This window comes from Pseudomonas sp. FFPRI_1 (assembly GCF_055384485.1).
On record NZ_AP029168.1, the window covers coordinates 5935186 to 5992650 of the forward strand.

Annotated in this window: 49 protein-coding genes, 4 tRNA genes, 1 pseudogene and 1 riboswitch (2 of these 55 cut by a window edge); of the genes and pseudogenes, 16 read left to right on the forward strand and 38 right to left on the reverse strand. The window is 60.3% G+C overall.

The features are described from left to right. Nucleotides 1-1306: the 5' portion of an ATP-binding protein gene (locus tag ACZ5BO_RS26355; protein ID WP_464696968.1), read on the reverse strand. It extends 305 nt beyond the left edge of the window; 1306 of the gene's 1611 nt are visible here — the first part of the coding sequence; it begins with the start codon at nucleotides 1304-1306; its stop codon lies beyond the left edge, outside the window. Further along, nucleotides 1303-2025, reverse strand: coding sequence for a response regulator (locus ACZ5BO_RS26360; protein ID WP_025126977.1), 723 nt, complete (start codon nucleotides 2023-2025; stop codon nucleotides 1303-1305). The genes ACZ5BO_RS26355 and ACZ5BO_RS26360 overlap by 4 nt, the downstream gene beginning before the upstream one ends. Nucleotides 2026-2790: 765 nt before the next feature. Here ACZ5BO_RS26360 and ACZ5BO_RS26365 point away from each other — a divergent pair. After that, nucleotides 2791-5685 (forward strand): ribonucleoside-diphosphate reductase subunit alpha, encoded by a 2895-nt coding sequence (locus tag ACZ5BO_RS26365; protein ID WP_025126976.1) that lies wholly within the window; start codon nucleotides 2791-2793, stop codon nucleotides 5683-5685. Between the two features lie 338 nt (nucleotides 5686-6023). On the opposite strand, the gene flgE is transcribed toward ACZ5BO_RS26365, so the two are convergent. The 6 genes from flgE to ACZ5BO_RS26395 all read right to left on the reverse strand — a co-directional run bounded on the left by flgE (nucleotide 6024) and on the right by ACZ5BO_RS26395 (nucleotide 11047). Then, the gene (gene flgE, locus ACZ5BO_RS26370) at nucleotides 6024-7364 is read right to left on the reverse strand and encodes a flagellar hook protein FlgE (RefSeq protein WP_025126975.1); all 1341 of its coding nucleotides are present in this window, start codon (nucleotides 7362-7364) and stop codon (nucleotides 6024-6026) included. Between the two features lie 29 nt (nucleotides 7365-7393). Then, complete coding sequence (flgD, locus tag ACZ5BO_RS26375; protein WP_025126974.1) at nucleotides 7394-8122, reverse strand: flagellar hook assembly protein FlgD; 729 nt, start codon at nucleotides 8120-8122, stop codon at nucleotides 7394-7396. Nucleotides 8123-8137: 15 nt separating this feature from the next. Further along, complete coding sequence (gene flgC / locus ACZ5BO_RS26380; protein WP_011062742.1) at nucleotides 8138-8581, reverse strand: flagellar basal body rod protein FlgC; 444 nt, start codon at nucleotides 8579-8581, stop codon at nucleotides 8138-8140. A gap of 3 nt (nucleotides 8582-8584) precedes the next feature. Next, nucleotides 8585-8992 carry a flagellar basal body rod protein FlgB gene (gene flgB / locus ACZ5BO_RS26385; protein WP_025126973.1) on the reverse strand — a complete coding sequence of 136 codons (408 nt, stop codon included), beginning with the start codon at nucleotides 8990-8992 and terminating at the stop codon, nucleotides 8585-8587. Between the two features lie 251 nt (nucleotides 8993-9243). Next, entirely contained in the window at nucleotides 9244-10071 is an 828-nt protein-coding gene (cheR, locus tag ACZ5BO_RS26390) for a protein-glutamate O-methyltransferase CheR (protein WP_025126972.1), read from the reverse strand. Nucleotides 10072-10114: 43 nt separating this feature from the next. After that, a complete protein-coding gene (locus ACZ5BO_RS26395; RefSeq protein ID WP_464696969.1) occupies nucleotides 10115-11047 on the reverse strand; it encodes a chemotaxis protein CheV in 933 nt (310 codons plus the stop codon). A 75-nt stretch (nucleotides 11048-11122) separates the two neighbouring features. Here ACZ5BO_RS26395 and flgA point away from each other — a divergent pair, with 75 nt between their 5' ends. The 4 genes from flgA to ACZ5BO_RS26415 all read left to right on the forward strand — a co-directional run bounded on the left by flgA (nucleotide 11123) and on the right by ACZ5BO_RS26415 (nucleotide 13712). After that, nucleotides 11123-11884 (forward strand): flagellar basal body P-ring formation chaperone FlgA, encoded by a 762-nt coding sequence (gene flgA, locus ACZ5BO_RS26400; RefSeq protein ID WP_025126970.1) that lies wholly within the window; start codon nucleotides 11123-11125, stop codon nucleotides 11882-11884. Between the two features lie 151 nt (nucleotides 11885-12035). Then, nucleotides 12036-12353, forward strand: a complete 318-nt coding sequence (flgM, locus tag ACZ5BO_RS26405) for a flagellar biosynthesis anti-sigma factor FlgM (RefSeq protein ID WP_464696970.1) — start codon at nucleotides 12036-12038, stop codon at nucleotides 12351-12353. 48 nt (nucleotides 12354-12401) lie between these two features. Beyond that, complete coding sequence (locus tag ACZ5BO_RS26410) at nucleotides 12402-12869, forward strand: flagella synthesis protein FlgN (RefSeq protein WP_025126968.1); 468 nt, start codon at nucleotides 12402-12404, stop codon at nucleotides 12867-12869. Nucleotides 12870-12965: 96 nt separating this feature from the next. After that, on the forward strand, nucleotides 12966-13712 hold the full coding sequence (locus ACZ5BO_RS26415; protein ID WP_025126967.1) for a flagellar brake protein: 747 nt from the start codon (nucleotides 12966-12968) through the stop codon (nucleotides 13710-13712). 59 nt (nucleotides 13713-13771) lie between these two features. On the opposite strand, the gene ACZ5BO_RS26420 is transcribed toward ACZ5BO_RS26415, so the two are convergent. The 4 genes from ACZ5BO_RS26420 to ACZ5BO_RS26435 all read right to left on the reverse strand — a co-directional run bounded on the left by ACZ5BO_RS26420 (nucleotide 13772) and on the right by ACZ5BO_RS26435 (nucleotide 19101). After that, nucleotides 13772-15148 carry an MFS transporter gene (locus ACZ5BO_RS26420; protein ID WP_464696971.1) on the reverse strand — a complete coding sequence of 459 codons (1377 nt, stop codon included), beginning with the start codon at nucleotides 15146-15148 and terminating at the stop codon, nucleotides 13772-13774. A gap of 74 nt (nucleotides 15149-15222) precedes the next feature. Next, nucleotides 15223-16464, reverse strand: coding sequence for a glutamine synthetase family protein (locus ACZ5BO_RS26425; protein WP_464701385.1), 1242 nt, complete (start codon nucleotides 16462-16464; stop codon nucleotides 15223-15225). Between the two features lie 346 nt (nucleotides 16465-16810). Next, entirely contained in the window at nucleotides 16811-17500 is a 690-nt protein-coding gene (locus ACZ5BO_RS26430) for a sensor histidine kinase (RefSeq protein ID WP_025126964.1), read from the reverse strand. After that, on the reverse strand, nucleotides 17497-19101 hold the full coding sequence (locus ACZ5BO_RS26435; RefSeq protein ID WP_025126963.1) for a tetratricopeptide repeat-containing response regulator: 1605 nt from the start codon (nucleotides 19099-19101) through the stop codon (nucleotides 17497-17499). The genes ACZ5BO_RS26430 and ACZ5BO_RS26435 overlap by 4 nt, the downstream gene beginning before the upstream one ends. Nucleotides 19102-19621: 520 nt before the next feature. On the opposite strand from ACZ5BO_RS26435, the gene ACZ5BO_RS26440 reads away from it, so the two are divergent. The 3 genes from ACZ5BO_RS26440 to ACZ5BO_RS26450 are packed head-to-tail and all read left to right on the forward strand — an operon-like array spanning nucleotide 19622 to nucleotide 23851. Next, nucleotides 19622-21952, forward strand: coding sequence for a hypothetical protein (locus ACZ5BO_RS26440; RefSeq protein ID WP_464696973.1), 2331 nt, complete (start codon nucleotides 19622-19624; stop codon nucleotides 21950-21952). Further along, nucleotides 21943-23184: a hypothetical protein gene (locus ACZ5BO_RS26445; protein ID WP_464696974.1), complete on the forward strand. Its 1242-nt coding sequence runs from the start codon at nucleotides 21943-21945 to the stop codon at nucleotides 23182-23184. The genes ACZ5BO_RS26440 and ACZ5BO_RS26445 overlap by 10 nt, the downstream gene beginning before the upstream one ends. 7 nt (nucleotides 23185-23191) lie before the next feature. After that, nucleotides 23192-23851 carry a DUF1266 domain-containing protein gene (locus tag ACZ5BO_RS26450; protein WP_464696975.1) on the forward strand — a complete coding sequence of 220 codons (660 nt, stop codon included), beginning with the start codon at nucleotides 23192-23194 and terminating at the stop codon, nucleotides 23849-23851. Between the two features lie 568 nt (nucleotides 23852-24419). Here the strand turns inward: ACZ5BO_RS26450 and ACZ5BO_RS26455 are convergent. Then, nucleotides 24420-24496, reverse strand: a tRNA-Arg gene (locus tag ACZ5BO_RS26455). Nucleotides 24497-24791: 295 nt separating this feature from the next. Between ACZ5BO_RS26455 and ACZ5BO_RS26460 the strand changes: the two genes are divergently transcribed. Next, complete coding sequence (locus ACZ5BO_RS26460; RefSeq protein ID WP_464696976.1) at nucleotides 24792-25031, forward strand: hypothetical protein; 240 nt, start codon at nucleotides 24792-24794, stop codon at nucleotides 25029-25031. Nucleotides 25032-25052: 21 nt separating this feature from the next. After that, nucleotides 25053-25232: a PA3371 family protein gene (locus ACZ5BO_RS26465; protein WP_025126958.1), complete on the forward strand. Its 180-nt coding sequence runs from the start codon at nucleotides 25053-25055 to the stop codon at nucleotides 25230-25232. On the opposite strand, the gene phnN is transcribed toward ACZ5BO_RS26465, so the two are convergent. Further along, nucleotides 25207-25788, reverse strand: a complete 582-nt coding sequence (gene phnN / locus ACZ5BO_RS26470) for a phosphonate metabolism protein/1,5-bisphosphokinase (PRPP-forming) PhnN (protein WP_464696977.1) — start codon at nucleotides 25786-25788, stop codon at nucleotides 25207-25209. The two genes, ACZ5BO_RS26465 and phnN, sit on opposite strands and share 26 nt — an antisense overlap. 379 nt (nucleotides 25789-26167) lie before the next feature. Here phnN and ACZ5BO_RS26475 point away from each other — a divergent pair, with 379 nt between their 5' ends. Then, complete coding sequence (locus ACZ5BO_RS26475; RefSeq protein WP_003204761.1) at nucleotides 26168-26494, forward strand: Arc family DNA-binding protein; 327 nt, start codon at nucleotides 26168-26170, stop codon at nucleotides 26492-26494. A gap of 110 nt (nucleotides 26495-26604) precedes the next feature. Here ACZ5BO_RS26475 and mgtE read toward each other — a convergent pair whose 3' ends face one another. From mgtE to ltaE, 8 genes are all read right to left on the reverse strand, one after another. Then, nucleotides 26605-28047 carry a magnesium transporter gene (mgtE, locus tag ACZ5BO_RS26480; RefSeq protein WP_025126956.1) on the reverse strand — a complete coding sequence of 481 codons (1443 nt, stop codon included), beginning with the start codon at nucleotides 28045-28047 and terminating at the stop codon, nucleotides 26605-26607. A 407-nt stretch (nucleotides 28048-28454) separates the two neighbouring features. After that, nucleotides 28455-28531 (reverse strand) — tRNA-Arg (locus ACZ5BO_RS26485). A 72-nt stretch (nucleotides 28532-28603) separates the two neighbouring features. Then, nucleotides 28604-28680, reverse strand: a tRNA-Arg gene (locus ACZ5BO_RS26490). A gap of 107 nt (nucleotides 28681-28787) precedes the next feature. Continuing rightward, a tRNA-Ser gene (locus tag ACZ5BO_RS26495) sits at nucleotides 28788-28878 on the reverse strand. A 62-nt stretch (nucleotides 28879-28940) separates the two neighbouring features. Further along, nucleotides 28941-29129 carry a carbon storage regulator CsrA gene (gene csrA, locus ACZ5BO_RS26500; protein ID WP_002554426.1) on the reverse strand — a complete coding sequence of 63 codons (189 nt, stop codon included), beginning with the start codon at nucleotides 29127-29129 and terminating at the stop codon, nucleotides 28941-28943. A gap of 189 nt (nucleotides 29130-29318) precedes the next feature. After that, the gene (locus ACZ5BO_RS26505) at nucleotides 29319-30560 is read right to left on the reverse strand and encodes an aspartate kinase (RefSeq protein ID WP_025126955.1); all 1242 of its coding nucleotides are present in this window, start codon (nucleotides 30558-30560) and stop codon (nucleotides 29319-29321) included. 96 nt (nucleotides 30561-30656) lie between these two features. Next, the gene (gene alaS, locus ACZ5BO_RS26510) at nucleotides 30657-33281 is read right to left on the reverse strand and encodes an alanine--tRNA ligase (RefSeq protein ID WP_464696978.1); all 2625 of its coding nucleotides are present in this window, start codon (nucleotides 33279-33281) and stop codon (nucleotides 30657-30659) included. Nucleotides 33282-33427: 146 nt separating this feature from the next. Then, nucleotides 33428-34432, reverse strand: a complete 1005-nt coding sequence (gene ltaE / locus ACZ5BO_RS26515; protein ID WP_464696979.1) for a low-specificity L-threonine aldolase — start codon at nucleotides 34430-34432, stop codon at nucleotides 33428-33430. Nucleotides 34433-34651: 219 nt separating this feature from the next. Continuing rightward, nucleotides 34652-34822: riboswitch (FMN riboswitch) on the forward strand. Between the two features lie 119 nt (nucleotides 34823-34941). On the opposite strand from ltaE, the gene ACZ5BO_RS26520 reads away from it, so the two are divergent. Then, nucleotides 34942-35451, forward strand: coding sequence for a 6,7-dimethyl-8-ribityllumazine synthase (locus tag ACZ5BO_RS26520; RefSeq protein ID WP_025126952.1), 510 nt, complete (start codon nucleotides 34942-34944; stop codon nucleotides 35449-35451). A gap of 51 nt (nucleotides 35452-35502) precedes the next feature. Here the strand turns inward: ACZ5BO_RS26520 and astE are convergent, their stop codons facing one another. The 13 genes from astE to ACZ5BO_RS26585 all read right to left on the reverse strand — a co-directional run bounded on the left by astE (nucleotide 35503) and on the right by ACZ5BO_RS26585 (nucleotide 49011). Further along, complete coding sequence (gene astE / locus ACZ5BO_RS26525; protein ID WP_464696980.1) at nucleotides 35503-36513, reverse strand: succinylglutamate desuccinylase; 1011 nt, start codon at nucleotides 36511-36513, stop codon at nucleotides 35503-35505. A gap of 12 nt (nucleotides 36514-36525) precedes the next feature. Further along, complete coding sequence (locus ACZ5BO_RS26530) at nucleotides 36526-36813, reverse strand: hypothetical protein (protein ID WP_025126950.1); 288 nt, start codon at nucleotides 36811-36813, stop codon at nucleotides 36526-36528. Between the two features lie 56 nt (nucleotides 36814-36869). Then, nucleotides 36870-38216: an N-succinylarginine dihydrolase gene (astB, locus tag ACZ5BO_RS26535; RefSeq protein ID WP_464696981.1), complete on the reverse strand. Its 1347-nt coding sequence runs from the start codon at nucleotides 38214-38216 to the stop codon at nucleotides 36870-36872. Between the two features lie 141 nt (nucleotides 38217-38357). Further along, nucleotides 38358-39827, reverse strand: coding sequence for a succinylglutamate-semialdehyde dehydrogenase (gene astD, locus ACZ5BO_RS26540; RefSeq protein WP_464701387.1), 1470 nt, complete (start codon nucleotides 39825-39827; stop codon nucleotides 38358-38360). Then, nucleotides 39824-40849, reverse strand: a complete 1026-nt coding sequence (gene astA / locus ACZ5BO_RS26545) for an arginine N-succinyltransferase (protein ID WP_025126947.1) — start codon at nucleotides 40847-40849, stop codon at nucleotides 39824-39826. Before astA ends, astD begins: the two co-directional genes overlap by 4 nt. 84 nt (nucleotides 40850-40933) lie before the next feature. Then, the gene (aruF, locus tag ACZ5BO_RS26550; protein ID WP_025126946.1) at nucleotides 40934-41953 is read right to left on the reverse strand and encodes an arginine/ornithine succinyltransferase subunit alpha; all 1020 of its coding nucleotides are present in this window, start codon (nucleotides 41951-41953) and stop codon (nucleotides 40934-40936) included. 133 nt (nucleotides 41954-42086) lie between these two features. Beyond that, entirely contained in the window at nucleotides 42087-43307 is a 1221-nt protein-coding gene (locus ACZ5BO_RS26555; RefSeq protein ID WP_025126945.1) for an aspartate aminotransferase family protein, read from the reverse strand. Between the two features lie 455 nt (nucleotides 43308-43762). Further along, nucleotides 43763-44743: a transcriptional regulator ArgR gene (gene argR / locus ACZ5BO_RS26560; protein ID WP_025126944.1), complete on the reverse strand. Its 981-nt coding sequence runs from the start codon at nucleotides 44741-44743 to the stop codon at nucleotides 43763-43765. A 113-nt stretch (nucleotides 44744-44856) separates the two neighbouring features. After that, on the reverse strand, nucleotides 44857-45621 hold the full coding sequence (locus tag ACZ5BO_RS26565; RefSeq protein WP_025126943.1) for an ABC transporter ATP-binding protein: 765 nt from the start codon (nucleotides 45619-45621) through the stop codon (nucleotides 44857-44859). 23 nt (nucleotides 45622-45644) lie between these two features. Then, complete coding sequence (locus ACZ5BO_RS26570) at nucleotides 45645-46757, reverse strand: succinylglutamate desuccinylase/aspartoacylase family protein (protein WP_025126942.1); 1113 nt, start codon at nucleotides 46755-46757, stop codon at nucleotides 45645-45647. Nucleotide 46758: 1 nt separating this feature from the next. Then, a complete protein-coding gene (locus ACZ5BO_RS26575; protein ID WP_025126941.1) occupies nucleotides 46759-47457 on the reverse strand; it encodes an ABC transporter permease in 699 nt (232 codons plus the stop codon). Further along, complete coding sequence (locus ACZ5BO_RS26580) at nucleotides 47454-48143, reverse strand: ABC transporter permease (protein WP_016968104.1); 690 nt, start codon at nucleotides 48141-48143, stop codon at nucleotides 47454-47456. Before ACZ5BO_RS26580 ends, ACZ5BO_RS26575 begins: the two co-directional genes overlap by 4 nt. Nucleotides 48144-48234: 91 nt before the next feature. After that, the gene (locus tag ACZ5BO_RS26585) at nucleotides 48235-49011 is read right to left on the reverse strand and encodes an ABC transporter substrate-binding protein (protein WP_025126940.1); all 777 of its coding nucleotides are present in this window, start codon (nucleotides 49009-49011) and stop codon (nucleotides 48235-48237) included. 101 nt (nucleotides 49012-49112) lie between these two features. On the opposite strand from ACZ5BO_RS26585, the gene ACZ5BO_RS26590 reads away from it, so the two are divergent. After that, a complete protein-coding gene (locus tag ACZ5BO_RS26590; RefSeq protein ID WP_157838057.1) occupies nucleotides 49113-49361 on the forward strand; it encodes a hypothetical protein in 249 nt (82 codons plus the stop codon). Nucleotides 49362-49699: 338 nt separating this feature from the next. Here ACZ5BO_RS26590 and acs read toward each other — a convergent pair whose 3' ends face one another. Further along, entirely contained in the window at nucleotides 49700-51655 is a 1956-nt protein-coding gene (acs, locus tag ACZ5BO_RS26595) for an acetate--CoA ligase (RefSeq protein WP_025126939.1), read from the reverse strand. A 411-nt stretch (nucleotides 51656-52066) separates the two neighbouring features. Between acs and ACZ5BO_RS26600 the strand changes: the two genes are divergently transcribed. Together ACZ5BO_RS26600 and ACZ5BO_RS26605 are read left to right on the forward strand one after the other, a co-directional pair. Next, complete coding sequence (locus ACZ5BO_RS26600) at nucleotides 52067-52330, forward strand: DUF2790 domain-containing protein (protein WP_081818601.1); 264 nt, start codon at nucleotides 52067-52069, stop codon at nucleotides 52328-52330. Nucleotides 52331-53081: 751 nt separating this feature from the next. After that, nucleotides 53082-54329 (forward strand): ribonucleotide-diphosphate reductase subunit beta, encoded by a 1248-nt coding sequence (locus ACZ5BO_RS26605; protein ID WP_025126937.1) that lies wholly within the window; start codon nucleotides 53082-53084, stop codon nucleotides 54327-54329. Between the two features lie 313 nt (nucleotides 54330-54642). Here the strand turns inward: ACZ5BO_RS26605 and ACZ5BO_RS26610 are convergent, their stop codons facing one another. Next, nucleotides 54643-55356, reverse strand: coding sequence for an acid phosphatase (locus tag ACZ5BO_RS26610; protein WP_464696983.1), 714 nt, complete (start codon nucleotides 55354-55356; stop codon nucleotides 54643-54645). 438 nt (nucleotides 55357-55794) lie between these two features. On the opposite strand from ACZ5BO_RS26610, the gene ACZ5BO_RS26615 reads away from it, so the two are divergent. Next, entirely contained in the window at nucleotides 55795-56775 is a 981-nt protein-coding gene (locus ACZ5BO_RS26615) for a hypothetical protein (protein WP_464696984.1), read from the forward strand. A gap of 6 nt (nucleotides 56776-56781) precedes the next feature. Here ACZ5BO_RS26615 and ACZ5BO_RS26620 read toward each other — a convergent pair. Continuing rightward, nucleotides 56782-57465: pseudogene (locus ACZ5BO_RS26620) on the reverse strand (hypothetical protein) (it continues 516 nt past the right edge of the window).

The window sequence follows — 57465 nt, forward strand, 5'->3', positions numbered from 1 at the left end:
TCACCAGATTCTGCAGCGCCCGATGCAAATAACGTGGCTCGGCCTCGACCCAGGCGCCATCACACTCGGCAGCGGACAGGCACAAGCCGCGCTGGACCTTGAGGTTGGCCCGCAACGGCGCCAGTTCGCTGATCACTTGGTTGATCAGGGCGTCCAGGTCGATGCGCTGGAAGTTCAGGGCCGGCGAGCCCTGCTCCAGACGCGCGTAGGTCAGCATCTCGTCCACCAGCCGGTCGAGGTCCTGAATATCGTTATCCATGCCGTCCTGGTATTTCTGCCGCGCCTGGTCAGTGCTTGCCGAGGCAATCATCTCCAGGCCGAAGCGCAGGCGTGCCACCGGTGTACGCAGCTCGTGAGACACCGCCCGCACCAGTTCGCGCTGGATCGCCAGCAACCGCTGCAGGTGCTCGGCCATGCCGTTGAAGGCCGCCGCCAGGCGCCCCACCGAATCCGCGCCCCGGGCCGGCACCCGGGTTTCCAGGCTGCCCTTGGCAATGCGCGTGGCTGCCGACTCCAGGCCACTGAGGCGGCGCTCCAACTGACGCACCAATAGGTAGACGATCAGGCCAATCAGGCTCAGGCCCAGCACGGCGATCAGCACCAGCCATTGCGGCGGATAGGGATTCATCTGGTACAACGGCCCGATTTCCAGCACCCAGGGAGTGCCTACCAACCCGGCGAACACTCGGATCGAATCGCCGCCCTTGCCCAGGGCCATCACCGTATCGCCCTCGGCCACCCGCCGGCGCTGATCCTCATCCATGTCGGCGGCATCGAGGGTCGACAGGTGCATATCGAAGCCAAAACCCTTGGCCTGTTTCAAATCCGCCAGGCGCTGGGGCTGCTCTGCCACCGGGTAACGCACCAGCTCGTCGGCCAGCAGATAGATCGTCGCCCGGGCCAGTTGCTCGCTGATCTGCTGCACCTCGGCACTGAGCAGCAGTTGCTCTTTCTCACTGACCAGGCGATAGACCCGGGCGGCGAAGGGACCGGTCTGCTCCACCAGCGCCTGACCACGCAGCACCCGGCTGCGCTGGCTGCTGTCCAGATCGGTCTGGCTGAATGTCTTCAGGCTCAGGGGAATCCCCAGTAGCCGCTCCCACACCGCCAACGCCCGGCGGCGCTCGATCTCGCTCATCGGCTGCAGGTTTTCAGCCATCAACGAGAAGGTCCCGTGGGCCAGCCGCTCGCGGTACTGCTCGCTGCGCACTTCATTGAGCAGGTGCAGGGCCAGCACCCCCAGCAGCGCCACCAAAACCAGGGCAGCGCACATGCCGCCATAGATGCGCAGGAAGATCGAGTTCACGAGGGCATATCGGTGGCAGCTTCGGGAACGAACAAATAGCCCTTGCTGCGTATGGTCTTGATCAGCCTCGGGTGTTCCGGGTCGTCGCCGATCTTGGGCCGGATACGCGAGATCCGCACATCGATGGAGCGATCCTGGCCGTCATAGCCGATGCCGCGCAATGCGGTGAAGATTTCCTCCCGGGACAGAATCCGCCCGGCATTCACCACCAGCAGCCACAACAGGTCGAACTCGGCGCTGGTCAACTCGATCCCGGCATCGCTCAGCCAGGCTTCACGCAGGGCGTTATCCACTACCAAGGGGCCAAACTGCAGGCGTCGGGATTTCTGTGCCGCAGGTTCCGGTGCTTCGCTGCGCCGCAGCAAGGCCTGAATCCGCGCCAGCAGCAACCGCGGCCGCACCGGTTTGCAGACATAGTCGTCGGCCCCCAGGTCCAGGCCCATCACCTGGTCCATGTCATCGGTGCGGGCCGTCAGCATGAGGATCGGACCGTCATAGCGATCCCGGACCTTGCGACAGATGCTCAGGCCATCCTCTCCGGGCAGCATCAGGTCAAGGATCACCAGGTCCGGCTGTTCGGCAATGATCCTTGCCGCTGCCCGGGCACCGTCGCCCTCGATCGCCACCTGCAAGCCATTGCTTTCCAGATATTCACGGGTCAACTCAGCCAGACGCTGGTCATCCTCGACAATCAGTATCTGCCAGGCTTCTTGCTCCATGCTTGACCTCTTCTTCTTATTGAAAGCACACGGGCGGAACGCAAACCCCCGTCTTTTTGTCATGAAAAAGGCGGATAACTTGCCCTGTGAAAGGAGGGGAATCCCCTGTCGATCGCGGCGGATTGTAGCAACCGGCGCCGACCTGAACACAAGCGGCTAAAACGACTCGGTCAGGGCGTTTTTTTGTGATAGGGTTCGCGCCCGCAAAAATCCGCCCAAGGCAATTTTCGGCGGTAATAAACAGTGACAAACGGTTCCACGCACTGGGACTGCGGGTTGCGTGAGTTTTACCCAGTTCATACACAATTTACGCACAACCTTATCCACAGGCAGCACGTTGCAATCAGCCCCCAAAACGCATTATCTTGTAGCCCGGCGGCTAAAAAACCCTATATCTAGGGTTTTATGCAAAAAACCAAACACAATTCAGACAAGAAACTCAAGCCCTATTCTTGCCCCGTTTGGCGGAACCAATCGCTGTTTCAGAAGACCAATTCACCGCGCGTGCGGATAGCATCGTTTTCCACCCTGTCCAGGAGAAAGCGGTACGGGTGTTGCAGCAACATGACTGTCACCCACCAGGAACAAGGTGCCGAGCTTCAGGCTCGACGCCCATGACTTCGGCATGGAAGCGGCGCCTATAGCCCCCCTTCCTGAACTGTCCCGAAGTCGTTATGCCCGGCCCTGGCCGGTTGTAGTGCTTCAGGACGGAACGGTGGGCACCCAAAAGGTGCCCAAACAAACATAGAGAACGTGGAGACACCCATGCAAACCGACACAACTCGCGAGAACTCGCAGGCCAATGCGCCGCAGGCCGCCGATTCCAATCAGGATCTGTCTGCCACCGCACCGGGCCAATTGCGCGTGATCAAGCGTAACGGCACTGTCGTTGCCTACACCGATGACAAGATCACTGTCGCAATCACCAAAGCGTTCCTCGCAGTTGAAGGCGGCACCGCCGCCGCCTCGTCGCGCATCCACGACACCGTGGCGCGCCTGACCGAACAGGTCACCGCAACCTTCAAGCGTCGCATGCCTTCGGGCGGCACCATCCATATCGAAGAAATCCAGGACCAGGTCGAACTGGCCCTGATGCGTGCCGGCGAGCAGAAAGTCGCTCGCGACTACGTGATCTACCGCGACTCGCGCGCCAAAGAACGCGCCACCCGCACCACCAGCGACGAGCCGGTGCAAGCTCACCCGTCGATCCGCATCACCCGCCTCGATGGCAGCTTCGCGCCCCTGGACATGGGCCGCCTGAACACCATCGTCAGCGAAGCCTGTGAAGGCCTGGAAGAGGTCGACGGCGACCTGATCCAGCGCGAGACCCTGAAGAACCTCTATGACGGCGTAGCGCTGAAAGACGTCAACACCGCCCTGGTGATGACCGCCCGCACCCTGGTTGAGCGCGAGCCGAACTACTCGTTCGTCACCGCCCGCCTGCTGATGGACACCCTGCGTGCCGAAGGCCTGGGTTTCCTCGAAGTCGCCGAGAGCGCCACTCACCACGAGATGGCCGAGCTGTACGCCAAGGCATTGCCGGCCTACGTCGCCAAGGGTATCGAGTACGAATTGCTGAACCCGGTGCTGGCTGAATTCGACCTGGAGAAACTCGGCAAGGCGATCAACCACGAGCGCGACCAGCAGTTCACCTACCTGGGCCTGCAAACCCTGTACGACCGCTACTTCATCCACAAGGATGGCGTGCGTTTCGAACTGCCACAGATCTTCTTCATGCGCGTGGCCATGGGCCTGGCGATCGAAGAGAAGCAACGCGAAGACCGTGCCATCGAGTTCTACAACCTGTTGTCGTCCTTCGACTACATGGCCTCGACCCCGACACTGTTCAACGCCGGCACCCTGCGTCCGCAGCTGTCGAGCTGCTACCTGACCACCGTGCCGGACGACCTGTCGGGCATCTACCACGCGATCCACGACAACGCCATGCTGTCCAAATTCGCTGGTGGCCTGGGCAACGACTGGACCCCAGTACGCGCCCTGGGTTCGTACATCAAGGGCACCAACGGCAAGTCCCAGGGCGTCGTGCCCTTCCTCAAAGTGGTGAACGACACCGCCGTAGCCGTGAACCAGGGTGGCAAGCGCAAAGGCGCTGTATGTGCCTACCTGGAAACCTGGCACATGGACATTGAAGAGTTCATCGAGCTGCGCAAGAACACTGGTGATGATCGTCGTCGTACCCACGACATGAACACCGCCAACTGGATCCCCGACCTGTTCATGAAGCGTGTCTTCGATGACGGCAAGTGGACCCTGTTCTCGCCATCCGAAGTACCGGACCTGCACGACCTGACCGGCAAGGCCTTCGAAGAGCGCTACGAGTACTACGAAGCCCTCACCGAGTACCCAGGCAAGGTCAAGCTGTTCAAGACCATCCAGGCCAAAGACCTGTGGCGCAAGATGCTGTCCATGCTGTTCGAAACCGGCCACCCATGGCTGACCTTCAAGGACCCGTGCAACCTGCGCAGCCCGCAGCAGCACGTGGGCGTAGTCCACAGCTCGAACCTGTGCACCGAGATCACCTTGAACACCAACAAGGACGAGATCGCCGTTTGCAACCTGGGCTCGATCAACCTGCCGAACCACATCGTCGACGGCAAGCTGGACACCGCCAAGCTGCAACGCACCGTGAACACCGCCGTGCGCATGCTCGACAACGTGATCGACATCAACTACTACTCGGTGCCACAAGCGCAGAACTCTAACTTCAAGCACCGTCCGGTTGGCCTGGGCATCATGGGCTTCCAGGACGCTCTGTACCTGCAGCACATCGCCTACGGTTCCGATGCTGCCGTCGAGTTCGCCGACAAGTCCATGGAAGCGGTCAGCTACTACGCGATCCAGGCCTCCTGCGACCTGGCCGACGAGCGCGGCGCCTACGAGACCTTCCAGGGCTCGCTGTGGTCCAAGGGCATCCTGCCACTGGATTCGCAACAGATCCTGATCGAAGCCCGTGGCCAGAAGTACATCGACGTTGACCTGAAAGAATCCCTGGACTGGGCGCCGGTACGTGCCCGCGTGCAGAAAGGCATTCGCAACTCCAACATCATGGCCATCGCACCGACCGCCACCATCGCCAACATCACCGGCGTATCGCAGTCGATCGAACCGACCTATCAGAACCTGTATGTGAAATCGAACCTGTCGGGCGAGTTCACCGTGATCAACCCGTACCTGGTTCGCGATCTGAAGGCTCGCGGCCTGTGGGACTCGGTCATGATCAACGACCTGAAGTACTACGACGGTTCCGTGCAGCAGATCGAGCGCATCCCACAAGAACTCAAAGAGCTCTACGCGACTGCATTCGAAGTGGACACCAAGTGGATCGTTGACGCCGCCAGCCGTCGCCAGAAGTGGATCGACCAGGCTCAGTCACTGAACCTTTACATCGCCGGCGCCTCGGGCAAGAAGCTCGACGTGACCTACCGCATGGCTTGGTACCGCGGCCTGAAAACCACTTACTACCTCCGTGCCCTGGCCGCCACCAGCACCGAGAAGTCGACCATCAACACCGGCAAGCTGAACGCGGTTTCCAGCGGCGGCAACCACGGTGACGACTCGGTCCTGGCAGCTCCTGCAGGTCCAGCCCCAGTACCCAAGGCTTGTGCCATCGACGAGCCGGATTGCGAAGCTTGCCAATAAGCTGAGCCGGTCAGCACATCCGTGCTGACTGCAACCCCCGCCAGGTTTCGCGCAAGCGCAATCTGCCGGGGGTTTTCTTTTGCCTGGCTGCCGCCGCCAAGCACTTCTGCCCCGCCTCTATCCCGTCATACCAAGCCCTTGAGATACGGCCATCCACGCCTTGCAACACCACCAGCCCGATCCAGGCCGCCTCCTGCAAATGCAGCGGCTTGCCAATCCCCTACGCCTCTCCCACTTCCACCCGGCAGTACGACAGTCGCTTGGGCGGCACTTTCTGACCGCCCATGAAAAAGCCCCTCATCGAGGGGCTTTCTGCACAGCCTTTGAGCGATCCCGCATCAGGTCATCTGAATGATGGTCTGCATGATGGTGCTCTGGGTGGAGATGGTCTTGGCGTTCGCCTGATAGTTGCTCTGGGCCTTGATCAGGTTCACCAGCTCGTTGGTCAGGTTGACGTTGGACTCTTCCAGGGAGTTGGAAGCAATCGCCCCCAGCGTGCCGGTCTTCGGCGCGTCATAACCCGGGATACCGGAAGCGTAGGTTTCTTTCCAGCTGGTGCCGCCTACCGGCTGCAGGCCTTGCTCGTTGGTGAAGCTGGCCAGGGAGATCTGACCGATCGGCTTGGTCTGCTCGTTGCTGAAGTTGGCCAGCATGACGCCGGTACCGTCGATGGTCAGGCTGCTGATCTGGCCAGTGGAGTAGCCGTTCTGCGCGATCACCGAACGGTTGCTGTCGCCGAATACCGAACCGGTCTTGGTCATGTCGATGCTGACACCGTTCGCCGCGCCTTTGGCACCGTTTGGAGTAAAGACGCCGTTGACGACGGAGCCCGGAGTCCAGGCAGCGGCCGACATGACAATGCTGTTACCGCTGACCGTGAACTGGCTGGTGGCAGGTGGAGTTGGCGCAGCCAGAGTCTTCAGCTTGCCCGAGGAGTCGAAGGTCATGGTAATCGGGGCCTGGTTGCTCATGCTGAACGCCGTGCCATCCGGATTACGACCCTCGATCAGGGTGTAGGTCTGCCAGGTGTTGGGGCCCGACTTGATCATGTACTGGTCCATGACGTGCTTGTTGCCTTGGCTGTCATAGACCGGGGTGCTGAACTGCTTGGTGTAGGTGGTGTTATCGTTCGGGTTGAACACGTACGCAGGCGAGGTCGAAGCCACATTGATCACATCAGCGTTGGAGTCCAGGTTGATGGTCGACGAGATCGAGTCGGTAGGCTTGGGCGCCAGGTTCGAAGTATCGATCCGCAGGTCGGTCAGCACACCGTTGATGATCTTGCCGTTGGCGTCCACGGCATAGCCTTGCAGGCGCGCAGTGCCATCGCTGTTGGTGATGTAGCCTTCCTTGTCGGTCTTGAAGGTACCGGCACGGGTGTAGGTCAGCGAGCCATTGGTGCTCAACACGAAGAAACCCTGCCCCTGGATACCCATGTCCAGCACGTTGCCCGTGTTGTTGATTTCACCGTTGGTGAACTGCTGGGAAACGTTGGCCAGGCGCACGCCGTTACCCACCACCTGGGTGCCGCTGCCCAGCTTGGTAGCGGAGTACACGTCGGCGAATTCCGCACGGGAAGACTTGAAGCCAGTGGTCGCAACGTTGGCAATGTTGTTGCCGGTAACGTCGAGCTGTTTGTTGGCAGCATAGAGACCGCTAAGGCCGATATTGAAAGACATATTCCACTCCTTGTGCCGGTTAGTCGGCTCTAGATACCAATAGTTTGTACTTTGGACAGGGCAATCGGGCTGCTCAGGCCAGCCAGGTTCAACATCAACTCGCCCCCGGTCTGACTGATGGTGACGCTGTTGACCGTCGCCGGCAGATAGGTGATCAGGTCAGTGCCCTTGCCATCGATGCTGGTGCTGGCCTTGAAGGTGTAGTTGCCCGGATCGGCCTTGGTCCCGTCGGTCTTGGTGCCATCCCAGACAAAGCTGGCATTGCCGGCCTTCTGGCTGCCCATGTCGATGGTCTTGATGGTGTTGCCATCCTTGTCGGTGATCGTCACCTTGACCGAGCTCACGCTGGACGGAACGCTGACCGAACCGTTCATGCTCTTGCTCGTGTCCACCTGGGTGGTACCGGTCTGGACGATTACCGAACGACCGACCAGGGACGAAGCCTGCAGGGCCTGGGACGATTTGTAGTTGCCCGTGATCGAGTTCACCGACGTGTTGAGGGTGGTGATCCCCTCCAGCGTGGAGAACTGCGCCAACTGGGCAACGAATGCACTGTTGTCCTGAGGATCGAGCGGGTTCTGGTTGTTCAGCTGGGTCACCAGCAGCTTGAGGAACGCGTCCTTGCCCAGGGCCTGCTTGCCGGTAGCGCTGTTGGTCGCCGCCGCCAAGCCGTCGGGACTGGTGTTGCTCGTCTTTTTCGACGAGTTCGCCAGAATATCCTTGAGGGATGGGGCGTTGGTGGTATCAGTAACGCTCATTGGATTCGCCCCTTATCACTGACCGAGGGTCAGGACTTTCTGCATCATGGTTTTGGCGGTGTTCATCATTTCAGCATTGGTCTGAAATGAACGGCTGGCAGAAATCATGTCCGCCATCTCTTCCACCACGTTGACGTTGGGGTAGTAGACATACCCCTTGGCGTCAGCGGCCGGATGGTTAGGCTCGTAACGGGCTTCGAGGTTGCTCTGATCCTCGACCACACCCAGCACCTGCACGCCTTGACCGGCAGCATCCTGGTTCTGGAACAGCGAATCGCTGCCACCGCTCTGCGCGCCCTGGAACATGGTGGCGAACACCGGGTGACGAGCGCGATAGGTCTGGTCGATGCTCGACGACACGCTCTCGGCGTTGGCAATGTTACTGGCGACGGTGTTCAGGCGGGTGGTCTGAGCACTCATGCCACTACCGGCAATATTGAAAACACTGGCAAGGGACATGGATTACTCTCCGCGCAGGGCTGAAACCAGCCCTTTGAATTTGCTGTTGAGCAGCGTGAAGCTGGCCTGGAAGTCCACCGAGTTCTGCGCATAGCTTGATTGCTCGAGCTGCGCGTCCACGGTGTTCTGGTCAATCGAGGGTTGCATCGGCGTGCGATACAGCAGCGACTCATCGCCACTGCTCAAGCCCTGTGCTTCGATATGCCGGCTATTGGTCATGTTCAACGCGAAGGAGCCGTTCTTGGCCTTGTCGTTCTGCTCGGCGAGCACGGCAGAGAAGTCCAGGTCCCGAGCCTTGTAGTTCGGGGTATCGGCGTTGGCGATGTTGTTGGCCAATACTTCGGCACGCTTGGCGCGAAAGCCAAGAGCCTGCTCGTGGATGCCGAGCGCTTTATCGAAGCTGATGCTCATGTCGGAAACCTTCGGGTGACCTGATTTTTCGTAATCTGGATATAGCAAGCCTCGTGCCAAGTCACCAAAGCCCATAAATCAAGGGGTTATTGACGGTCTGCCCGGCGGCAATGCCAGAAAAGCGGCAATGGATTTCCGCAAAACGCCGGCAAAGCGGCAATCACCCTGCCGCCTTCCACTTGCCCAGGATGAAATGTCGCGCACAAAAAAGGAGGCCCGAAGGCCTCCTTTTGCATTGCGGCAAGTGACAGTTACTTCGCCTGGTAAATGATCCCAGGACTGCACTGCACCATCTGATAGTGATCCGGCAAGCCATTGAGCGCTTCGGAAGCTCCCAGGAACAGGTAACCACCTGGCTTCAAGGTGCTGTGGATACGCATCAGGATGTCCTTCTTGACCTCGGCCGAGAAGTAGATCAGCACATTGCGGCAGAACACGATGTCGAACTTGCCCAGGCTGGCGTAGCTGTCCAACAGATTGAACGAGCGAAACTCCACCCGGCTCTTGATCGGCGCCTTGACCACCCAGCGCCCCGGCCCCTTGGGATCGAAATAGCGCTGCAGACGCTCGGCCGACAAGCCACGGCCAATCGCCAGACTGTCATATTCGCCAGTCTTGCAATTGTTGAGCATGGTCCCGGACAGATCAGTGGCAACGATCTGCACGCCCATCTTCAACTGGCCCATGTTGCTGCGCTCGAACTCATCGATGGACATCGACAACGAGTAAGGCTCCTGCCCCGAGGAGCAGGCCGCCGACCAGATCCGCAAACGCTGGTTGGGATTGGCCTTGATGGCTTCGGGAAGCACCTTGTTCTTCAACACCTCGAACGGATAGGTGTCACGAAACCACAAGGTTTCGTTGGTCGTCATCGCATCCACGACCATCTCGCGCAAACCGCTGCGTGGCTGGGTCTGAATACGCTGAACCAGCTCACCCAAGGACTTTATGCCTTGCTGCTCCATCAGTTTGTTGAGACGGCTCGAGACGAGATACTGCTTGTTTTCCCCGAGCAAAATACCACAGGCTTTTTCCAGGAAGACCCGGAACTGTTCAAAATCCAAATTACCCGTAGACAATGCTGCCGCCTCTTAAATCTATGTTCGCCAGGGGCTGATGCCCTCAGCTATGGTCTGCTGCTTTGATCCGGTCGACTACCCGGGATGCCAGGTCATCAGGACGGAACTTGGCAAGGAAGTCATCGGCACCGACCTTCTTCACCATCGCCTGATTGAACACCCCTGACAACGAAGTATGCAGGATGATATGCAGCTTTTGCATGCGTGGATCGTTACGAATCTCGGCCGTGAGGGTGTAGCCATCCATTTCGGGCATTTCGATGTCGGAGATCATCATGAGGAACTCCTCTTCCGGCTTCTTGCCCTCATCCACCAGCTTGCGCAGATAGTCCAGCGCCTGCCGGCCATCATTCAACGCCACGACCTCGACCCCCACCGTCTGCAGGCAACGGGTAACCTGCTTGCGTGCCACCGACGAATCGTCGACGGTCAGCACCCGCAGGGAAACAGCCTTGTGCTGGGTCTCGAGATCCACCACGCCCACCGAGATCGCCTCGGAGGTGGGCGCGACTTCGGCCAGTATCTTCTCCACGTCGATGATCTCGACCAACTGGTTATCGACCCGGGTCACTGCCGTCAGGTAATGATCGCGTCCGGTGCCCTTGGGCGGCGGATGGATTTCTTCCCAGTTCATGTTGACGATACGCTCCACCGAGCGCACCAGGAATCCCTGGGTCTTGGTGTTGTATTCCGTGATGATGACGAACGGATTGCTCTGATCCTGCAACCCGCCAGCCCCCGTAGCCATCGCCAGATCCAGGATCGGAATGGTCGCCCCTCGAATATTCGCGACACCGCACACGACAGGATTGGACTTGGGCATCAAAGTCAGCTTGGGGCATTGCAGCACCTCGCGAACCTTGAATACGTTGATCCCGTAGAGCTGCCCACCGTCCAGACGGAACAGCAACAGCTCCAGGCGATTCTGCCCAACCAATTGCGTGCGCTGGTTTACCGAATCCATTACACCAGCCATGCCCAGACTCCCCAAAGCTTTAAGATCCGACGCCCGTTAAATGCTAAACGGCACGAGGCTTGCTTTTTAACTGTTATGAACGCCAAAACGACATTTTTCCGACGCCTGACATCCCCCTACCGCGCATTGCTCTGCGGGCTGTCGGCGTTGTGCATTTTAAACCCTGGCGGCCCTGCCGTTGCTGATTCGGTCACCCTGCCTGATCTACTTATCGGCGTCACTCAGGGGTTTCTTGAATTCACGGTAGAAGACTACCTGGCAACCAGTCAAACGGAAGGTCGCTATGAAATCCAGGTCAACCAGTTGGATCCTCGCATGCGCATGCCTGCGTGCGACAAGGAATTGACAGCGAGCCTGGAAAGCCCGGCACAACCGCTGGGACGGGTCACGGTCAAGGTACGCTGCGAAGGCACCTCTCCCTGGACCGTATTCGTGCCGGCCCAGGTCAAGCTGTTTCGCGAAGTGGTCACCACTTCGCGCCCGCTCAAGCGCGCCGGCATCATCGAACCCGACGACGTGGTACTCCGGGAACGGGACATCAGCCTGAGCAACCAGGGCTACCTGACCTCGGTGGACCAGGCCATTGGGCAGAAACTTGTCCGACCAATGGTCGCCGACCAACTCATCACCCTGGCCCACCTGGAGCAGGCTGAAGTCGTACGCAAAGGCGATCAGGTGGTGATCTCGGCCCGCAGTGGCACCTTGAATGTGCGGATGCCCGGCGAAGCACTGTCCAACGGCGGCATGAGCGAGCAGATCCGAGTCAAGAACCTCAACTCGCAGCGGGTGATCAAGGCCCGAGTTACCGCGCCCGGACAGGTGGAAGTCGCCATGTAGATGACTGGCGCTCCCCCCGCTCGTTCCCTAAACTGTGGCCGAAAGAGGGTCGCAGATACCTGAGCTGGCTTGTCGACAATTGAGCCTAAAGTTTTTCAGGGTATGGCCGAAAACATGGCAAGCGTCCAAATACCCAGAGGTTTTCTTCATCATGGTCATCGACTTCAGCCGTTTAAACAGCTCCCCTTCACTGACAGGCAGTACGCGCACCAGCACCAGCAAGGATATCGGCGATGCCGACAAGTCCGCACCGCTGGCAAGCGCCGCCGAGACCAGCAAAAGCGGGGAATCGGTTCACCTCAGCAATGAGGCTCAACAGTTGCAGAAAATCACTGACAAGCTGCGCGATCAGCCTGCTGTCGACAAAGCCCGAGTGGCCGAGTTGAAGCAAGCCATTGCCGATGGCAGCTATAAGGTCGACAGCAACCGTATAGCCAGCAAACTGCTCAACTTCGAAGCCCAGCGCTAGCCCCAGGCTCGCGCCAGGCTTTTGGACGCTTAATCCCCAAGGCCAGCCATGCACGACACCAACCTACTGCAACTGATCAACGATGACCTAGCTCCAGCGCAACAGCTGCTGGAGCTGCTGCGGGCCGAGTCCATTGCCCTGCACGGCCGCGACATGCCGTTGCTGGAGGATATCCTGGCGCAGAAGCAAGCCCTGGTCATATTGCTGGAACAGCATGGCCGCAAGCGCACGCAGATCCTTGCCAGCCTGGACCTGCCACCCAATCGCAAGGGTCTCGAGCAACTGGCCAGCCACTCGAGCCTGGGCGAGCAACTGCTTGAGCAAGGCAGCACGCTGACTCAACTGCTCGCCGATTGCCAAGCCGCCAACGAACTCAATGGCCGCTCGATCCAGATTCAACAAGCCACCACTGCCAACCAGTTGAAGATCCTCAACGGTGGCGAACCTCCTGCGCTATACGACGCCCGCGGCTCTACCTCGATGCTTGCGAAGCCACGCCCACTCAGTCAGGCTTGACCGTCAAAAATGAGAGCGTGCTACCCAGCCGTGAAACATGCTGGCAAAATGCCAGTTTTTGCGTGTAGTTGTATTTTGTCTGGAGACTGATGAACCGTGTTCAATGCCACAAACGCGGAAGATGCTCCGCAGCCACCCAAGGTGTTCACCACTGCGTTGGAGATTTCCTCCAACCTGCGGCTGCTGCAAGAGAGTCACGACCCGCTGATCATCACTTTCCATGAGCGCAGCCAGCGTTTTCAGAGCTACCTGGTGGAAGTGGACCGCGACAGCAACATGATCGCCCTTGACGAGATGATTCCTCGCGACGGCGAGCGCTTCATGCTGGCAGGGGAACCGTTTCGCGTCGAAGGCTTTCACGAAGGCGTGCGCATCGCCTGGGAAAGCAACGGCGTCCCCACTCTCGACGAATCCAACAATGGCCGGTGCTACCGCACCACCCTGCCGGACGAAGTGGTCTACCACCAGCGCCGCAACGCCTTCCGCGCGGCATTGAAGCTGGCGCAGCTGGTGGATATCGAACTCGGCGGTGAAAAGCTCAAGTCGCCCCTGACCGGCAAGCTGCTGGATATTTCCGCCACCGGCTGCAAACTGCGCTTCGACGGCGACATCTCCTCGCGCCTGCAACTGGGCCAGGTCTACGAGCGCTTTATCGCCGCCCTGCCCTTCGGCAGCATGACAGCGCCGGTCGAGTTGCGTTACCTGCACCACGAGGAACGAATCGACACCACCTTTGCCGGCGTGCGCTTCCACAACATGAGCGGCCTGGTACAACGCCAGGTCGAGCGCTTCGTCTATCAGTTGCAGCGTGAAGCACGGCGCTTCGACAAAGACGACATGTGATCATCAGGCGCCAATGAAAACGGGCAGTGCCTTGCGGCAACTGCCCGTTTTTTTTGCCACTAGGGCCTGGCACCACTGAAATCTGCGCTAGCCGGATCCTCCGGCGGCACCTCATCCGGCACCTGATCGCCCTCTGGCGCAGATTCCGTGGCCGGCGCAGCGTCTGGGCCTGGAGTGGTCTGCATCTGATCCTGCACCACCTGCTCGTCCACCCGCGGATCAAGAGCCGCCACCAGGGGCGAGCTGGACATGCTGTCCGGCATCGCCACGTGCTGCAGCGGCGCATCGTCCACCTGGTGCAGATTGGTCACCGCCTTCGGCCGTATCCGCCACACCAGGACCACGGCGAAGAAGCTGAAGAAGGCATAGAGCATCTGGCTGCCGAAAAGCTTCATCAGCACCCCCGCCGCCAACGGGCCGATACTCGCCCCCACGCCGTAAGTCACCAGCAGCATCGCGGTCAACGACACTCGCCGGTCTCCTTCGACGTGGTCATTGGAGAATGCCACCGCCAGTGGATAGAGGCAGAACTGCACCAGGGAACAGAGGAAGCCAAGGACAAACAGCACCTCCAACGGCACCTCAGGCAGAATCGCCAGAGGCAACGCGGCAACCGCCAGGAACAATGCAAAACAGCGGATCAGCAACGCCCGATCGTAACGGTCGGACAGCCAGCCCAATGGCCACTGCACCACCAGCCCGGCAAAGATGCAGCTCCCCATGAACAGGCCCACCTGCTCGGTACTCAGCCCCTGCTGCGATGCATAGAGCGGCGCCAGGCCGTAGAACGAACCGACGATCAATCCGGAGCCCAGCACGGTACTCAGAGATTGCGGCACCCGCTTGATAAAGAACCGCGGCTCCATGGGCGCGGGATGCAAGGGCGCCGGGTGAATGCGCCGAGTCATGGCCACCGGTACCAGGCACAGGGCAAAGCACAGTGCCACCAGCATCAGCAACTCCAGCCCCAGGGCCGGGTGCATGACCAGAATCAACTGCCCCAGAACCAGCCCCAGGTAGGAGGCGATCATGTAGCCGCTGAACACCAGCCCACGCTGATTGGCATCGGCCTGCTCGTTGAGCCAGCTTTCGATGACCATGTACTGGCACATCATCCCCAGGCCGACAATCATCCGCAGCACCAGCCAGGCCGGCAACCAGTCCACCAGCCCGTGCCCGAGCACCGCCGCGCCGACGATCCCAGCGCACGTGGCATAGGCACGAATATGCCCGACCCGGGCAATCAGCCTGTGCCCCAGCTTGCCCCCCAAAACCAGGCCGAAATAGTTGGCCGCCATCAAGGCCCCCACCCACAAGCCATCGACATGATCGGCGGCCAGGCGCAAGGCCAGGTAAGTACTGAGCAGGCCGGAGCCGATCAGCATCATCAGCGAAGCGAAATAAAGCGCTCGAAAGGATTTCCAGATTTGGCGCATCGGCGTTCCGAGCGGCTCCTTGAATGAGGAGTCGGGCCCCTTGGCAAGACAGGGCCCGACCAGCGACGTGTCGGTTATGCCTGGGCCGCTAAAACACGCCGCTCCCAGGGAGTGATTTCATCAAAGAAACTGGTCAATTCCATGGTCTTCGAAGCGATGTAGCCTTCGATGAACTCGCTGCCGAACAGTTCCCTGGCCAACTGGCTACGCTTGAGACGCTCCAGTGCCGCATGCAAGGTACAGGGCAGGGACAAATTGTCCGGCACCTCGAACTCGCCCTGGATCGCCGCCCCCGGCTCGAGCTCGTTCTCGATACCGTGCAGGCCCGCCGCCAGGCTCGCGGCAATCGCCAGGTAGGGATTGGCATCTGCCCCCGGCAAGCGGTTTTCCACTCGCCGCGCCACTGGCGAACTGGCCGGAATACGCAACCCGGCCGCCCGATTGTCATGGGACCAGCACGCATTGTTCGGCGAAGCGTAAGGATGGCACAAGCGCTGGTAGGAGTTCACGTTGGGGGCGAACAACGCAGTGAAATCCGCCAGCCCGGCCTGCAGGCCACCGATGAAATGACGGAACATCGCCGTGGGCTGCCCGGCCTCGTCACTGAAAACATTTCGGCCGCTACCAATCTCCACCAGGCTCTGGTGAATATGCATGGAACTGCCCGGCGTGTGAGCCAGGGGCTTGGCCATGCAGACCACGATCAGGCCATGCTTGAGTGCCACTTCCTTGAGTAGGTGCTTGAACAGGAAGGTCTGGTCTGCCAAGAGCAGCGGATCGCCGTGCAACAGGTTGATCTCGAACTGGCTGACACCCATTTCATGCATGAAGGTATCGCGCGGCAGGCCCAGGGCCGCCATGCACTCATAGACCTCCTTGAAGAACGGTCGCAGCCCGTTGTTGGAACTGACACTGAACGCCGAATGCCCTTCTTCCCGTCGACCATCCAGGCCCAGCGGCGGCTGGAAGGGGTGCGCGGGGTCTGCGTTGGCGGCGAACACGAAGAACTCCAGTTCGGTGGCCACCACCGGCGCCAGGTCCAGGGCCGCATAACGGGAGATCACCTGCTTGAGCTGGCCACGGGTAGACAACCGCGAGCTCTCGCCACTGAGTTCATCCGCATCGCAGATGGCCAGCGCCCGTGGCGTCTGGCTCCAGGGCAGGCGATGAATCTGCCGGGGGTCGGCATTGAGTGCCAGGTCGCCGTCGTCGCTGCCGTAGAAACGTGCGGGCGGATAACCGCCCATGATGCACTGCAGCAGCACCCCACGTGCCATCTGCAGGCGCCGCCCCTCGAGGAAGCCCTCGGCAGTCATTACCTTGCCCCGCGGCACGCCATTCAAATCCGCAGTGACACACTCAATCTCATCAATGCCCGTCAATCGCTCGGCGAGTGAACTGTGGCCATCGGTTGTCATGACTCAATCCTTGTTGTTATACGAGCCGCGAACGGCGACCCGTACAAAATACGCACCACCCGTTCAAGATTTCAAGCAGACAAGAATAAAATCCCCAACACCGCCCCGGCCTGCCCGACAGCCCTCCCATTCCCGCCAGTTGCAGAGCGACAAAGGCCGGACAGCACCAACGAAGACCGCAGCTCGGCGGCGCGCCTGCACCAGGACAGCCGCGGGCTCATCGACTCCGACGGCAAAAAGCGGCTCAGGGCAGGTAAAGCTTGAACAACCCACCGCCCAAGGGGCCGCCATTGCTGATCCGCGTGTGCCCGCACACACCGTTACGCTGGTGCAGCTCGGCAATGCGCCCGGCGAAGTACAGCCCCAGCCCGGTACTGCCACTGCTTTGATTGATGCCCTGCACATAGTCGACCTGGCGCTCGATCATCGCCTGAGGGTAACCCTCACCGTCGTCATTGATGGACAGGACCACCTGCCCCTCTTCATCACTGACCGTGATCAACAACGCATTGCGCGCATAACGGATCGCATTGTTGATGCAGTTGGCCAGCACCGAGGCAATCAGCTCGCGATCGAAAAAGCCCAGGGGGCTCAGCGGATCGACCTCATAGGTGGCGGAAATCCCGCGACTCTTGAACACGTCCTGATGGCTCACCAACTGGGCTTCGATAAAGTCGTCCAGCTCATGGTAGGCCGGCTGCAGTGGCAATTGATTGACCCCCAGCTTGTACAGACCCAGCAGCTGCACCAGCATGCCGTTGAGGTGTGCAAACTCGAACTCGATCACGCCCTGCTCCGGCGCCTGCTGCTCTGCTGGCACGCGCGCCAGCCACTGCGCATGAGCCTGCATCAGCATGGTCAGGGAATTTTTCATGTCATGTACGGTGGAGGCGATCACCGTGGAAAAGTCGAGCGCCTGTTGCTCTTCGATCATTGGCCAAACGCCTTGCTTCGCAGCTTCTGGTAGCGCGGGTAGCGCGCATCGGTATCGGGCATCATCCCGACCATTTTCAGGCACGTCTGGCATTCCTCCAGAAGTGCCGCATCCGGATTGGCGTCCGCGCCATGCAGCAGCGACTGCGCCATGTTCAGGGCAATACTGATGTTCTTCGGTTGCATGGCGAGGGCTTTGCGGAACAATTCCCGAGCCTCGACCAGATTGCCCCCCTTGTAACTGCGCACGCCTTGTCGGTTGATGTCGGCCGCCGCATTGGAAGAACTGAGGATAGTCGGATCGTCGGTCAGCTTGGCAATGTTCTGCATCACCTTCGGATCGTCGCCGTAGATTTCCGCACAGTTCTTCAACATCGACGCGCCGGCACTGGCCTGACCGAGCATCTGCAACTGCTTGGCCACCAGCAAGGCGGCTTCAGGGCTCATGAACTGCTCCATGCCGTCCAGTCGCATCAACGCCTGCTCGGTGAGTTTCTCTGCGGTTTCCGCATCATTGAGCAACAGACTGGTGGCCTTCATCAGCCGCGCGCGAATCTGCAGGCCCGGGTCGGTGGGGTTTTCCTTGGCCACCGCGCTCAGGGTCTGGTTGATCTCCAGGCGAGTGCGCGTGTCCAGGCCCTTCTCACTGCCCTTGCTGATCAGCGCATGGGCCAGGCCCAGGTTGCTTTCCGGGTCCTTGAAGCGTGACTGCGCGCCCTGGGATACCGCCTGGCGATAGGCCCTGGATGCACTGTCAAAGTCCTCGTTGGCCATGGCCAGCTTGCCCAGCAGCGCCTGACGTCGAACCGCCAGGGGCGACAGCCGTACCGCCTCTTCCAGCACATGCTGGGCACGCTTGTTGTCGCCTTCGGCCACCAGCACTTCAGCCAGCCCGTCATAGAGCCCCGGCATCATCGGGAAGGCCTTCAGGGCCTTTTCGTACACCGCCTTGGCCTCACCTACCTGCCCACGCTTGAACAGCAGCCGCCCCAGCCCGACATAGGCCCACGGCAGTGGCCGGTCCGCCAGGATGCTGTTGTACAGGCGCTCCAGGGCCTCGTTCTGATGCATGTCACGCAAGGCATCCGCCCGATAGCGCAGGCACAGCGGGGCATAGCGTGGATCTTGCTTGCACAGGGCGATGCAGGCATTGAGCACCTCCACCGGCTTGCCCCGATCAAGGGCCTGGAGAATCGGCTTGAGCAGGGTCTTGCGCTGCTGCAGGCGCTCCAGGCGCTGAGCCAGGCCGGAGCGGTTGAAAGGTTTGGTCAGGTAGGCGTCGGGCTCGTGCTCCAGGGCGCTGAGCACCATGGCCTGGCTGCTCTCGGCGGTGACCATGAGAAACACGCTTTCATGGCTGATGAGCTTTTCCAGCATCAGGTCTTCCAGCACCTGCTGGCCGTTTTTCTTGCCGTCGCCCAGGTGATAGTCCTGGAGGATGAAGTCGTAGCGCTTCTGCGCGCACATGCGCAGGGCCTGCTCGCCGGTGTCGGCGGTGTCCACATCCTTGACGCCCAGCTCACGCAGCATCGAACGCACCGAACTGCGGAAGTCCGAGAAATCATCGACGATCAAAAAGCTCTTTTGGTGATACGCCAGCATCGAAGATTCCAGGCAAGTAAGAAGATCAGTCCATATACACAAGGACCCGCCGGCATCACAGCCGGTTTTGGCGCGCCGATCATAACTGCTGGCCACGGGCCATCAAACACTTTCCCATAGGCCGCAATGCGCGTCGCCACCCGGGAACACAATTGTCCACTGAGGTTATCGGCCGGGTTTGGCATTCCCTTATAGAGTTCGACCAGCATTTGCCGCAAGAGGCCGCCAGCCTCGGCTTGAGTCTGAAAACACCCGCTGAAAATGCCTCTGCCGCGCGTTGATATCTTGGATTCTGAAACATCACCTGATAGCGTGCGCGCCTTACAACCTCGATCGTTTCTGTTGCACTACCCGCGCCGCACACAAGGCCGGCCAATCGGCAAATGATCCATCCATCGCAGGCCTCACAAGCCTGCGACCCAGGTGTCGACGGATCGGCATGACAGCTGACGACGGCGTGTGCCGATCTGCCAGGCAGTGCATCTCGCGATGCGCAGGTCATTATCAAATGGAGTTAACGATGGCACATAACAGCAAAGCGATTACCGCAATTGAACTGGAACAGTTCATGGATCGCCTTGAGGCACAACAGCAGGAGCAGGAGAACGACACGCTGCTGAGCCAGTTGCAGGCACAACCGCTGCAAGCCGATTCCCTGGCCTCCATTGATCGCTTGCATGTGCTGTGGATGCAGGCCGGTGACCCGGCCGCGGCCAGGGCGGTGATCGACCAGGATGGCGAGGCCCTGTTGCAAGCCATGCAGCCATCGGCCCGCGCCGAGCTGAAAATGAACCTGGCCATCCTGCACCTGCGGGTTGCTCATTATCTCGACGACGTTCCGGCCCTTCTGGAAGTGCTCGAACAGCTCCAACAGATGGCAACCGCCCCCCTGGAATTCGACATCGAGCACTACCGCCGCTATCGGATCTTCGACGAACTGGAACAAGGCAGCGCTGAAGTCGCGCTGAAAACCATCGAAGTACGTTACGCCCTGACCCTGATCAACCCCGCCCGGGCGCTGCTGCGAGCCTGGGATGCCGCCGACCAGCATCGACGTCGCGCCCGGGTCCTGGCCTTCCATGAGCGTGATGAGGAAGCCCGCAATGCAGCGCTGGAGGCGGTCAACGCGGTACGCACCGCCGGCCCCGATCAGGACATCGATGAAGGCGACTGGCTGTGGCTGGGCAACTCGCTGATCGAGATCATCCCGCTGCGCCTGGCGCTGTTCGAACAGCCCATCGCCCAATTGACCGCTAATCTCTCCTTGCCCAAGCGCCGTGAGTGGGAAGTACGCACTGCGCGCCTTGCGGCCCGCGCCCTGCATGCCCAGGGCAACCTGGCCGGGGCCTTGAATATCCGCAACGCCGCAGCCCTGAGCCTGGACTCCGACGGTGGCAACAACTTCATCGAATATGAATTGCCCTGGCTGGTCGAAGCCGGTCGCATCGAAGAGGCCGGGCATCGCGCCTTCATCGATGTCTATGACCGGCAGACCGAGATCTGGCCGGCCACCGCGCGACTGATCCTCCATCGCCTGCAAGATCCCGAAGACCGCAGCGCCTGGTGGCCGATCTGCGTGATGCGCGCCTGCATCAACCAAGAGGTGCTGCAGAGCTTTATCTCGGCCCTGCCGACCGTCGAGTCGATCGAGTCCGAAACCACGGCGTTGCTGGCAAGCCTCTATGCAGTCATGGACGAGCAACAATCCCTGGACCAGTTGTTTGCCGAAGCCCGGGCCGAAGCCCTGCGTCGCAGCCCTGAGCATCCCTGGATCAACCGCCTGGCCGCGGTGCACGATGCCGAGCGCGGTCTGATCGACGCTGCCAGCGAAGCCAGCCTGCTGCAGAACGCCATCCAGGCTGGCCGCATGCAGGACAACCGCAGTGCCTTTTCGCTGTTTGCCGCCCGGGTCGAAAGCCTTGGGGTGATCGAAACCCTGAAGCTGCCAAAACCGATCCTGGCCAGCGGCTTGCAAGCCTACAACTACGCCCTGACCATTGATGACCTGGTGGAGGCCGAGGCAGACAAGCTGCCGGCGGCAGCCCGAAACGAAGCCTACTCGCTGCTGTACGAAGCACAGCGGGACGCCTACGAGCAGGGCCAGGCGCACATGGAGCGCTACTTCGCCACCGGCAGCGGTCATCCGTACGATGCCTGCGCACACCTGTATTCCATGCTCTGCAACAACCTGGCGATCAACTACCGCTGCTACAACGAGCAGAACCGCTTCCAGGATGCCATTGACCTGCACCAGCGCGGCATCGCCGCCAGCTCGTTCGCCGAGCACTACAACGGCTTGCTCAGTGCCCGCATCCGTCTGGACGATCATGCCGGCATCGTCGAAGCCGCAGAGCAGCTGTGGCACTACTCGATGGGGTTCGGCTACAGCCGTCACGACCCGAATGACTACATGACCTCCGTGGTCTACGCCCTGTATTCGCTGGATCGTGACAGCGAGATTCTCATCTGGCTCGAACGCCTGCTCAAGTGGCAGCAAGAACAAGGTGTCAGCGACCAGCAACTGGACAGCTCGGCATTGTTCGCCCGGATCAAGGTGGCACGCTACCTGGCCCACGCCTACCCGGACAACGCCGACAGCCTCTGGCAACGCTATGAGCCCCTGGTACTGGAAATGAACGAAGTCTCGGTCATGTCCAGCGCGGTGGACTTCTTCAAAGCCCGTGGACGCACCGCCGAGGCCATCGACTACTGCGCCCGAACCCTGGCCCTGTGCAGTCCGGACGACGACTACGATGTGCAGTGCCGGTCCAGGACCGAACAGATCCTGCTGGAGCTCCAATCACCGGAGCAACCCGCCGGCAAGAAAAGCTGGTGGCAGATATGGAAGTAAATGTCGACCTGCGCACCTCCAGCTATGCCGCACGCAACCTGCTCAATGCCGATGAGCTGAAACGTGGCATCAGCCAGCGCAGCCAGGAGCGGACCGACGAGGGGCCGGTGCAGAGCTGGTTGCTGAATCATTTCTATCGACATCTGGCAGGCAACTTCGAACCCGCGCGGCGGATCCTGACCCAGGAAGAGGCTGCCGCTGCCATGGGCACCGACCTCTTGCCGGCCTGGGTGAGCGGGTATTTCAGCGCGGCCGCCAAGACACAGACCGAAGACGCCATGACGGCGACGGTCCCGCTGGTCTGGGTTGACCCTCAGGATCCGCAATTGCTGCACCAGGAAGCCCAGTTAGTGGAATTCCTGACTTCGCGCAAAGGCACGGCACTGGAAGGCAAGCTTGATCGCATCACTTGCCCGCAAGCCCTGGCATTGTGGGCGAAGGAACATGCACAGATGGCCGCCCGGGTCGACCAGGGCTGGCGCCAGAGTTCGGACCAAGCCCTGAGGGTTGCCGTGACCTGCGCCGAGCACACCTGGGTCGAGATGCGCCCGGATAGCCCGCTGCTGCGGGCCGAAATGGCCTTTGAAAGCTACGTGATGCGCCACTGCCTGGGGCAGTTCGCCAACCGCCGCGCCTTGACTGGCGGCTACGGCGAGCGCTATGCCGAAGCAGTGGAACAACAGGGCATGCGTGTGTTCAGTCTGCGTGATGCCCAGGGCCAACCCCACATCACCGTCAACCTGATCATCCAGGACGGCGGATCACTCACCGTGGAACAAGTCAAAGGCAAACAGAACCGACCGCCGGTCGAACGCTACTTCCAGGACCTGCTGCTGCTTCTCAACACCCTGGACACCGACTCACAGACACCGGCCGACTGTATCGCCATAGGTATCGTGCGTACCGAGGCCGGATGGCTGCGTATCGAGGCCGTCAGCGATCCCGAGGCCCAAACTCGCCTGGTGGCCCGCTACCCGCAATTGTTCTCGCGGCTGGATGCGCCCTCAGCCATGGTCGAGTGGCTGGTGGCAGCCCGCCAGTCGGACCTGCTGCTCGAGGTCCCACCCCAGGCACCGTCGGTGAAGTACGCCACCCGCCACATTTTCAAAAAACACCCTGGGCACCCACAGCCGGCTGACAGCCCGCTCTTCGATACCGAAGGCGTCCCCTGGAAAGGCATATCCTCTCCCCTGGCGGAGGAAATCACCGCCTGGCAGGCCAGGGAACGGTGAAGCCCAGATGATGACGATCATTGCACTGCTCATCGGCGCCTGGCTGGTCTGGCGCTACCTGCACCGCCAGCCGCCAACCTCCCTGGTGGTATTCACCCCCCGCAAACGCTGGGCACTGAGACTGGCCCAACCGATGGTCGATGCCACAGGGATGACCGGATTCTTCGACCCGGACACCACCCACTTCATGGATCAGGCAAGAGACTCCCTCAGAACACCGTTGCTGCATCAGATCGGTTTGCGCAACAACGCTACTGACGAAGATGTCAGCCGGCACCTGAACAGCACCCTGGAACAGCAGTGGTTTCGAGTCGATCTACACGGGCTGAGCGCCACCGACGACCCTCGCGCGGCCATGGCTTTTGCCTGTGTGCGCAGCGCCTTCTTTATCCGCTGTGCAATGCTGATGGGCTGGGTCGAACCCGAGATCGGGTGGCGAGTCATGTTGCTCAACGCCCAACGCGCCCAGGATTGCTTCAACAGCTGGGAGGACTTTGGCAGGGCCTTCATGCTCGGGCGTCAGCAGTGGGTAGCAGCGTTCAGGGCCGACGCCCTGGGAAAACAGTTCGATGAGGCAAGCCTGGAGCGCCTGCTGGCCCCTCAAGGCGGCAGCTGGGGTGAGCTCGCCTGGCGAGGTCTGCCTGCACTGTCTCCAACGGCAAGCTGAGCAGCGATGGAGAAATAACCTGCCGGCATGGGACGATTAAAGGCCAGAGCAGTACAGCGAACGCTCAAATGCTCCGGCAGAGGGTTCAGCCATTTAAGTTGCATTCTAGATAGAACAAGTCAGACGCCCCCACCGAACAAGCTCCAGGCACCCGCAATGCCTTGAGCTTTTTCATGCCAGACAGAAGCACAAGAGAACCCATGAACACCACTAGAATACTGATGACCGTACCCATTTAGCACTGCTCAGACCTGCCCGACGGCAGATTATGGGCACTTGCTATCCTCGCCTTGATCCCCCGGACCGGTGAGCTCATCAAGTCATGTTGGAGGCGTCCGACAACTTTATGAATCAACGACGTCCAACCCGGCACCGACAAGGAAACGGATAGCTGCACCTGCGCCAGGAAGCGGCACTGCACGACAGCAAGCCAATCTAGGGCTGCGCAGGCGCCAACAAAAAAGCCCCGCTCGAGCATCGCTCGGCGGGGCTTTTTTTGCCCTGTCGGCCTGCCTGAGGTCACAGGAAACTGACCTGCCAGGAATCGGGCGACAAGAGGCAGAACATATGGTGTCCCAGGGCAGGTTCGAACTGCCAACCTTCCCCTTAGGAGGGGGATGCTCTATCCAATTGAGCTACTGAGACAAGACAGCGGATGTCGGATACGCCACGGCGCAAACGACGGCGTGCATGTTAACGGCCGAGGCTGTATTTGTCATGTCATCCATAGGGCTTTTTGCACGAAGCAGCGCTAGCCCTCACCCTCTTTCCAAGGCAGAGTCGTGCAAATTGCATCACTGCAAAAAGCCACCATTGCAAAATGCAACTTTCACATCACACAAAATCAATTTAACTTGTTGTTTTTAAACACTTTATTAGCCATTACACTCTTGGCACGGGAGCTGCTTTATCAGGGGTAAACACCACGGAGATGATGCCCATGACCAGCGCCCTGCTTATCTTGAATGCGGCAGCCATCGCCGTGCTGGTGGCCTTTCACTTTCAACCGGCAGATAACGCCGCCCCTACAGAATCCTCCACCGCCCACTACAGCCAGCGCCAGACACCGCAGCTAGCCGTAATGACCAGCCAGGTTCAGCCTGGAAAGGTGAACCAAGTAACCCAGGGATCGACCCCATCGCAACCCGCCCCCCTGCCCACCGAGAGCTGGGTATTTTGAGAAAGACTTCAGGAGCCACCTATGTCCACCCTAGCCAAAAGCCTGCTTGTCATGACAGTGCTCAGCGGTATCGCCGTACTGGCGTTGCCTGACAATACCCTCGGGAATGTTCCACCGATCATTTTTGGCTCATGCCTGACTGTGTTCCTGCTGGCGCTATTCGCCGGGCGCAAGATCAAGTTCGATCCGGTACTGCGCTGACTCCCTGCTCACGCAATATGGCCAACAGCCCCACCAGAGTCACTTCCAGCGCACCCGAGTTGTCCAACCGCAGGACATGCTCCTCATCAAGCCAAGCTGCATTGGCGAACTGATCATTGCGCCTGAGGCGATGCTCGATCTCCGTCAGACTCTCCCGCGCTCGACGCAGCAAACGACGACGCAAGACTTCTGTATCGACCGTCAGGACGATCGGAATCAGATCGGGATAACGTTCCCGCGCCTGGGGCAAATACCCCCTGGAACCGTTGACCAGGACATGGCGCCCCTGGGCCAGCCAGCTGTCAATCTCGACTGGAATGCCGTAGCCCAGGCCATTGGCCCGCCAGAACAGGGAGAAATCCCCTCGCAGCACCCTCTGCTCGAACTCCTCGGCAGTGACCTCCGTCGCCGCCTCGCCCACTGACTCGGCTGAACGGGTGATCACGCGCTTTGCAACATCACAGCCCAACACACTTAAAGGCTGTCTGGCGGCATCAATCAAGCTATCCTTGCCGGCCCCTGAAGGCCCCATCAGATAAATAAGTCTACCCGGCATGGGGCGCCGCCACGGACAGCACAACTAGTAAATCGGCCATTTGCCACTATCCTCTAACAGGCAGGGATCACACTACTCATCTGCATAGCATGCACCTTCGCCAGTGCACTGACACTCCCGTCGGATGGGAGAATGCAGCCAACGACGCGGGCCTGGCGATCTTTTCAAACCAGTCCGCATTTCTGATAATTGGTGCTGGCATAACGCCTTTATCCAGTTCAATATTTGTCACAGAATTGACGCCAATGATCTGGCAACTTTGAGGCATGATGCGGGCCTCTTAGCAATTCAGGTTGAACATTTGGCATTCAGGCTTGTCCTAAAAGACAGCCCGCGGCCAATTCCGAGAACCGCTCCCCTGAACTAACCGGTTAAATATATGCGCCCATTGAAACAGGCAATTTATTCCAGCCGTACGGCTGACAAGTTCGTCGTACGTCTACCCGACGGGATGCGTGAACGCATTGCCGAGGTGGCTCGCAATCATCACCGCAGCATGAACTCCGAAATCATCGCGCGCCTGGAACAGAGTCTTATTCAGGAAGGCGCCTTGGGTGAAGAGTTGAGCATGCGCCTGGACAGCCCCGAACTGTCCTTGCATGAACGCGAACTGCTTCAACGTTTCCGCCAACTTTCACATCGCCAGCAGAACGCTTTGGTTTCGCTGATCGCCCACGACGCCGAAATGGCCGCAGACGCCACCTGATTCCATCTTGCAAGCTCAAGCCAGCCTAGCCGCTGGCTTTTTTTTGCCTGCCATAAAGCACTGAAGCGCCATTAAGGCGCTTCACGGGCAAATCCGACATCAGGTTTCGCTCAGAGCAGGAAGATCGTCGCCAACCCCAGAAAGATGAAGAAGCCGCCGCTGTCGGTCATCGCAGTGATCATCACACTGGCACCCATTGCCGGATCGCGCCCCAGGCGCGCCAGGGTCATCGGGATCAGCACCCCCATAAGCGCTGCCAGCAGCAGGTTCAAGGTCATGGCGGCCGTCATCACCACCCCCAGCGACCAACTGCCATACAGCATGTAGGCCACCACACCGATCACACCGCCCCACACCAGGCCGTTGATCAAGGCCACGGCCAACTCCTTGCGCATCAGGCGCGATGTATTACCGGTACTGACCTGGTCCAGGGCCATTGCCCGGACAATCATGGTGATGGTCTGGTTGCCCGAGTTACCACCAATACCAGCAACGATCGGCATCAAGGCCGCCAGCGCCACCAGCTTTTCAATGGAACCCTCGAACAGACCGATCACCCGGGATGCCACAAAAGCGGTGATCAGGTTGATAGCCAGCCAAGCCCAACGGTTACGCAGGGATTTCCACACCGAAGCGAAGATGTCTTCTTCCTCGCGCAGACCGGCCATGTTGAGGACTTCGGTCTCACTCTCTTCACGAATCAGGTCAACCATTTCATCGATGGTCAAACGCCCGATCAGCTTGTCATTCTTGTCGACTACCGGAGCCGAAATCAGGTCGTAACGCTCAAATGCCTGGGCCGCATCGTAGGCGTCCTCATCCGGATGAAAGCTCACCGGATCGCTGGCCATGACGTCCGCGACCTTCTTCTCCGGATCGTTGACCAAAAGCCGCTTGATCGGCAGCACGCCCTTGAGCACGCCGTCGTAATCCACCACGAACAGTTTGTCGGTGTGGCCCGGCAGCTCCTTCAACCGACGCAGGTAACGCAACACCACTTCAAGACTGACATCCTCACGGATGGTCACCATCTCGAAGTCCATCAGCGCGCCGACCTGCTCCTCGTCGTAGGACAGCGCGGAGCGAACGCGCTCACGCTGCTGACCGTCAAGAGCCTCCATCAGCTCATGGACGACGTCTCGCGGCAGCTCGGGAGCCAGATCAGCAAGTTCGTCAGCGTCCATCTCCTTGGCAGCCGCCAGGAGCTCGTGATCGTCCATGTCGGCGATCAGGGTTTCACGTACGGAATCGGATACTTCGAGGAGAATATCGCCGTCGCGCTCAGCCTTGACCAACTGCCATACGGTCAGGCGCTCTTCCAGAGGCAAGGCTTCAAGGATATAGGCAACGTCGGCGGAGTGGAGGTCATCGAGCTTGCGTTGCAATTCGACGAGGTTCTGCCGATGGACCAGGTTCTCGACCCGGTCATGATGATGGCCTTCCTGACGGTGCGTCAGGTCTTCGACCACCCGCTGGCGCTGCAGCAGCTCAACAACTTGAGCGAGGCGGTCCTGCAGGCTTTCCTGCGTTTTCTTTACTTCTACTTCGGTCATAGGCGAACTCCACTCCCAGCAGAGGAGCACGCCGGAAGGATCAATCAGTCAGTTCATGATTGTGAAAACGGGATACTGAGTAACTACTGGGTAAGTCCATGGAGGTATTCCACAAGCCCCGGCGGGGCTGACGGGCGCAATGATACACCGCCTGACGCTTTTAAACGCTAAAAATCGCGGCAAGAACAAGCGCTTGCGGCACAAACCTGAGCAGCGCCCGAATCTATGAAACTGCGACGCCCTTGCGCAAAAAGAAAACACACGCCCGAAGAAAAAAGTCCGAAGGCAAGCGCCCAGACAGGCATTCGACTTTATCGGAACGAGGCCGTTCCAGTTGAGCGCATCAGAAGGAGAGATAAAGCAGAAAGCAAAAAGCCCGCATCTTTCGATGCGGGCTTCTTGATGTATGGTGCACTCGACAGGATTCGAACCTGTGACCGCTCGGTTCGTAGCCGAGTACTCTATCCAGCTGAGCTACGAGTGCATTTTGTGTTTTTAGACCAGACCACAACTGGTTGAAGCCAAGTTAACTGTATTACTACAACCAACTCTTAAATGGTGCACTCGACAGGATTCGAACCTGTGACCGCTCGGTTCGTAGCCGAGTACTCTATCCAGCTGAGCTACGAGTGCATTTGTTGCCGCGCATTATAGGCCGTTAAATCTTTTTGTAAAGCACTTTTTCTAGTAATTTCAACAACTTACAGAAGAAGCCAGATTACAACGTACTAAACAAATAATGGCGGAGAACGGGGGATTCGAACCCCCGACACCCTTTTGAGGTGTACTCCCTTAGCAGGGGAGCGCCTTCGGCCACTCGGCCAGCTCTCCGCAACACGGGGCGTATATTAACCAGCTTTCTCCCCGTTTGCAAACAAAAAAAACGATAAAAATTAATGGCTTGGTTCTTCGTCCTTCTCTTTCTTTATCCGCAGGTAGATTTCCTCACGGTGAACCGCCACTTCTTTGGGGGCGTTGACACCAATCCGCACTTGATTACCTTTGACGCCGAGCACGGTCACGGTGATTTCGCCATCACCAATGATCAGGCTTTCTGCACACCGACGAGTCAGAATCAGCATACCTTTCTCCTCACGCATTACATTTTCAGGGACAACAGTCTGCAAAAAAAAGGGTGTCGGCCTACAACCAGATCGGTAGCAGTCCTACACGCCTAAGTATTGACTAGCACGGGCAAAAGAACAGTTTTGCGCCCATGCCAATCAAAAACACAAAGGGCGCGGTCAGACCGCGCCCCTTTCAAACACCTATCACTCGCCCTGTCGGGCTGGAGCGTCAAGCTCGAACGCAGTGTGCAGTGCACGTACTGCCAACTCCAGGTACTTCTCTTCGATCACTACCGAAACCTTGATTTCGGAGGTGGAGATCATCTGGATGTTGATGCTCTCTTTAGCCAATGCTTCGAACATGCGGCTGGCAACACCCGCATGGGAGCGCATGCCGACGCCAACGATCGAAACCTTGGCGATATCGGTATCCCCCACCACTTCCCGGGCACCGATTTCACGCGCGGTGTTTTCCAGCACGGTCTGGGCTGCCAGGTAGTCGTTGCGGTGCACGGTGAAGGTGAAATCGGTGGTGTTATCGTGCGAAACGTTCTGCACGATCATGTCGACTTCAATGTTCGCCGCGCTGATCGGGCCAAGAATCTTGAAGGCCACGCCAGGATTGTCTGGCACGCCACGGATAGTCAGCTTGGCTTCATCGCGATTGAAGGCGATGCCGGAAATGATCGGCTGTTCCATGGATTCCTCTTCATCAATAGTAATGAGGGTGCCCGGACCCTCCTGAAAGCTGTGCAACACGCGCAGCGGAACGTTGTACTTGCCAGCAAACTCGACCGCACGGATCTGCAACACCTTGGAACCGAGGCTGGCCATTTCCAGCATCTCTTCAAAGGTGATCTTGTCCAGGCGCTGAGCCTTGGGGACCACACGCGGGTCGGTGGTGTAGACGCCATCTACATCGGTGTAGATCTGGCACTCGTCAGCCTTCAAGGCCGCGGCCAGCGCTACACCGGTGGTGTCGGAACCGCCACGCCCCAGGGTGGTGATGTTGCCGTGCTCGTCAACGCCCTGGAAACCGGCGACCACGACCACACGACCGGCTTTCAGATCGCCACGAATCTTCTGATCATCGATCTGCAGGATTCGCGCTTTATTGTGAGCGCTATCCGTGAGGATCCGTACCTGGTTACCGGTGTAGGAGACCGCCGGAATACCACGTTTGATCAGCGCCATCGCCAGCAAGGCAATGGTCACTTGCTCGCCGGTGGAAACAATCACATCCAGCTCACGGGGAACCGGTTTGTCTTCGCCGCTGATCTGCTTGGCCAGCTCGATCAGGCGGTTGGTTTCGCCACTCATCGCCGACAGCACAATCACCAGGTCGTCGCCGGCTTCGCGGAATTTCTTCACCTTGTCGGCGACTTGCTCGATCCGCTCGACAGAGCCGACCGAAGTGCCTCCAAATTTCTGTACGATCAAAGCCATTTTCTAAGCCGCCTCAGCCCGTAAAGGGGCGCCCGTTAATCAATCAAACTGCACAGCGAAGGACCCGCCACTAGACGACGGGCCCGGCTCGGCGCCTTAAATACCCTGCTCGACAAATGGCACGGTCAGGGCCAGTGCGGCATCCAGCGCAGCGGCATCAACACCACCGCCCTGGGCCATGTCTGGACGACCACCGCCCTTCCCGCCCACTGCCGCAGCGGCTTGTTTCATCAAATCACCGGCTTTGAGTTGGCCAGTCAGGTCCTTGGTCACACCGGCAACCAGTACGACCTTTTCCTCATGGACGCTGCCGAGCAGGATCACTGCGCGGCCGAGTTTGTTTTTCAACTGATCCACCAGCGCCAGCAGCGCCTTGCCATCCTGGCCGTCGAGACGCGCAGCCAGGACTTTCACGCCCTTGACGTCCGCCGCTTGCGCAGACAAATCGTCACCGGCAGCGCTGGCCGCCTTGGCCTGCAACTGCTCGAGCTGCTTCTCCAGCAGGCGATTGCGCTCGAGCACTGCCGACAGCTTGTCGATCAGGTTGTCGCGGCTGCCCTTGACCAGGGACGCCGCTTCCTTGAGTTGTTCTTCCGCAGCATTCAGGTACGCCAGGGCTGCAGCACCGGTGACCGCCTCGATACGCCGCACGCCGGAGGCGACACCACCTTCGCTGGTGATTTTCAGCAGGCCGATGTCGCCGGTACGGTTGGCGTGGATACCACCACACAGCTCCACCGAGAAATCGCCACCCATGCTCAGTACGCGCACACTGTCACCGTACTTCTCGCCGAACAGCGCCATGGCGCCCTTCTTCTTGGCGGTGTCGATGTCGGTTTCTTCGGTTTCCACCGCGGTGTTCTTGCGGATCTCGGCGTTGACGATGTCTTCCAGCGCCTTGATCTGCTCGGGCTTGATCGCCTCGAAATGGCTGAAGTCGAAACGCAGGCGCTGACTGTCCACCAAGGAGCCTTTCTGCTGTACGTGATCGCCCAGTACCTGGCGCAATGCAGCGTGCAGCAAGTGCGTGGCCGAGTGGTTCAGCGAGGTGGCGTGACGCACATCTGCGTCCACCTGGGTTTCAACCGGGGCGCCGATGGTCAGGCTGCCCTTGGCCAATACCCCGTGGTGCAGGAACGCGCCGCCCGTCTTGGTGGTGTCGCGCACATCAAAACGCGCATCACTGGCCTGCAAGAACCCGCAATCGCCGATCTGGCCACCGGATTCGGCATAGAACGGCGTCTGGTCGAGGACCACAACGCCTTCTTCGCCTTCGCTCAGCACGTCGACCGCTTGTCCTTCCTTATAGAGGGCAATCACTTTGGCCGAGCCGCTGGTGGCGTGATAGCCGGTGAACTCGGTGGCCACATCGACCTTGACCAGGCTGTTGTAGTCCATGCCGAAGGAACTGGCCGAGCGGGCCCGCACTCGCTGGGCTTCCATCTCGCGCTCGAAACCTTCCTCATCGAGGGTCAGGTTGCGCTCGCGGGCGATGTCGCCGGTCAGGTCCATCGGGAAACCGTAGGTGTCGTACAGCTTGAACACCACGTCACCCGGTACCACAGAGCCCTTGAGTTCGGCCAGGTCCTGCTCGAGGATCTTCAGGCCCTGCTCCAGGGTCTTGGCGAACTGCTCTTCCTCGGCCTTGAGCACGCGCTCGATATGCGCCTGCTGGGATTTCAGCTCAGGGAAGGCATCACCCATCTCGGCCACCAGGGCCGCGACGATCTGGTAGAAGAAGCTGCCCTTGGCCCCCAGCTTGTTGCCATGACGGCAAGCGCGACGAATGATCCGGCGCAGCACGTAGCCGCGGCCTTCATTGGAAGGCAGCACACCGTCGGCAATCAGGAAACCGCAGGAACGGATATGGTCGGCCACCACTTTCAGCGAGGCCTGGGCATCGTTGCTGCACCCAATGGCCTTGGCCGATGCGCTCAGCAGGCTCTGGAACAGGTCGATTTCATAGTTCGAATGCACGTGCTGCAATACCGCACTGATCCGCTCCAGGCCCATGCCGGTGTCCACCGACGGCGCCGGCAACGGATGCAGCACGCCATCGGCGGTACGGTTGAACTGCATGAACACGTTGTTCCAGATCTCGATGTAACGGTCGCCGTCCTCTTCCGGCGAGCCCGGTGGGCCACCCCAGATGTCGGCGCCGTGATCGTAGAAGATCTCGGTGCAAGGGCCACACGGGCCGGTATCACCCATGGTCCAGAAGTTGTCGGAGGCGTAAGGCGCGCCTTTGTTGTCGCCGATGCGAACCATGCGCTCGGCCGGCACCCCGACCTCTTTGGTCCAGATGTCGTAGGCCTCGTCATCGCTGGCGTAGACAGTGACCCAGAGCTTTTCCTTGGGCAGGTTCAGCCACTGGTCGGAAGTCAGAAAGGTCCAGGCGAAGGTGATGGCGTCGCGCTTGAAATAGTCACCGAAGCTGAAGTTGCCCAGCATTTCGAAGAAGGTGTGGTGACGGGCGGTATAACCGACGTTTTCCAGGTCGTTGTGCTTGCCGCCGGCGCGAACGCACTTCTGGCTGCTGACAGCGCGGGTATAGGCGCGCTTTTCCTGGCCCAGGAAGCAGTCCTTGAACTGGTTCATCCCCGCGTTGGTGAACAGCAGGGTTGGATCGTTGCCAGGGATCAAAGAGCTGGAGGCTACACGGGTGTGGCCTTGCTCTTCGAAGAAGCGAAGGAAGGCTTCACGGATTTCTGCGCTTTTCATTAGGTTCTTCCACGGAGACTGCGGCCAAAGGCCTGTGCGCAACGTCAACAGACGAAACGACGGCAAAGGGCCGCATTATATCGGCGTTAATCACTAGGTACAGCGTGTTTGTACGATACAAACAGTCAATTGGACGGAGAACACTGTCAGTTACGGGAAAACTCGGTAAAAGCACTCACCACTTGCTCGATTTGCCCACGATCCACGTCCAGATGAGTGACCAGGCGCAGCCGCGAGGCGGCGCTGAGCCTGATCCCGCGTTCGGCGGCAAACGCCTTGAGCGCCTCGGCCCGCTCGCCCATCTGCACATACACCATGTTGGTCTGCACCGGCTCGACGCTGTAGCCCGCCTGGCGCAACCCTTCTGCCAGCAGCTGGGCATTGGCATGGTCATCCGCCAGGCGCTGCACCTGATGATCCAGGGCATACAGCCCTGCCGCCGCCAAGCTGCCGGCCTGGCGCATGCCGCCACCGACCATCTTGCGCAGGCGCCGCGCCTTGCCGATCAACTCGCCAGAGCCACACAGCACCGAACCCACCGGCGCGCCGAGCCCCTTGGACAGGCACACCGACACCGAATCGAAATGCTCGGTAATCATCCGGGCATCCACCCCCAGCTTGACCGCCGCGTTGTACAACCGCGCGCCATCCAAGTGCAGGGCCAGGCCGCGTTCAGCGGTAAAGGCCCGCGCCCGGGCCAGGTAGGTCAGCGGCAACACTTTGCCCTGCATGGTGTTTTCCAGGGCCAGCAAGCGCGTGCGGGCGAAATGGAAGTCGTCGGGCTTGATCGCCTCTGCCACCTGGGCCAGGTCCAGGGAACCATCCGCCTGGACTTCCAGCGGCTGCGGCTGGATCGATCCCAGTACCGCTGCACCGCCCCCTTCGTACTTATAGGTATGGGCCTGCTGCCCGACGATGTATTCGTCGCCACGGGCGCAATGAGCCATCAGCGCCAACAGATTGCTCATGGTGCCGGAAGGGACGAACAGAGCCTCAGCAAAGCCCAGACGCTGCGCCAGTTCGGCTTCCAGTTGATTGACCGTCGGATCTTCACCGTACACATCGTCCCCCGTGCGAGCACTGGCCATGGCATCGAGCATGCCTGGGGTGGGCTGGGTCACGGTGTCACTACGAAGATCGATCACGCTCATCACATCTGGCCTCGGCTGCGGGACCGGCAAGGTCCGCGGTAGACAGGGGAATTCCCTTGGGAAACGAATTACTGCCGTCGCATGCCCCATAAATCAAGCAACAACTGTAGGAAACCCTGCAGCAAACTGGAAAAAATCCGATGAAAATTATCCAAAAGGCGCGATGCACCTGCGCTCAAACTGTGTTAAAAACTCACCGCCCGCGGAAAATCCGCAGGCATACGTTCTCAGGGCGGGGTGTAATTCCCCACCGGCGGTAATTGCGCGCAATGCGCATAGCCCGCGAGCGCTTGGCGATGCCTGCGGCTTGACTGCAGGTGACGGCAAGGTCAGCAGACCCGGTGTGATTCCGGGGCCGACGGTCATAGTCCGGATGAAGAGAGAACGGGATTGGCACCAAAGGGCCGTGGCCGGCAGTCGTGGGAGATCCACGTCCGTCCTGCGCGCACCCTTAAATCCCATTCGATTCATATACGCCCTGTTTTTCACACAAACAGGAGTCAGAACAGATGCAACCCACTGCAATCGACAGCAAAAGCAAACACCACCCCAACGAGCGCGTCGCCTTTATCCAGGCCTGCTGGCACAAGGAAATCGTCGATCAAAGCCGTCAGGGCTTCGTCACTGAAATGCTCGCCCAGGGTTACCAGGAAAGCGATATCGACTTCTTCGAAGTGGGCGGCGCCTTCGAAATCCCCCTGCACGCCAAGCTGCTGGCCAAGTCCGGTCGCTACACCGGTATCGTCGCGGCCGGCCTGGTGGTGGACGGCGGCATCTACCGCCATGAGTTCGTCGCCCAATCGGTGATCAGCGGCCTGATGCAAGTGCAGCTGGAAACCGAAGTGCCGGTGTTCTCCGTGGTGCTGACCCCGCATCACTTCCATGCGGGCGATGAACACCAGAAGTTCTTCTTCGAGCACTTTGTGCACAAGGGCCAGGAAGCGGCGAAAACCTGCGCCGACACCCTGCAGAAGACTCGCGCCTTACGCCGCAACGAGCAGCGTGCGGTCGCGATTTAAGCGCTGAAGCAAGATTCCCCTGCCTGACAGGGGAATCCTGCCGCTGCAAACTCAGGCCAGGCCGTCGGCCGTGGTCGGCACGATCAGGATCCCCGCGCGCAGGCCATTCTTCACCTTGGGATTGGGAAAAATGATCCGCGCCCCCTCTTCCTCGATCACCCAACGGGTCTGGGCGATGTCCTCGGCCAGCAAGTAGCCCACTTCCAGCTCGGAAAAGTTTTCGATGTCCGCCGGCAGATGCAGGTGGAAGCTGTCGCTGTGCTTGATGACTTCCCGAGCCACGCTGAACAGCTTCAGCCCTTCGAGGCTGTCCTGCTCGGCCGGCGGCTCGGTACCATCGATGATCTGCTTGAGACGGGTTTCCAGGCGCTCGACATTGACCCCCTGGTTCTGCCCGAAAGGCCGCGCCTTGCCCAGCTCAAGGGTAAAAGCCTCGGCCCCCAGCTGATCATAGGTATAGGCACTGAAGACGATCGACGGCTTGTTCTGCAGCAGCACCGCTTCCATGCCGGCTGCCCGCAGGCGGGCCAGTTCACGACGCGAATGCTGGCGCCCGTGTTTCCAGGGATACAGGGCGAACTGCTCGATCTTCGAACCACGGATTGCCGTATGCAGGTCGTAGTGCAACCGCTGACGATCCGCCAGGCTGAAAAAACTCGCCGCCAGGCGCTCCAGTTCACAGGCCCGCAGCGCTTCGGTGCCGCTGCTTGATTCATGCCGGCCGTTGAACAGCCGGTTGACGTCCTGCTCGACGAAACGCTCGCCGCGACGCATGGCCTCGGGGTTGCCGAACAGGAACAGGATACGTGCGCGGGGCTTGAGATCACCCCGGGCAATGTCATGCAACAGACGGTCGAGCAGCTCGATGGGAGCCGTCTCGTTGCCATGGATTCCCGCTGACAGCAGCAGGTCCAGGCCGTTATCGCGAGCCTCGGGTGGCCGCACTTCCAGCGCACCCTCGCTCAGCCAGCGCATGCGCACGCCGTCGACAGTCAGTTGAGTCTTCTCTGCCGGTTCGCGGCCGGCGAGGGTCAGTTCAAGCAGTTTGCCGAGGGCGAGCATAGCGCGGCTTCCTTAGTGAGCGTGGCCGCAGTCAGGGCCGTGCACGTGATCTTCGTCACCGGCGTCGGCCGGCTCCATTTCCAGTTGCAGGCTGACCAGGTTGGTCGCCAGTGGGCGCAGCAGCAGGCTGGCGTATTCCGCGTCACCCTCCTCCACGTCCACGCCGATCAGCAGTTGGCCGCGGCCGTCCTGCTGGATCCACACTTCCTTGCCCTGCCACAGCACGGCGAAGCGGGTGCAGGAAGTTTCCAGCTGAGTGCCGTCGGTGTCTTCAAGGATCAGCTGCAGGGTATCGCTCATGGGTCAGTTCTCATCTGGGGTGAAGCTGCGCGCCCGGTATCGCCGGGCGCGGGCTTTCAATTGATCTGGAAGGGATAAACCGCGCCCAGTTTAAGGATCTGGGTCAGTTCATCCAGTGCCGTCCGGCACTCAAGCAGCAACTGCGGGTCCGCCAGGTCGCTTTCGCTGAGGCGGTCACGGTAGTGCTTGCCGACCCACTGGGTCAGGGTGTCGTACAACGGCGCGGTCATGATAACCCCGGGATTGACCGCGGCCAGCTCAGTTTCATTGAGCGCCACGCGCAAGCGCAGGCATGCCGGGCCACCGCCATTCTGCATGCTCTGCTTGAGGTCGAAGACCTTCACCTCACGAATCAGGCCACCGGAGCTGGTGAGGCCTTGCAGGTATTGCCAGACTCGTTCGTTGCCCCGGCACTCTTCCGGCACGATCAACAGCATCGAGCCGTCGGCACGGGACAGCAGCTGGCTGTTGAACAGGTAGGAGCGCACAGCGTCTTCCACTGTCACCTGCGAGCGCGGCACGCAGATCGACTGGAAGTTGCCGCCGCGCTTGCCCAGCTTGCCTTGCAGCTCGGCAAGCATCTTCTCGGTCTCGAGGAACGCGTCCTCGTGATAGAACAGCACCTCGCCATTGCCCACCGCGATCACGTCGTTGTGGAACACGCCCTGGTCGATCACCGAAGGGTTCTGCTGGACATAGACCACGCCCTCCTCGCTCAGGCCATGCAGCCGAGCCACCGCCTGGGAAGCTTCCAGGGTCTGGCGCGCCGGGTACTTCTGCGGCGCCGGGTAGCGAGTATCGAAAGCACTGCGACCGAAGACGAAAAACTCCACGCCGGCCTCGCCATAGTCACGGCAGAAGCGCGTGTGGTTGGCCGCACCTTCATCGCCGAACTGCGCCACCGCCGGCAAGGCCGCGTGATGAGCGAAGTGCTTCTGGTCGGCGAACATCGCCCCCAGCACACGGCTGGTGGTCGGGTGCTCGATGCTGCGGTGGTACTTGCAATTGAGGTTGGCAGCTGTGAAATGCACGCGGCCGTCGGCGGTGTCGGCACTCGGACTGACCGTGGCGGCGTTGGCCACCCACATGCTCGAAGCCGAGCAACTGGCAACCAGCAGTGGCATCGCCTGCTTGGCGGCTTGCTGGATGACCTGGGCGTCTGTTCCGGCAAAACCCAGGTTGCGCAGGGCGGCCACGTCCGGGCGCTCTTGCGGGGCGAGCACGCCTTGCTGGAAGCCCATTTCCATCAGCGCTTTCATTTTCGCCAGGCCTTGCAGCGCCGCTTCCCTGGGATTGGAGCCTTGCTGGCTGTTGCTCTGGGAGGCGACGTTGCCGTAGGACAAACCGCCATAGTTATGGGTCGGCCCCACTAGCCCGTCAAAATTGACTTCATAGGATTTCATCAGCGAGGCTCCACGAATCTGTTGTTATCGGCATCAGTTTCCACACATCGCGAGCGCGTAGCGCTCGACCGCCAGCAACCGCCCCCCAAGGGAGCTGGCCTGCCGGCAATGAGACCCAAAGGGCCTCCCCGCACACTCAAATCAGGACAGGCGCACGCCCGGCGTCAGCGCCGCGGGCAATACCAGACTCGGGGTTTCCAGGGACGCCACCGGGTACGCGCAATAATCCGCCGCGTAATAGGCACTGGCCCGATGGTTGCCCGAGGCCCCCACCCCACCGAATGGCGCGCTGCTGGCGGCACCGGTCAACTGCTTGTTCCAGTTGACGATGCCGGCACGGCTCTCCAGCCAGAACTGCTGATAGCGTTCGGCGGAATCCGACAACAGGCCGGCGGCCAGGCCGTACTGGGTGTTGTTGGCCTCGGCGATCGCGCCATCGAAATCAGCGTAGCGGATCACCTGCAGCAAGGGTCCGAACAACTCTTCATCCGGGCGCTCGGCCACCGCCGTGACATCCAGGATGCCCGGGGTCAGCAAGGCCGCCTGGGCCTGGGGCTGGGTCATTTCCAGCAAGGCCACGGCGCCGTTGGCCAGCAATTGTTGCTGGGCGTCCATCAATGCCCGGGCGGCGCCCAGGGAAATCACCGAGCCCATGAACGGTGCAGGCTGCTGATCAAACGCGCCCACGTCGAGGGTCGCGCTGACCGCCACCAGGCGCGCCAGCAATCCATCACCCCAGGCGCCTTGCGGCACCAGCAGGCGACGAGCGCAGGTGCAACGCTGGCCAGCGGAGATAAAGGCTGACTGGATGATGGTGTACACCGCAGCGTCCAGGTCGGCGACCTGCTCCACCACCAGTGGATTGTTGCCGCCCATTTCCAGGGCCAGGATCTTGTCCGGGCGCCCGGAGAACTGCTGATGCAGATGGTTGCCAGTACGGCTCGAACCGGTGAAGAACAGACCGTCGATCCCCGGATTGGCCGCCAGGGCGATACCGGTTTCCCGAGCACCTTGCAGCAGGTTCAGCACGCCTGCCGGCAGTCCGGCCTCGATCCAGCACTGCACCGTCAGCTCGGCGACTTTCGGCGTCAGTTCGCTGGGCTTGAACAGCACGCTGTTACCGGCCAGCAGCGCCGGCACGATATGCCCATTGGGCAGGTGGCCGGGGAAGTTGTAGGGGCCGAACACCGCCACCACGCCATGGGGCTTGTGCCGCAGCACTGCCGTCGCGTCGCCCAGCGGGCCACTCTTCTCGCCGGTGCGTTCACGGTAGCTCTGCACCGAGATGGCGATCTTGTTGACCATGCTGGTGACTTCGGTGGCGGCTTCCCACAAGGGCTTGCCGGTTTCCTCACCGATGCAGCGGGCCAGTTCGTCGGCTCGGCCTTTCAGGCTGGCGGCAAAGGCTTCGAGCACGCTGATGCGTTCCTCCAGGGAACGCTTGGCCCAGGCCGGAAACGCCTGGCGGGCTGCCTGCACGGCACTCTCGACTTGCGCGGCAGTGGCGCCGTTACCGGACCAGATGACCGCCTGGGTCACCGGATTGACCGAGGTAAAGGCCTCGCCCTGGCCAGCCAGCCATTGGCCGGCGATGTACAGCGTGCTCATTATTTCGACTCCCGGGAAGCAGACAGCGGAACCGCGCGGACCTGGTCGCCGGCGTTGAGTTGCAGGCGCTTGGCGGTCAACGGATCGACTACCAGGGTACCCGCGGCAAAGCGTGCCGGCGCCGCGGTGATGCGGCAGTCCTCGCGTTTACGGTTGTGGATCAGGAACGGCGTGGCGTCGTCGCCCGGTGTGCCGATCGCCAGCACCAGCGCCTGGCTGTCGCGCACCGCGCGGATCTTGCTGGTCTCGCACTCCACCGCCGGGCCGGCGTCGAAGATGTCGACGTAGCCTTGATAGCTGAAGCCTTCGCTCTTGAGCATGGCCAGGGCCGGCTCGGTATCGGTGTGGACCTGGGCAATGACGTTGCGTGCATCCTCGGAAAGGAAGCAGGTGTAAAGCGGGAACTTGGGCATCAGCTCGGCGATGAAGGCCTTGTTGCCGACACCGGTGAGGTAGTCCGCCTGGCTGAACTCCATCTTGAAGAAGTGTCGGCCCAGGCTTTCCCAGAACGGCGAACGACCGTTTTCATCGGACATGCCACGCATTTCGGCAATGATCTTGTTGCCGAACAGTTGCGGGAACTCGGCGATGAACAGCATCCGCGCCTTGGCCAGCATGCGGCCATTGAGGCCATTGCGGTAATCGGCATGCAGGAACAGCGAACACAGCTCGGACTTGCCGGTCAGGTCGTTGGCCAGGAACAGCGTCGGGATCTCGCGGTAGATGTTCAGCTCCTGGGAAGCGCTGACCGTCAGCCCCACTCGGAAGTTGTACCAGGGTTCGCGCAGGCCGACAGCCCCGGCGATCGCGGAAATGCCCACCACCCGGCCATTGTCGTCTTCCAGCACGAACAGGTAGTCCGCGTCGCCGCGCTCGGCTTCGCCGCGAAAGGTCTTTTCCGCCCAGCCAACCCGGTGGGTCAGGCGCTCTTCGTTGGCCGGCAAGGTGGTCAGGCCGGTGCCGGTGCTGCGGGCCAGGTCGATCAGCGCGGGTAAATCGCTGCTGCGTACGGGACGAACGATCATGCTATCTCCTCAGACGAAGGCCGCTGACGGCCCCCGCGAAACTCGCTGTTTCCAGGCTTGCTTTCCAGTCAGTGGAAGCAGGCGTTAAACCGCCACCAGGCGCACACTGGCACCCTCGCCGACACCCAGGGCTTCGGCCGCCTCCAGGTCCAGGGTCACCGGCTTGCCGGGCGCGTAATCCAGCTCCAGCAGCACTGCACGGTAATCCTGCAACTGGCCGTTGGACACCAGGTACTGGCGCCCGCCGCCCTTGGTCGCCTCGCCAATTTTCACCGGCACTACGCGGCTCTGGGCAATCGAGCGAATCCCCGTGACGCGCGCATGCAGGGTCGGGCCACCGTCGAAAATGTCGATGTAGTGATCGGTTTCAAAACCTTCGCGCATCAGGATGTCGAAGGTGATTTGCGCCCGCGGATGCACCTGGCCCATGGCTTCCTGGGCAGCGTCCGGCAGCAGCGGCACGTAGATCGGGTAATGGGGCATCAGCTCGGCGAGGAAGGTCCGGCTCTTCAGCCCGCACAGGCGTTCGGCCTCGGCGTAGTTGAGATCGAAGAAGTTGCGACCGATGGCGTCCCAGAACGGCGAGTCGCCGTGTTCGTCGCTGTAGCCGACGATCTCGGTCACCACCGAGTCGGCGAAGCGCTCCGGGTGGCTGGCGACAAACAGCAGGCGGCCCCGGGAGTTGAGCTCGGACCAGGGCGAACCCACCAGCTCCGGAACCACGTAGAAGCTGGTCAGCAGGCTGTTGCCGGTGAGGTCATGGCACTGCGACAGGACGTGGATCTTGTTGTGGATCTTCAGCTCGCGGGAGGCATGGACGAAGGTTTCATTGCGAAAGCTGTAGAAAGGTTCGGAATAGCCCGCCGAAGCGACAATCGCCGAGCAGCCCACCAGCTTGCCGCTGGCACTGTCTTCGAGGACGAAGAAATAGCTTTCCTCGCCATTGAAGCTCACCTCAGCGGCAAACGAAGCTTCGCTGGCAGCGATCTTGTCGCTCAGGCGGTCCACATCATCCGGCAAGGAGGTGACACCGATCGGGCTGTCTGCAGCCAGACGCTGTACCTCGCCCAGATCAGCCATTTGCGCGGGGCGCATCACCAGCATGGTGTCACTCCTTACTCTAAAACAGGTCGGAAACCGTCCGACTCAGGGAAAAAAATGCCGGGACAACCCGGCACAGGAATTAGGCTCGACGCCGGCCGTCAGAGGCCGGCACCGAGGGGTACCGCCGCCTGGATCAGGCTTGAGTCAGTTTTGCCACGGCACGCTCGAAGCGCTCCAGGCCCTGGTCGATATCGGCATCCTCGACCACCAGGCTCGGGGCGAAGCGCACCACGTCAGGACCGGCCTGCAGGATCATCAGGCCTTCTTTCTCGGCCGCGTTGAACACGTCCTTGGCCTTGCCTTTCCAGGCCTCGCTGAGCACGCAACCGAGCAGCAGGCCCAGGCCGCGGACTTCGCTGAACAGGCCGTACTTCTCACCGATCTGCAACAGACGGGTCTTGAAGCGGTCGTGCTTGGCCTTGACGCCATTCAGCACCTCAGGGGTGTTGATCACATCGATCACCGCCTCGGCCACCGCACAGGCCAGCGGGTTGCCGCCGTAGGTGGTGCCGTGGGTGCCAACCACCAGGTGCTTGGCCAGCGCTTCGGTGGTCAGCATGGCGGCAATCGGGAAGCCGCCGCCCAGGCTCTTGGCGCTGGTGAGGATGTCCGGAGTCACACCGTAATGCTGGTAGGCAAACAGCTCGCCGCAGCGGCCCATGCCGGTCTGTACTTCGTCGAACACCAGCAGCGCATTGTGCTGGTCGCACAGCTCGCGGGCGCCTTGCAGGTAGGCCAGCTCGGCCGGCAGTACGCCGCCTTCACCCTGGATCGGCTCCAGCACCACGGCGCAGGTCTTGTCGGACACTGCAGCCTTGAGGGCCGCCAGATCGTTGTAGGGAACGTGGGTGATGCCGGTGATCTTCGGACCAAAACCATCGGAATACTTGGACTGGCCGCCCACGTTCACGGTGAACAGGGTACGGCCGTGGAAGCTGTTGAGGGCGGCGATGATTTCGTACTTCTCGGCGCCGAAACGGTCATGAGCCACGCGACGGGCCAGCTTGAAGGCGGCCTCGTTGGCTTCTGCACCGGAATTGCAGAAGAAGGCGCGTTCGGCGAAGGTCGCGTCGATCAGCTTGTGGGCCAGGCGCAGGGCCGGCTCGTTGGTGAAGACGTTGGAAACATGCCACAGCTTGCCCGCCTGCTCGGTCAGCGCACCGACCAGCGCCGGATGGGCATGGCCCAATACGTTGACCGCGATGCCGCCGGCAAAGTCGATCAGCTCCCGTCCCGATTGATCCCAGACTCGAGACCCCGCGCCACGCACAGGAATGAAAGCCGCAGGTGCGTAGTTGGGAACCATCACCTGGTCGAAATCGGCGCGTTGCACCGGAGCTTGCTCAACGGACATCGGAGTCTCCTGAAGAGGAACACCCGCCGGAAACTGGCGAGCGATGGAGGGATTGTAAGGACAGTTTTGTGCCCGGCCTTGTCGCCAAGCGACAACTTCTTATAGCGCCAACCCCGGTTTTAAGCGGGTTTATGGCAATGCGACAAATAGCGTCGCAAAGGCGCAGTTTAAACTGCGCACCGCTCCAGCGGCAGGTTTGCCGGGAATTTGATTGCATGAATGATCTGGATAGTTATGAGCTGTGGCAAAGGCTGCACCTCGCCCGCCAGCACCAGCCAACAACCGAGCCGTGCCCCTACCACAGGCGACACCGAAACCTGCAAGCCGCCGGAAAGCACTAGCGCCTCAGCCAGGATGCGACTCACATCGAAGGAATGTCGGCGCCCATGGCCGCGAGTTCATGCAAGGCTGGCGAGAAATAGAACAGCAGAGCCTGGCCGACAGGCCACCAGCCATCAACCGCGCTCGGCAGGCACCGAGGACAGCTCGAACGGACTGCTGCTGCGCCGCTGGTTGCGGTCTTCACGAGGAGTGGCGCCAAAGAAGTTGCGGTAGGCGCTGGAGAAGTGCGGCCCCGAGGAGAAGCCACAGGAAAGGCCGATCTGGATGATCGACTTGCTGGTCTGCATCAACATCTGCCGGGCCTTGTTCAGGCGCAGCTCCAGGTAGTACTGGCTGGGCACGCGATTCAGGTACTGCTTGAAGATCCGCTCCAGCTGTCGTCGCGAAACGCACACATGCTGGGCGATTTCGTCGGTGGTCAGCGGCTCCTCGATGTTCGCCTCCATCAACAGCACGGCCTGGGTCAGCTTCGGATGACTGGAGCCCAGGCGATTCTGCAACGGAATGCGCTGGCGCTCGCCGCCCTCGCGAATGCGCTCCACCACCAGCTCCTCGGAGACGGCACCGGCAAGCTCGGCGCCATGATCCCGAGCCAGCACCGCCAGCAACAGGTCCAGGACCGACATGCCGCCACAGGCTGTCAGGCGATCACGGTCCCAATCGAACAGGTGGCTGGTGGCTATGACCTTGGGAAAGCGCTCGGCAAAATCATCCTGCCAACGCCAATGCACTGCCGCCCGGTAACCATCAAGCAAACCCAGCTGGGCCAAGGGGTATACCCCGGCGGACAGGCCGCCGATCACACAACCGGCACGCACCAGTTGCTTGAGGGCAGCGCTCAGGCCGGAGCTCATCGGCGCCGGCGGCTCATCCGCCAGCAGGAAGAGCTTCTGGCACCCCTCGAGCTTGCCCGCCCAAGGCTCGCCCGGCAGTTGCCAGGCTCCGGGCTCCGCTGCCTCGGCCTGGAGAAAGGCCAGTTCGTAGACCACTTCCGGGTGCACCCGCTGAGCAACGCGCAAGGCCTCCTCGGCCAGCGCCAGCGTCAAGGCTTTAGTGCTGGGCCAAATCAGGAAACCAATTCGATGGGCAGTCATGGCGGGCAATCCGAAACAAAAACAGTGTGAGAGGCCAAGGGCGGCAGCCACCAAATTAGACCATCTGGCGCGCGGTGCGCAGCATGACCTAATTTGGTGCACAACGGGAGCTATTACTTGAGGCTGCCCGAGAGGAATTGTTGCAAGCGTTCTGATTGCGGGTTGACCAGCACTTCCCGCGGGTTGCCGCTCTCTTCCACCACGCCCTTGTGCAGGAACACCAGCTGGTTGGAAACCTCACGGGCAAAGCCCATTTCGTGCGTCACCACCACCATGGTCCGGCCCTCCTGGGCCAGGGCCTGCATGACCTTCAGCACGTCGCCCACCAGCTCCGGATCAAGGGCCGAGGTCGGCTCGTCGAACAGCATGACTTCAGGTTCCATGGCCAGGGCTCGGGCAATCGCCACGCGCTGCTGCTCGCCACCGGACATGTGCCCCGGGTAGGCATCCTTGCGATGGGCCACGCCGACCTTGGCCAGGTAGTGCTCGGCCTTTTCACGGGCTTCAGACTTGGACACGCCCAGTACATGGACCGGCGCCTCCATGATGTTTTCAATCGCGGTCATGTGCGACCACAGGTTGAAATGCTGGAACACCATCGACAGGCGCGAGCGCATGCGCTGCAACTGCTTGGGATCGGCAGCCTTCAGAGCACCGTCCTTGTTGGGCACCAGCTTCAACTCTTCGTTGTTCAGCAGGATCTTGCCGGCATGAGGCTGCTCCAGCAGGTTGATGCAGCGCAGGAAGGTACTTTTGCCGGAGCCACTGGAGCCGATGATGCTGATCACATCGCCAGCCGCGGCCTTCAGGGACACGCCCTTGAGCACTTCATGACTGCCATAGCGCTTATGCAGGTCCTGGACTTCAAGTTTGTACATGCGGTCGGTTCTCACAAAAACAGTCAGTCGTTGAGCAAGCGCCCGTGACGCAGCGCTTCGCGCCCCGCCACCTTGGCCAGCCAGAAACCGGGTTGGGCATAACGCAGCCGCTCAACGGCGAACAACACGCCGCTGGTGCCAGCACACACCGTACTGACCCGATCGGATAGAGGATCAATCACTTCAAAAACCGGCTCGCCCACTTCGACCCAGCTACCGGCTGGACGCAGAAAGCTCACCACGCCGGGATGGGGCGCATACAGCAGTTGCGTACCTTCGAAGGGCATGCCTTCGCAGGCTTCACGCCCGGGCGCCGGCCACTCGCCGGCAATCAGCCCCTGCTCGGCCAGAAACGCCAGGATGCCTTCGGCATGGGCCTCGGCCTGAGGGCGGCCGGTGTCAGCCTGGCCGCCCAACTCAAGGGTGGTCGCCAGGCAAGCCAAGGGGATCTGCGCCTCGGGGAACTGTCGCGACAGGCGCAGCCAAGGCAGTGAACAGGCCTCGTCGAACGAACTGCCGCCGGAGTCTTCCGCCAGCAGGCCAACCCGTACATCCAGGTGCGCCGCCAGGGAACGCCACTGCGGCCAGTGCTGCGGCAAGGCATACATGTGCAGGGCCGCTTCGGCATCGCAATGCAGGTCCAGCACCACATCAGCGGTGCAGGCATGCCCCAGGAGCACACGTTGCAGGCCCTGCAACTGACTGGACGCCGGAGGCAGCTCGGCCAACACCTCGGCCATGGCCTGGCGGACCAGGCGCACATTGGCGTGCGGATCATCCCCCAGGCGCCCTTCCAGGCGCCGGCCAACCGGCTCGCTCAACTCGACGAAGTCACGGTTGAAGTTCTTGCCGCTGCCAGCCTCGAAACGCCCCTGGTGATTGCCTTGCAGCAACTGCCCCAGGCCCAGCGGATTGGCCACCGGCACCAGCTCGATGACGCCGTTGAGGAGGCCCTGGGCTTCCAGCTCGGCCAGGCGCTTCTTCAGCTCCCAGGCGGTGCGCATGCCGGGCAGTTCGTCAGCGTGCAGGCTGGCCTGGATATAGGCCTTGCGCTCGCCGCTGCCGAAACGGAACACCGAGATGCTGCGCTCGCTGCCCAGGTGATTCCAGGGCAATGGATGATCAATACGTTGCATGTCAGTGCTTCCGCGGCGCCAGGTAACGCAGCCAGCGGCCTTCGGCCAGCTTGAACAGGCGCACCAGGATAAAGGTCAGGCACAGGTAGAACACGCCGGCAGTGATGTAGGCCTCGAATGGCAGGTAGTACTGCGCGTTCACCGTACGTGCAGCACCGGTGATGTCGATCAGGGTGACGATGGACGCCAGACTGGTGGTCTGCAGCATCATGATCACTTCGTTGCTGTACTGCGGCAGCGCCCGGCGCAGGGCCGATGGCAGGAGAATCCGGCAGTACATCTTGTAGCGCGACATGCCCATGGCCTTGGCCGCCTCGATCTCGCCATTGGGCGTGGCCTTGAGGCTGCCGGCGATGATTTCAGCGGTGTAGGCGCTGGTGTTGACGGCAAAGGCCAGGCAAGCACAGAAGGTCGCGCTGGACAGCCATGGCCAGAGGAAACTCTCGCGCACCGCTTCGAACTGGGCCAGGCCGTAGTAGATCAGGAACAACTGCACCAGCATCGGCGTGCCGCGGATCACGTAGGTGTAGAGCCACGCCGTCATGTTCACCAATGGCTGCTTGGAAACCCGCATCAGACCCAGAGGCAAGGCCACCAGCAAGCCGAAGAACAGCGACAGCGCCAGCAGCTTGAGGGTGGTCATCAGGCCGCTGAAATACAGCGGCAAGGCGTCATAGATGACGTTGTAGTCGAAGATCATAGATCAGCCGCCCTTACGCCTACCGAGTAGCGCTTCTCAAGGTGACGCAATGCCAGCAGCGAGACACTGGTGATCACCAGGTACATGGCCGCCACTGCGAGGAAGAAGGTGAAAGGCTCGCGGGTGGCATCTGCCGCCTGCTTGGCCTTGAACATCATGTCTTGCAGGCCCACCACGGAAATCAGCGCGGTGGCCTTGGTCAGCACCAGCCAGTTGTTGGTGAAGCCGGGAATTGCCAGGCGAATCATCTGCGGCACCATCACCCGGAAGAACACCTGGAAGCTGCTCATGCCGTACGCCATGCCGGCTTCCGCCTGGCCCTTGGGGATTGCCATGAAGGCGCCACGGAAAGTTTCCGACAGGTAGGCCCCGAAGATGAAGCCCAGGGTGCCGATCCCGGCAGCCAGCGGATTGAGATCGATGTAGTCGTCGTAGCCCAGCAGCGGCGCCACGCGATTGAGCAGGTCCTGACCGCCGTAGAAGATCAGCAGGATCAGCACCAGGTCGGGAATACCCCGGATTACCGTGGAATACAGGTCGCCCAGCCAGGCCAGCCAGCGCACCGGCGAGAGGCGCAGCGCGACCCCGATCAGACCCAGAACTATGGCCAGGGCCATGGACGACAAGGCGAGCTGAAGCGTCAGCCAAGCGCCATCGAGGATGACAGCCCCGTAGCCTTTCAACATGATTCAGGTCCTCGAAAATTGGGATGAAAAAATGGCGCAAACTTCAGAGATTCTGCTGCTTGCGCCATCTCGGACTGACTGTTTCGACGCTTTACTTGCCGTAAATGTCGAAGTCGAAGTACTTGTCCTGGATTTGCTTGTACTTGCCGTTCTCACGAATGGCAGCGATGGCGGCGTTGATCTTGTCCAGATTGGCCTTGTCGCCCTTGCGCACGGCGATCCCTACGCCGTCGCCGAAGTATTTGACGTCGGTGAAGGCCGGCCCCACAAAGGCGAAGCCCTTGCCGGCATCAGTCTTCAGGAAGCCGTCATTCAACAGCGTAGCGTCCGCCACGGTACCGTCGAGGCGACCGGCGGCCACGTCCAGGTAGATTTCGTTCTGCGAGCCATAAGGCTTGATCTGAGCCCCCAGGGGCGCCAGGACTTCACGGGCGAAACGCTCATGGATCGAGCCGCGCTGCACACCGATGTTCTTGCCCTTGAGCTCGGCCAGGCCGTCGCTGATCTGGGTGCCGGACTTCATCACCAGGCGCGCCGGGGTGTTGTAGTACTTGCCCGTGAAGTCCACGGACTTCTTGCGATCGTCAGTGATCGACATGGACGAGAGGATGGCGTCGATCTTGCGCACTTTCAGTGCCGGGATCAGACCATCGAACTCCTGCTCGACCCAGACACACTTGACCTTCATCTCTTCGCACAGGGCGTTGCCGATGTCGTAGTCGAAACCGACGATGCTGCCGTCCGGAGCCTTGGAGGCAAACGGAGGGTAAGCCGCTTCGATACCAATTTTCAGGGGCTTTTCATCGGCGAAAGTCGGCAGGGAGAGCACGGACAGTGCCAGGGCGCCAAGAAGCACGAGTTTCTTCATCTTAGAACTCCATCGGTAAAGGGCGAAAACGGCAAAGTGAGCGACTGCCCAATATGCGAGTGAGTGGAACAGCAATAGCGGCGCTGCGTCCCGGGAAGCCCGTGAAGGGTTCACACACAGGCAACGACAAGCGAGTGACCGGCATTCTAACGACAGGCTGGAAGCCGATATTTCCTCAATGCGACAACAAATTACAGAAGCATCGAGAATGCCGGGCCAGCACATTGACAGCTCTTGAGTTTTATGCAAGAGCAAAAGACAGTGAACCGATCTATGCTGCAAATTGCGGGCCTATTATTGGCAAAGCCTTCTATCCCGGCAAGCGCAGCGTGATGACTTATTTTTCATAGGGGTATAAAAAGCCCTGAGATGGCGCCTGGCGTTTCCCATTGCCCCGAAAACGGGCGGGCGGTGTCACCGTCAATGGCTTCGGTAACATTCAGACCTGCCTGCGGGACAAATCCGATATTTATTTATTGCCACAAGCCCGTTGCTGTCGCCACCCGGGGCTGCGATCGAGCTGGGTGATTCCTCTGCAGTGGGCGCGCTAGAGCCCCCTCCGACACTTCACTGGGCCTGACCCGGCCCACGCCACGGGCAGTCGTCACTGAAACGATCCTTCCAAGGCGCCATAAAAAAGCCCCGCCCGGCACAAGGCCGAGCGGGGCTCGATGACTCCGAACGCGCCTCAGGCGACGTTCATGGTCTTGTGGGTATCGATCAGGTGCTGGACCACACTCGGGTCGGCCAGGGTGGAAATATCCCCCAGACCGTCGTACTCCGCCGTGGCGATCTTGCGCAGGATTCGGCGCATGATTTTCCCGGAGCGGGTTTTCGGCAGGCCCGGCGCCCACTGGATGACATCCGGCGAGGCAATCGGACCGATCTCCTTGCGCACCCAGTTCTTCAGTTCCAGGCGCAACGCTTCGTTCGGCTCCTCACCGCCATTGAGGGTTACATAGACATAGATGCCCTGGCCCTTGATGTCGTGAGGCACCCCCACCACCGCCGCTTCCGCGACTTTCGGGTGGGCAACCATGGCGCTCTCGATTTCGGCGGTGCCCATGCGGTGCCCGGAAACGTTGAGCACGTCGTCGACGCGGCCAGTGATCCAGTAGTAACCGTCCTCATCGCGACGGGCGCCGTCACCGGTGAAGTACATGCCGCGGAAGGTTTTGAAATAGGTGTCGACGAAACGATCATGGTCGCGGTACAGGGTCCGCGCCTGGCCCGGCCAGGAATCGAGAATCACCAGGTTGCCCTCGGCCGCGCCTTCGATGATGTTGCCCAGGTTGTCCACCAGGGCCGGCACCACGCCGAAGAACGGACGGGCAGCGGAGCCCGGCTTCAGGGCATGGGCACCCGGCAGCGGGCTCATCAGGGTGGCGCCGGTTTCGGTCTGCCACCAGGTATCGACGATCGGGCAACGGGATTGACCGACGTTCTTGTAGTACCAGTCCCAGGCTTCCGGGTTGATCGGCTCGCCCACCGAGCCCAGCAGGCGCAGGCTGCTGCCATCGGCGCCTTCGCAGGCAGCAGTGCCCGAGGCCATCATGGCGCGGATCGCGGTCGGTGCAGTGTAGAGGATGTTGACCTTGTGCTTGTCGACGATCTTCGCCACCCGGGTCACGTCCGGATAGTTGGGCACGCCTTCGAACAGCACGGTGGTGGCGCCATTGGCCAGCGGACCATAGACGATATAGGTGTGGCCGGTGACCCAGCCGACGTCGGCGGTGCACCAGTAGACTTCACCCGGACGGTAGTCGAACACCCGCTCATGGGTCAGCGACGCATACAGCAGGTAGCCGCCGGTGGTGTGCTGCACCCCCTTGGGCTTGCCGGTGGAGCCGGAGGTATAGAGGATGAACAGCGCCTCTTCGGCCCCCATCTCTTTCGGTGCGCAAACGCTGCCTGCCACCTTCATCAGGTCTTCGTACCAGATGTCGCGATGCTGGTTCCACTTGATGTTGCCACCGGTGCGCTTGCACACGATGACCTTCTGGATGCTGTTGGTTTCCGGGTTGGTCAGGGCGTCGTCGACATTGGCCTTGAGCGGGACCTTCTTGCCGGCACGGATGCCTTCATCCGCGGTGATCACCACTTTCGAACGGCAGTCGATGATGCGGCCAGCCAGAGCTTCCGGCGAGAAACCGCCAAACACCACCGAGTGGATCGCGCCGATACGGGTACAGGCCAGCATGGCCACCACGGCTTCGGGAATCATCGGCATATAGATAGTCACCACGTCGCCGCGGTGCACATCTTGACCACGCAGGGCGTTGGCGAACTTGCAGACTTCTTCATGCAGTTCGCGGTAGGTGATGTTGCGGCTTTCGGAAGGGTCGTCGCCCTCCCAGATGATCGCCAACTGATCGCCACGTTCAGCGAGATGGCGATCCAGGCAGTTGTAGGAGACGTTCAGGGTGCCATCGGCGAACCACTTGATGTCGACATGATGGTCGTCGAAGGAGGTCTGCTTCACCGTGGTAAAAGGCTTGATCCAGTCGAGGCGCTTGGCCTGCTCACGCCAGAAACCGTCCGGGTTCACGACCGACTGCTGGTACATGGCCTTGTAGGTCGCCTCGTCAGTCAGCGTATTGGCCAAAACCTCGGGACGAACGGGATACAGAGAAGCCGCACTCATCTTTCTTACCTCGGTGACATAGTTGTTTTTGTATGACCCCGTTGTAGCCGGGGGGCGCCTATAGAACCATTCGACGATGGTAGTAACAACCCCCTACAAAATGCCTCGGTATTTGTCGCAGCCCTTCAAGCACGCCGCTTACAGCATTGTTCGCCACCAACAAAAATGTTCCGTACCCGCCTTTTTCAGTGGTTTTCCGGCGATTGTTACAAAAACTGTCAAAGGTGTTTATCAAAACCACGCCTATATGAGCGCCGCCCCCAGGCCTAAAATCAGCTCCGCCAAACAGGCAAACTGATTAACCAGGTTACAGCCCCCACGAAGGCCGTTAATCAAACTTCTACTCAAGTTCCACACGCAGCCCCACAAAGGCTGCGTGACCCCACACGACCTTAGAAAGGTAAACAGCAAATGAAAGCTTTATTAGTTCTGGCCCTCAGCAGTCTGTGCGTTACAGCAATGGCTGACGAGATCCCGACTGATGTCGCCAACCAGCAAGTACCGGTAGAGGAATACACTTACTCCACCGATCTGGATATCGCCAAAGTTATCTCCATGAGCGAAGTTCCAGAAGTCTGTGAAGTTGTACCAGCCCGCATGGAATATGAAGACTCCCAAGGCCAGCGGCATATTCTTCAATACCGCGTCATGGGTAACGGTTGCTCTAACGGCTGATACCGAAGTTCATTGCACAGCCCCTGATGACTGCCGGCCGCAAGAAATCCCTCTTGCGGCAAAGATGCCCCGACACTCGCGCCTACATTTGACTGGCCTGGGCATCCCTCCATCGACGTGCGACCACGGCAATCGCACGCACTCACTCCTCGGATCCTCGATGCGCCCACGCAGCGAACTGACGCCTGCATGAGCATCAGCAGCAACGACCTCGCCTGTCTCGAACCCGCCCCCATTAGGGCACGCTTCATGGCAATTCCAGGGCTCGAATTCGGCCGATTTGACTTGTGTCAAAAACAGGAAAACCGCTTGCAAAAACACAACATCTAGTAAAATTGGCTATTTTTTGGCCATTTCTGGGATTTTTTTTCGAGGGCAAAAAAAAATCTTCGACGGCCAAAGCCTTGTAAACCCGCGCTCTGCCCTCAGTCCCTCCCCTTCTCGGGCCTGCCTGCGCCCATCGGTCGCCCCACGGCCCTGAAAATATCCTTATAATGCGTCCTCAAAACGGGCCTGCAACATTCCCTTACCGGATGCAAACCACCTGCTGAATTCCGCGCAGGAGCCGATAGCCTCAGCTCCGCCCGACAGCAGCCGCAGGGCTCCCGGACACGAATTTCTGTTTATTGCCTGCGTTCACTGCTGCAACAAACGATTTCTTATGATTTAACGCGGCCGGTAGCGCCGTGTGAAAAGCCAACCCTTTAGTTTTCACACGGGCATCTGGCCCTCAAGCAGGAGACGACACGTCATGCTGAGCTGGGACGAATTCGACAAAGAAGAAGGCGAAGTTGCAGTCAAGGGCGCCAACGCCGGCCACGCTTCTGAAGCCAACATGGACCGCCTCGACAGTGCCGGCGGTGCCGCTGCTCTCGAAGCCCGCGCCGTGACCGCCAACGACTCCGCTGCCGTGGCCCGCGCCAAGGCGTCTCTGGACCAGCTCGACATCGCCGAAGGCCTGGCCGAGCTGGAAGGCTCTTCCGCCCGCGTCGCGGTTGATGAAAAGCGCATGATCAACTGCCGCGCCGACCTCAACCAACTGGTGCCGTTCAAGTATGACTGGGCCTGGCAGAAGTACCTCGACGGTTGCGCAAACCACTGGATGCCGCAAGAAGTCAACATGACCGCCGACATCGCCCTCTGGAAAAACCCGGAAGGCCTGACCGACGACGAGCGCCGCATCGTCATGCGCAACCTGGGCTTCTTCTCCACCGCCGACTCCCTGGTTGCCAACAACCTGGTACTGGCCGTGTACCGCCTGATCACCAACCCGGAATGCCGCCAGTACATCCTGCGCCAGGCGTTCGAAGAGGCGATCCACACCCACGCCTACCAGTACTGCATCGAATCGCTGGCCATGGATGAAGGCGAGATCTTCAACATGTACCACGAGATTCCATCGGTCGCGAAGAAAGCTGCCTGGGGCCTGAAGTACACCCGTTCGATCTCTGATCCGAAGTTCGAAACCGGCACCGTCGACACCGACAAGGAACTGCTGCGCAACCTGATCGCCTACTACTGCGTTCTGGAAGGCATCTTCTTCTACTGCGGCTTCACCCAGATCCTGTCCATGGGCCGCCGTAACAAGATGACCGGCGTTGCCGAACAGTTCCAGTACATCCTGCGCGACGAATCCATGCACCTGAACTTCGGTATCGACGTGATCAACCAGATCAAGATCGAAAACCCGCACCTGTGGGATGCCGAGATGAAGGAAGAGGCGACCCAGATGATCCTCCAGGGCACTCAACTGGAAATCGAATACGCTCGCGACACCATGCCGCGCGGTGTACTGGGCATGAACGCCGCGATGATGGAGGACTACCTCAAGTTCATCGCCAACCGTCGCCTGTCGCAGATCGGCCTGAAGGAAGAGTACCCGGGCACCACCAACCCGTTCCCATGGATGAGCGAGATCATGGACTTGAAGAAAGAGAAGAACTTCTTCGAGACCCGCGTGATCGAGTATCAGACTGGCGGTGCGCTGAGCTGGGATTGATCTGCGAACTCCCCATTCATGAGTGAATGGGTGAACCAGCTGAAAAAGCCCTGACCTGGTCAGGGCTTTTTATTGGACGAAAGAAACATCCGCAGCCTGCCTTGCGCCTAGGGAGCTTTTTGTCTCCTGGCTTCAGATGCCCCTCCCCCAGGCGGCCTGAGGCCAACCGTGCACGGCGCCCACCTGTGTCGTTCTGCAAACGCCGCGAACGGCTCTCGGGACAAGCCGGCCTTGCTGGCCTCATTCAGGTAGTCGTCACTCGGCAGAACGCACAAAACCGAAGATCCCGACCCAGGCCACCCCGTGCAACCGTTCACTGCGCCACAACAAGGTTGCTGCGCAGCTCAGCCTTCACCCGTTCAAAATCCAGAGCAGCCTGCGGGTCAGCAAGCAACCTTGCCACCAGCACCGCCGCGCCTATTTGCCCACCCTCCAGGTCGCTGGGGAAATGGACTCCGGCGATCACCCGGCTCTGCGCATTGACCTGTGCACGCTGGAACAAGACGCTGCGTTTTTCCGGCAAGGCCATGCCAAGCAAGGTTGCATTGAGGTATCCATTCATCGAGTGGCCACTGGGGTAGGAGTCGCCCTCTGGGGGAGGCAATACAGCCTTGACCAGAGACGACGCCTCATAGGGACGCGGACGACCATAAGCCCGCTTGGCCGGCATCAGGCACTGCACCAGATCTTCCTGTGCCCGACGAAAGAAGGCCTGGGTCAAAGGCAGACGTTCGACACTGAAGCCTTCCCCAAGGGCTTCCCGGGCAAAATGAAACACGCTGTCCTGCCACTCGTCATCCTGCTGAACCTGGCGTACCTGTTCGCTGCTGCGCACCGCCTGGGCTGCCAGGACCGCTTGCAGATCCCTCTGCTGAAGTGGCGAATCACCGGCCGGTGGCGGCGGCAGGTAGTCGACAAGCAGAAGCCGATCGGCCGGCAGATAAGGCAGCGTTGCCGGCTCCGCCAGCACCAGCCCTGAACAACACAAGGCCATGAACAACAGTACTGAGCGCATCACACTAGGCATATCGAGGTCCTCGTTATAGTGAGGGGAATAGTCGTGGCGTCTATTCCCGCCGGACTTTATTCATCACTCCGGTGCCTCTTTATCAGCCATTTCTGCAAAGCTTACTTGTCCCTCCTTGCCAGTGGCATGACGCTCTCTGCCATTATTTCCAGGGTTAAACGGGGCTGTATTTTCAGCCTCGGGATTATGTAGGACTCCTATCTAAATCATGAGAGTTATATTAATTAAGCCTGTAAGAAATTTCGTAAAAACCTAAAGAATTAGTACCTAACCCCACGAACTTCTTACCCTCGACAAATACCTTGGACAGTAATAATGACTGGAGTCTTGCCTTGATCAAGGCGCGGCTGCAGCTGGCAGGCCTGCATAAATAATATGTACAGGCATCAAGGCCGACCGCTATAAAGACCCTTTCTCTGCTCAGGGACCCAAGCCCCCATGAAATTCGATACCGCCTACTGCATCAGCCTCGACGACAAGCTGTCGATCTATGACGTGCGGGATCTGAATTTCGATGAAACGGTGGTCTTCGATTCAGCCAGGGAAAGCTTCCAGTGCCCCAACGATGAATGCCGTGCGGCGTTCACTGCCAGCAATGGCCTGGGCACCTTCAATGCCAAGAACGTCAACTACATCCGTACGCCGCACTTCAAGAATCTGCCAGGGACGCTTCATATAGAAGGTTGCCCCTATGGCGTCAGCAAAGGCCCCGGCAGCGCGGAAGGCAGGTTGACCGAGGATGATCGCGAGGAGCACTTTCCTTCGGAACTGCTGCTGACCCGCCGCGAGTACGTACGCCAACCCGCCAGCCCGACAAACGCGCCGGACGCACCGCGGGACACCCCGCCCATCGGCGCCCCCAGCACTCATGGGCCCCACGCGGGGCGCGACAGCACCCCGGACAAGACCAGCGTCTTCGCCCATCCGGTGGAATGTTTTGTGTCGAATATCGACGACAAGGAACTGCTCAAGCGCATGCCGCTGAAGATCGGCGAGCACACGGCGTCCTATGCCTCGTTCTTCAAGAAGATCGAGTACCTGCAGGACAACAAGGGGCTGGTGTACTGGGGCAAGATCAAGGAGATCAAGGATTACACCCAAAGCTTTCGTATCGATTTCGAACAGAAGGTCTGGTTCAAGGCAGACGGCGAATCCAGGAAGAAGCCCTATTCGGTCAATGTCTACCTGAGCAAGAAGCTGATCGAGAACTACCGCAAGCACAAGGCGTTCCTGATGGAGATCAAGAACGCCATCGACAGCGACAAGGCTCTGTACTGCTTCTTCTATGGCGTCACCCCGGCGCTCAAGCAGGTACCGAGCAAGAAAAACCCCGACGCCACCTTCGGGGTATTCAGCGCCAATATCGATAACCTCGATCACCTGATCATTCGTGAAGCACCAGGGCTCGATGCACAGTGATCGGCGTCAGCGCTTGGGCAACTCCAGGGCCACGGCTCCGGGGTGTTTGCTGATGATGGAATAAGGCAGCAGTGCCCAGTCCGGGCCGTCGCAAGCCCTTTCCACTCGAGGGAAGTAAGCCTTGATGAAAAGCCCCTTGGGGGTGAAGTACCAACTGTTATCGCCCCAGACGTTTTCGTCGCTGTAGTTGCAACCATCCTCCGGGCTGGCCGGCTCGCGCATCTCATTGGGATACAGGGCCGTAAATTGCTCGACCAGCCATGGCGACAACTGTTCCCGGTTGTAGGCGAAGAGGGCTTTGCGCTCGGCCTCGGTGAGGCTTGGGTCGCCCTGGGTGGTACGGTCGCTGTGCACTATCGGCTTGCCCTGCCCGACCCACAGCACATCGGTCAGGGACAGTGGGTGAGCGCTGTTCACATCGATATTCAGCGGCGAATCACCAAAGTCCGGATGGGCACCACCACAGGAATAGCTGGTGGCAATATTGACGCTGAGTACCGCCGACGAGAAGAACTGCGGCTTCACTGTCTGCATGAACTCCCCTTCCTGAGAGCCCGCACCCAGCATGCATTCGTGGTAGGCCGTCACGTCTCCCCACAAACGCTCCATCAGCAGTAGATTGAGCTGCTGCTGTTGCGCCTCGGGGTAGCCGTCAGTGACCTTGAACATCGACAGTTTGGACTCGGGTTC

Bases quoted from the DNA above. Each gene is read 5' to 3' on its own strand.
- ACZ5BO_RS26360 (WP_025126977.1), bottom strand. From the start codon at position 2,025: ATGGAGCAAGAAGCCTGGCAGATACTGATTGTCGAGGATGACCAGCGT.
- ACZ5BO_RS26365 (WP_025126976.1), top strand. From the start codon at position 2,791: ATGCAAACCGACACAACTCGCGAGAACTCGCAGGCCAATGCGCCGCAG.
- flgE (WP_025126975.1), bottom strand. From the start codon at position 7,364: ATGTCTTTCAATATCGGCCTTAGCGGTCTCTATGCTGCCAACAAACAG.
- flgD (WP_025126974.1), bottom strand. From the start codon at position 8,122: ATGAGCGTTACTGATACCACCAACGCCCCATCCCTCAAGGATATTCTG.
- flgC (WP_011062742.1), bottom strand. From the start codon at position 8,581: ATGTCCCTTGCCAGTGTTTTCAATATTGCCGGTAGTGGCATGAGTGCT.
- flgB (WP_025126973.1), bottom strand. From the start codon at position 8,992: ATGAGCATCAGCTTCGATAAAGCGCTCGGCATCCACGAGCAGGCTCTT.
- ACZ5BO_RS26395 (WP_464696969.1), bottom strand. From the start codon at position 11,047: ATGGCTGGTGTAATGGATTCGGTAAACCAGCGCACGCAATTGGTTGGG.
- flgA (WP_025126970.1), top strand. From the start codon at position 11,123: ATGAACGCCAAAACGACATTTTTCCGACGCCTGACATCCCCCTACCGC.
- flgM (WP_464696970.1), top strand. From the start codon at position 12,036: ATGGTCATCGACTTCAGCCGTTTAAACAGCTCCCCTTCACTGACAGGC.
- ACZ5BO_RS26410 (WP_025126968.1), top strand. From the start codon at position 12,402: ATGCACGACACCAACCTACTGCAACTGATCAACGATGACCTAGCTCCA.
- ACZ5BO_RS26420 (WP_464696971.1), bottom strand. From the start codon at position 15,148: ATGCGCCAAATCTGGAAATCCTTTCGAGCGCTTTATTTCGCTTCGCTG.
- ACZ5BO_RS26425 (WP_464701385.1), bottom strand. From the start codon at position 16,464: ATGACTGCCGAGGGCTTCCTCGAGGGGCGGCGCCTGCAGATGGCACGT.
- ACZ5BO_RS26430 (WP_025126964.1), bottom strand. From the start codon at position 17,500: ATGATCGAAGAGCAACAGGCGCTCGACTTTTCCACGGTGATCGCCTCC.
- ACZ5BO_RS26435 (WP_025126963.1), bottom strand. From the start codon at position 19,101: ATGCTGGCGTATCACCAAAAGAGCTTTTTGATCGTCGATGATTTCTCG.
- ACZ5BO_RS26440 (WP_464696973.1), top strand. From the start codon at position 19,622: ATGGCACATAACAGCAAAGCGATTACCGCAATTGAACTGGAACAGTTC.
- ACZ5BO_RS26445 (WP_464696974.1), top strand. From the start codon at position 21,943: ATGGAAGTAAATGTCGACCTGCGCACCTCCAGCTATGCCGCACGCAAC.
- ACZ5BO_RS26450 (WP_464696975.1), top strand. From the start codon at position 23,192: ATGATGACGATCATTGCACTGCTCATCGGCGCCTGGCTGGTCTGGCGC.
- ACZ5BO_RS26460 (WP_464696976.1), top strand. From the start codon at position 24,792: ATGACCAGCGCCCTGCTTATCTTGAATGCGGCAGCCATCGCCGTGCTG.
- ACZ5BO_RS26465 (WP_025126958.1), top strand. From the start codon at position 25,053: ATGTCCACCCTAGCCAAAAGCCTGCTTGTCATGACAGTGCTCAGCGGT.
- phnN (WP_464696977.1), bottom strand. From the start codon at position 25,788: ATGCCGGGTAGACTTATTTATCTGATGGGGCCTTCAGGGGCCGGCAAG.
- ACZ5BO_RS26475 (WP_003204761.1), top strand. From the start codon at position 26,168: ATGCGCCCATTGAAACAGGCAATTTATTCCAGCCGTACGGCTGACAAG.
- mgtE (WP_025126956.1), bottom strand. From the start codon at position 28,047: ATGACCGAAGTAGAAGTAAAGAAAACGCAGGAAAGCCTGCAGGACCGC.
- csrA (WP_002554426.1), bottom strand. From the start codon at position 29,129: ATGCTGATTCTGACTCGTCGGTGTGCAGAAAGCCTGATCATTGGTGAT.
- ACZ5BO_RS26505 (WP_025126955.1), bottom strand. From the start codon at position 30,560: ATGGCTTTGATCGTACAGAAATTTGGAGGCACTTCGGTCGGCTCTGTC.
- alaS (WP_464696978.1), bottom strand. From the start codon at position 33,281: ATGAAAAGCGCAGAAATCCGTGAAGCCTTCCTTCGCTTCTTCGAAGAG.
- ltaE (WP_464696979.1), bottom strand. From the start codon at position 34,432: ATGAGCGTGATCGATCTTCGTAGTGACACCGTGACCCAGCCCACCCCA.
- ACZ5BO_RS26520 (WP_025126952.1), top strand. From the start codon at position 34,942: ATGCAACCCACTGCAATCGACAGCAAAAGCAAACACCACCCCAACGAG.
- astE (WP_464696980.1), bottom strand. From the start codon at position 36,513: ATGCTCGCCCTCGGCAAACTGCTTGAACTGACCCTCGCCGGCCGCGAA.
- ACZ5BO_RS26530 (WP_025126950.1), bottom strand. From the start codon at position 36,813: ATGAGCGATACCCTGCAGCTGATCCTTGAAGACACCGACGGCACTCAG.
- astB (WP_464696981.1), bottom strand. From the start codon at position 38,216: ATGAAATCCTATGAAGTCAATTTTGACGGGCTAGTGGGGCCGACCCAT.
- astA (WP_025126947.1), bottom strand. From the start codon at position 40,849: ATGATCGTTCGTCCCGTACGCAGCAGCGATTTACCCGCGCTGATCGAC.
- aruF (WP_025126946.1), bottom strand. From the start codon at position 41,953: ATGCTGGTGATGCGCCCCGCGCAAATGGCTGATCTGGGCGAGGTACAG.
- ACZ5BO_RS26555 (WP_025126945.1), bottom strand. From the start codon at position 43,307: ATGTCCGTTGAGCAAGCTCCGGTGCAACGCGCCGATTTCGACCAGGTG.
- argR (WP_025126944.1), bottom strand. From the start codon at position 44,743: ATGACTGCCCATCGAATTGGTTTCCTGATTTGGCCCAGCACTAAAGCC.
- ACZ5BO_RS26565 (WP_025126943.1), bottom strand. From the start codon at position 45,621: ATGTACAAACTTGAAGTCCAGGACCTGCATAAGCGCTATGGCAGTCAT.
- ACZ5BO_RS26570 (WP_025126942.1), bottom strand. From the start codon at position 46,757: ATGCAACGTATTGATCATCCATTGCCCTGGAATCACCTGGGCAGCGAG.
- ACZ5BO_RS26575 (WP_025126941.1), bottom strand. From the start codon at position 47,457: ATGATCTTCGACTACAACGTCATCTATGACGCCTTGCCGCTGTATTTC.
- ACZ5BO_RS26580 (WP_016968104.1), bottom strand. From the start codon at position 48,143: ATGTTGAAAGGCTACGGGGCTGTCATCCTCGATGGCGCTTGGCTGACG.
- ACZ5BO_RS26585 (WP_025126940.1), bottom strand. From the start codon at position 49,011: ATGAAGAAACTCGTGCTTCTTGGCGCCCTGGCACTGTCCGTGCTCTCC.
- acs (WP_025126939.1), bottom strand. From the start codon at position 51,655: ATGAGTGCGGCTTCTCTGTATCCCGTTCGTCCCGAGGTTTTGGCCAAT.
- ACZ5BO_RS26600 (WP_081818601.1), top strand. From the start codon at position 52,067: ATGAAAGCTTTATTAGTTCTGGCCCTCAGCAGTCTGTGCGTTACAGCA.
- ACZ5BO_RS26605 (WP_025126937.1), top strand. From the start codon at position 53,082: ATGCTGAGCTGGGACGAATTCGACAAAGAAGAAGGCGAAGTTGCAGTC.
- ACZ5BO_RS26610 (WP_464696983.1), bottom strand. From the start codon at position 55,356: ATGCCTAGTGTGATGCGCTCAGTACTGTTGTTCATGGCCTTGTGTTGT.
- ACZ5BO_RS26615 (WP_464696984.1), top strand. From the start codon at position 55,795: ATGAAATTCGATACCGCCTACTGCATCAGCCTCGACGACAAGCTGTCG.